Source organism: Stenotrophomonas sp. STEN087, assembly GCF_056759115.1.
Window position 1 is genome coordinate 1 of sequence record NZ_JBRRCR010000014.1, and the last position, 57,671, is coordinate 57,671.

The following is a 57,671-nucleotide window of genomic DNA, read 5'->3' on the forward strand; positions in this document are numbered from 1 at the left end:
GGGGGGGGGGGGGGGGGGGGGGGCCGCCCCCCCACCCCACTAGCCGCGGCGGGGGGGGGCCCGGCCCCCCCGGGCGCTCCCCCCCCCCCCCCCCCCCCCCCCCCCCCGCCCCACCTCTGACTGATCCCCGCGGCTGTTGGAACCTGCTGTTGGTGGGTGCCGACCGTTGGTCGGCACATCTGTCCGATATCGACATTCAAAATGGGGTCGGAGCGGCCAGTAGATCCACGCCATGCGTGGATGAAATCTGTCAGATATCGAAATTCATCCGGGGTCAGAGCCCGTTGCGCAGCAACGGGATCTGAACCCGTGCCCCGACAGCTCGCGAGAATCTGTCGAAGGCGGGGTGGGTCCAGTTGAGGGGGTGTGAGCGCCATGGATGGCGCGACCAAGCCCCCATGGATGGGTTCACGGCGTCCCCCTCAACCGGACCCTCCCCGGCAACCCACGGATAGCCAGCTTTGGCTGTTGCTGTCGCTTCGGCCGTTGCCGTTGCCTCTGCGGGTGCAGGGCGCAGCCCTGCCGCACTAAACTAGCCGCCGTTACCCGCAGGATTGCCCATGTTCGATATCTCCCCCCAGCTCGACTGCGCCGGCCGCATCCTGCGCCTGGACCGTGCCCGGGTCATGGGCATCGTCAACGTCACCCCGGATTCGTTCTCCGATGGTGGCGCCCACGACAGCACCGACGCCGCCGTGGCCCATGGCCTGAAGCTGGTGGAGGAGGGCGCCGACCTGCTCGATATCGGCGGCGAGTCGACCCGCCCGGGTGCCGCGCCGGTGTCGGTGGAAGAAGAACTGCAGCGCGTGCTGCCGGTGATCGAACAGCTTGCTGCGCGCACCACCGTGCCGATCAGCATCGACACCTTCAAGCCGGAGGTGATGCGCGCGTCCGTGGCGTCCGGCGCTGGCATGATCAACGACATCTTCGGCCTGCGTCAGGAAGGCGCGCTGGAGGCGGCCGCCGATACCGGGGTGCCGGTGGTGCTGATGCACATGCAGGGCGAGCCCGGCCACATGCAGGCCGACCCTCATTACGACGACGTGGTCGCCGAGGTCCACGGTTTCCTCGTGCAGCGCCTGTTTGCTGCCGAAATGGCCGGCATCGCCAAAAAGAATCTGCTGATCGACCTGGGCTTCGGCTTCGGCAAGACCACCGCGCACAACATGACCCTGCTGGCCCGTTCCGAGCGCTTCCTCGAGCTGGGCGTGCCGATGCTGGCCGGCCTGTCGCGCAAGCGCAGCCTGGGCGAGCTGACCGGCCGCGAGGTGGCGACCGAGCGCGTGGCCGCGTCGGTGGCGGCGCACCTGATCGCCGTGCAGCGCGGCGCCCGCATCGTGCGCGTGCATGACGTGGCCGCAACGGTCGATGCCCTGAAGATCTGGGAGGCCGTGGACGCGGTGCCCGCACCCCGCGTCGATGCCGCCCCGTCGATCCGCTGGCCGGACGAAGACTGATGGCTGTCGACCAGCGTCCGCTGGCGATCGCGGTGATGGGCCCGACCGCCAGTGGCAAGACCGCCACGGCGATCCGCCTGGCCCAGGAGTTGGACGGCGAGATCGTCAGCGTCGATTCGGCGCTGGTTTACCGTGGCCTGGACATCGGTTCGGCCAAGCCCGACGCCGTCGAGCGTGCGCAGGCACCGCATCACCTGCTGGATCTGCGCGATCCCTGGCAGACCTATTCGGCGGCCGAGTTCGCCGCTGATGCCGGCCGCGTGGTGGCCGACATCGTCGCCCGCGGCAAGACCCCGATCCTGGCTGGCGGCACCGGGCTGTATTTCCGTGCCCTGCTGCAGGGACTCTCGCCGATGCCCGAGGCCGACCCGGCAATGCGCGAGATGCTCAGTGCCGAGGCCGCCGAACGCGGTTGGGCCGCCCTGCATGCCGAGCTGGCGCAGGTCGACCCGGCCGCCGCCGCCCGCATCCACGCCACCGACCCGCAGCGCATCCAGCGGGCGCTGGAGGTCTACCGGCTGACCGGCACCCCGATCACTGAATGGCAGCGCCGCCCTGGTGTGGCGCCGTTGCCGGTGCGGACCCTGAAACTGATCCTCGCCCCGCGCGACCGGGCGGTGCTGCACCAGCGCATCGAGGCCCGTTTCGACGCCATGCTGGGGCAGGGCTTCCTGGACGAGGTCCGTACGCTGCGCACCCTGCCGCAGATGGCGGCCGTGCCCGCGCCGCTGGACCTGCCGGCGGTGCGCGCGGTCGGCTACCGCCAGGCCTGGGAATTCCTCGACGGGCAGGGCGACGCCGCCCGCTTCCGTGACAAGGCCATTTTCGCCACCCGGCAGCTGGCCAAGCGCCAGCTGACCTGGCTGCGTGGCGAGCTTGATGCCCGCTGGTTCGATCCCCATATCGACCACGAGCGCCTGTCCGGCGCGGTGTCGACCTTCGTCGCACGCTGAACCGCCGCCGGCCGTGTACCATCATGGGTCGGCGGGCGGCTCGGGGGCCGCGGCATCCGCCGGCAACCCAATAAGAACAATAATCAGGAGTTAGCAATGTCCAAGGGGCAATCGCTGCAGGATCCTTTCTTGAACGCACTGCGGCGCGAACGCGTGCCGGTTTCGGTGTACCTGGTCAACGGCATCAAGCTGCAGGGCACGATCGAATCGTTCGATCAGTTCGTGGTCCTGCTGCGCAACACCGTCAGCCAGATGGTCTACAAGCACGCCATTTCCACCGTGGTGCCGGCGCGTAACGTGAAGGTCGGGCCGGGTGGTGGCTACGTGCAGTCAGGTGAAACTGATGGTCAGGCGGGTGATGAAGCAGACGAGTAATTCCGGAGCGGTGAATGTTTGACCGCTCGAAAAAGGGCGAAAACGCCCTGTTGATCCAGCCCCATTTCGGCAAGCTGGAAGAAGACGTGCTGGAAGAGTTCGGTGATCTGGCCCGCTCGGCAGGGGCCAGCATCGCCGCCACCATCACCGCGCGCCTGGACCGTCCCAACCCGTCGACCCTGATCGGCAGCGGCAAGCTGGACGAGATCAAGGCCGCGGCTGACGCGACCGGCGCGGATCTGGTGCTGGTCAACCATTCGCTGAGCCCGGGCCAGGAACGCAACCTGGAACGGTTCCTGGAGCGCCGGGTGATCGACCGTACTGGCCTGATCCTGGACATCTTCGCCCAGCGTGCGCACAGCCACGAAGGCAAGCTGCAGGTCGAGCTGGCGCAGCTGCGCCACCTGGCCACGCGGCTGGTGCGCGGCTGGACCCACCTTGAGCGTCAGCGCGGCGGTTCGATCGGCCTGCGCGGCCCGGGTGAAACCCAGCTGGAAACCGACCGCCGCCTGCTGCAGAAGCGGGTGGAGCAGCTGCAGAAGCGGCTGGAAAAGGTTGAAACGCAGCGCACCCAGATGCGCCGCGCACGCCTGCGCAGCGAGCTGCCGCGCGTGGCCCTGGTTGGCTATACCAATGCCGGCAAGTCGACCCTGTTCAATGCGCTGACCGGTGCCGAGGCGTACGCCGCCGACCAGCTGTTCGCCACCCTGGACCCGACGGTGCGGCGCATCGCCGTGCCCGGCGGCAGCGTGGTGCTGGCCGATACCGTGGGCTTCGTGCGCGATCTGCCGCATGACCTGGTCGCCGCGTTCCGCTCGACCCTGTCCGAAGCGCGCGAGGCCGATTTCCTGCTGCACCTGGTCGACGCCGCCGATCCGCACCGCGAGGAGCGCATTGCCCAGGTCGACGAAGTCCTGACCGCCGTCGGTGCCGGTGACCTGCCGCAGCTGCTGGTGTTCAACAAGATCGACCGCATCGAGGGTGCCGAAGTGCGCCACGACGGCCAGGACGGCATCCCCGATCCCTCGCGCCGCGAGCGGGTCTGGATCTCGGCCCGTGACGGCGAAGGTCTGGAACTGCTGCAGAGCGTGCTGGGCAAGCGCCTGGGCCTGCAGCACGTCAGCGGCGAACTGCGTCTGCCGCCCAGCGCCGGCCGCCTGCGCGCGCGCCTGCACCAGCTGGAAGTGATCCGCAGCGAAGCGGCCGACGAAGACGGCTGGCTGCTGCAGGTCGACATCCCGATCGCCGAAGCCGAGAAGCTGGCCGCCAGCCCCGACGGCGGCCCGATCCGCGCCCTGCTGCCGGAAAAATTGCCGGAGTGGTAAACCAAGACGGGTGGGGTCAGAGCCCTTTGCTGCGCAAAGGGATCTGACCCCGTGCCGACCAACGGGCGGCACCCACCATCAGCAGCAGGTTCCGACAGATCGCGGGAAACTGTCGAAGGCGGGGTGGGTCCGGTTGAGGGGGTGTGAGCGGCATGGATGCCGCGACCAAGCCCCCATGGGTGAGGGCGATTTGCTTGCGAAGCACTGCTTCGCAATCACCCGAACGCACAGCCGCCAGCGGCTGGGCCGGACCCCGGAGGGGGGTTCACGGCGTCCCCGCAAACCCACAGTGCCACGCCATCCCACGGATAGCAGCATTTGACGTTGCCGTTGACGTTGATTGCAGCAGGTGCAGGGCTGCAAGCCCTGCTGGAACACTCCATATCGCACTCCCGGCCGATTACCGCACTCCAGCCGCCCGATAGTGCACACCCCCTCACGCCCGCCGGGCGGATGATCCGAAGGTCTGCCCCCACGGCACCCCGGAGTCCCTTCCATGTCCCACGTCAGCCCCGACGCACTCCCCCAGTACACCGCGGCGGAGAAACGCCACCGCGTGTTCGCCATCATGTCGGCCTCGTCCGGCAACCTGGTGGAATGGTTCGACTTCTACGTCTACGCCTTCTGCGCCATCTACTTCGCCGGCGCGTTCTTCCCCGCCTCCAACCCGACCGTGCAGCTGCTCAACACGGCAGGCGTGTTCGCCGCCGGCTTCCTGATGCGGCCCATCGGCGGCTGGCTGTTCGGCCGCATCGCTGATCGCCTTGGTCGCAAGAAATCGCTGCTGATCTCGGTCAGCATGATGTGCGGTGGCTCGCTGATGGTCGCCTGCCTGCCGACCTACGCCACCATCGGCGCGATGGCCCCGGTCCTGCTGCTGGTCGCGCGGCTCATCCAGGGCCTGTCGGTCGGCGGCGAGTACGGCACCACCGCCACCTACATGAGCGAGGTCGCCCTGCGTGGCCAGCGCGGCTTCTTCTCGTCTTTCCAGTACGTCACCCTCATCGGTGGCCAGCTGCTGGCGGTGCTGGTCATCGTCATCATGGAAGCGCTGCTGAGCGAGGCGGAAATCCGCGCCTGGGGCTGGCGCATCCCGTTCGTGCTCGGCGCCGTCGCCGCCGTGGTCGCGCTGCTGCTGCGCCGTACCCTGCATGAAACGCAGAGCGAGGCCGACCGCGATGACAAGGACGCCGGCAGCCTGTCCGCGCTGTTCCGTGACCACAAGGCCGCCTTCTTCACCGTGCTCGGCTATACCGCCGGCGGCTCGCTGATCTTCTACACCTTCACCACCTACATGCAGAAGTTCCTGGTCAACACGGTGCACCTGCCGATCAAGACCGCCAGCTACGTGATGACCGGCGCGCTGTTCCTCTACATGTGCATGCAGCCGCTGTTCGGCATGCTGTCCGACCGCATCGGCCGCCGCACCAGCATGATGCTGTTCGGTGCGCTGGGCGCGCTCACCACCGTGCCGATCCTGATCACCCTGCAGCACGTCAGCAGCCCGTGGGCAGCGTTCGGCTTGATCGTGCTGGCGCTGGCCATCGTCAGCTTCTACACCTCCATCTCCGGCATCGTGAAGGCGGAGATGTTCCCGCCGCAGGTGCGCGCGCTCGGCGTCGGCCTGGCGTATGCCATCGGCAACGCGATCTTCGGCGGCAGCGCCGAGTACGCCGCGCTGGGCCTGAAGAGCCTGGGCCATGAGCAGCTGTTCTTCTGGTACGTCACGGTGATGATGGTGGTGGCCTTCCTGGTCAGCCTGCGCCTGCCGCGCCAGGCCCGTTACCTGCACCATGACCACTGAGGGGAAGGGGAGGACAGCGCTGCCGATCTGCGGTACAAGATGACCGTTGCTACCTCGATCCATGCCGATGTCCTTCCCCTCCGACGCCGATCTCCATGCCCAGGCCACCGCGCTTGGGCAGCGCCTGCAGCAGGCCGCGCTGCAACTGGTCACCGCCGAAAGCTGCAGCGGTGGCTGGATCGCCAAGTGCATGACCGATATCGCCGGCTCCTCGGCGTTCTTCGACTGCGGCATGGTGGTCTACAGCTATGAAGCCAAGCAGCGCCTGCTGGGCGTGCGCGCGCAGACCCTGGAACAGTTCGGCGCGGTCAGCCGCGAGGCCGTGCTGGAAATGGTGTCCGGCGCGCTGATCAATTCCGGTGCAGGGATCGCGGTGGCGGTGACCGGCATCGCCGGGCCCGGCGGCGGCAGCCCGGACAAGCCGGTGGGCAGCGTCTGGATCGGCTGGAAGCGCCGCGGCGGCTATGCCCGCGCCGAGCTGTTCCAGTTCGACGGCGACCGCGAAGCCATACGGCGGCAGACCGTGGCAGCGGCATTGCACGGCATCGACGCCCAGCTGTGACATGCTGGCCCGGTATGGAACCGGAGTAGGCATCGATGTGGGAGACGCTGGGTACCGTCCGTGACCTGGGCCGGCTGCAGGAAATCGCGGCCGTCCTGATCCGCTACGGCTTCGGCGACGTGGTCCGGCGCATCGGCCTGGCCACCGTGCTCGAGCGCGCGGGCCGCCTGCTGCACTGGAACGAGGAAAGCCAGCAGATGCTGCGCATGACCGCACCGGTGCGCGTGCGCAGTGCCCTGCAGGATCTCGGCCCGACCTTCGTCAAGCTGGGCCAGGTGCTGGCCACCCGCGTCGACCTGCTGCCACCGGAATGGATTTCCGAGCTGTCCGAGCTGCAGAACGCGGTACCGGCGCTGCCGTACGCGGCCATCCGCGAGCAGCTGGAATCCGACCTGGGCGCGTCGCCGTCGCAGGTGTTCGCCTTCCTCGATGAAACCCCGATGGCCGCCGCCTCGCTGGCCCAGGCCCATCGCGCGCGCCTGCATGACGGCCGCGAGGTGGTGCTGAAGGTGCGCCGCCCGGGCATCCGTGACGTGGTGGAAGCCGACCTGCGCCTGCTGGCACGGCTGGCCGAGATCGTCGAAGCGCGCTTGCCCGACCTGCGCCGCTACCGCCCGGCCGAAGTGGTCCAGCAGTTCACCGTATCGCTGCGCCGCGAACTGGATTTCGCCGCCGAATGCCGCAACGCCGAGCGCATCGCCCGCAACTTCCAGGGGCGCGACGACATCCTGATTCCCGAAGTGCACTGGCAGTGGACCTGCGAGAGCCTGAACGTCCAGGATTTCGTCGACGGTATTCCCGGCCGCGATCTGGCCGGCGTCGATGCGGCCGGGCTGGACCGCCGTGAGCTGGCCCGGCGCGGTGCCGACATCGTGCTGAAGATGGTGCTGGAGGACGGCAGCTTCCACGCCGATCCGCACCCCGGCAACATCATCTACCTGCGCGACGGCCGCATTGGCGTGATCGATTTCGGCATGGTCGGTGCGCTGTCCGAAATGCGCCGCTTCCAGGTCGCACAGCTGCTGCATGGCCTGGTCGAACAGGACCCGCAGGGCGTGGCCGACGTCCTGCTGGACTGGGCCGGTGGCGTGGAAGTGGACGAGAACCGGCTGCAGCACGACATCAGCCAGTTCGTCGACCAGTACCGCGGCGTGCCGCTGAAGGACCTGCGCATCGGCCTGATGCTGGGCGACATCACCCAGCTGCTGCGCAGCTACAGCCTGACCCTGCCGGCCGACCTGGCGCTGATGATCAAGGCCTTCCTGACCCTGGAGGGCATGGGCCGCCAGCTCGACCCGGATTTCGACATGGCCAGCGCCGCCCGCCCGTTCCTGGAGCGGGTGGTGCTGCAGCGCTACGCCCCGCGTGCGCTGCTCAAGCGCGGCCGGCGCAGCCTGCTGGGCATGATCGACTTCGCAGGCGAACTGCCGCGCGACCTGCGCAAACTGGTCCAGGCCGCGCGCCGCGGACGCCTGCAGCTGAAGGTGGAAACCAGCGCGCTGCAGGGCTTCGGCGACCAGGTGAACCGCGCCGCCAACCGCCTGGTGATGGGCATTGTCACCGCCGCGCTGATCATCGGCTCGTCCATCGTCATGCACAGCGTCGGCGGCATCTCCAGCCGCTGGCTGCTGGCCCTGGGCGTCTGCGGCTTCGTCGGCGCCGGCTTCTGCGGCGTGTGGATCCTGTTCTCGATATGGAGAAGCGGTAAGCACGCGTAGGCAGGTGCACGAAGTGCGCCTGTCGCGGTTCCAAAGGAACCGCAGAATTGCGAAGCGATTCTGGTAGCGCCGGGCCATGCCCGGCGGCCCTTCCCGAAGCCCCGCGTCGCCCCGGGCACTTGCACACCCATCAGTTAGTAGTAATACTACTAACCATGGACCTGACCGACACCCAGCAGGCGATCCTGCAGTTGATCGCCGAGCGTATCGAGAGCGAAGGCGCACCGCCGTCGCAGACTGAAATCGCCCGCGCCTTCGGCTTCAAGGGCGTGCGCGCGGCCCAGTACCACCTGGAGGCCCTCGAGCAGGCCGGTGCGATCCGTCGCATCCCCGGCCAGGCCCGCGGCATCCGCCTGGTGCAGGCGCCGCCGATCGAGAAGCTGGCCGAGCCGGGCCTGCCCGACAGCGTCCTGCGCCTACCGGTGCTGGGCCGTGTCGCCGCCGGCCTGCCGATCGGCGCCGACATCGGATCGGACGACTTCGTGGTGCTGGACCGGGTGTTTTTCTCGCCGGCACCGGATTACCTGCTGAAGGTGCAGGGCGATTCGATGATCGACGAGGGCATCTTCGACGGTGACCTGATCGGCGTGCACCGCACCCGCGACGCCCACTCCGGGCAGATCGTGGTGGCTCGCATCGACGACGAGATCACCGTCAAGCTGCTGAAGATCGCCAAGGACCGCATCCGCCTGTTGCCGCGCAACCCCGACTACAAGCCGATCGAGGTCCTGCCCGACCAGGATTTCGCGATCGAGGGCCTGTACTGCGGCCTGCTGCGGCCCAACCGCTGAGCCCCTGGCAGCAGTCCTGTTCCACCAGCATTACCCCGCGGTCTTTTGTGGCGATTCTCTGGTTCCACTGAGGTTGGTACGGATGTCCGATAATTCTTTTCTGAGCGCCGGGCAGAATCTCAGCCTGTGCGATACATCCGACTTAAAGTGAACCCATGGCAAAGAAGACCCCCAAAGACAGCACCCCCAACGACATGACCTCTGCTAGGAGCAACACGATGGACGAGAACAAAAAGCGCGCATTGGCTGCTGCTCTGGGCCAGATCGAAAAGCAGTTCGGCAAGGGCTCGGTGATGCGCATGGGCGACCGCGTGGTCGAACCCGTCGAAGCCATCCCGACCGGCTCGCTGATGCTCGACATCGCACTGGGCATCGGCGGTCTGCCGAAGGGTCGTGTCGTTGAAATCTACGGTCCGGAGTCGTCGGGCAAGACCACCCTGACCCTGCAGGCCATCGCCGAATGCCAGAAGATGGGCGGCACCGCTGCCTTCATCGACGCCGAGCACGCGCTGGACCCGATCTACGCCGCCAAGCTGGGCGTGAACGTGGACGACCTGCTGCTGTCGCAGCCGGATACCGGTGAGCAGGCGCTGGAAATCGCCGACATGCTGGTCCGTTCGGGTTCGGTGGACATCCTGGTGGTCGACTCGGTCGCCGCGCTGACCCCCAAGGCCGAAATCGAAGGCGAAATGGGTGACCAGCTGCCGGGCCTGCAGGCCCGCCTGATGAGCCAGGCCCTGCGCAAGCTGACCGGCAACATCAAGCGCTCCAACACCCTGGTGGTCTTCATCAACCAGCTGCGCATGAAGATCGGCGTGATGATGCCGGGCCAGAGCCCGGAAGTGACCACCGGCGGCAACGCGCTGAAGTTCTACGCCTCGGTGCGCCTGGACATCCGCCGTATCGGCGCGATCAAGAAGGGCGACGAGATCATCGGCAACCAGACCAAGATCAAGGTCGTCAAGAACAAGCTGGCGCCCCCGTTCAAGCAGGTCATCACCGAGATCCTGTACGGCGAAGGCATCAGCCGCGAAGGCGAGCTGATCGACATGGGCGTGGAAGCCAAGCTGGTCGAGAAGGCCGGTGCCTGGTACAGCTACGGTGAAGAGCGCATCGGCCAGGGCAAGGACAACGCCCGCGGTTACCTGCGCGACAACCCGACCGTTGCCGCCAAGCTCGAAGCCGAGCTGCGCGAGAAGTTCCAGCCATCCGAAGCCGCCCGCGAGGAAGGCGACGACGACGGCGACGACGAGTAAGACTTGCTGTGGGGCAGAGCGGCGCCGTCAGTGACGTTGCCCTGTCCCGCAGGTTCGAACCGCCCACGGACGGGCAGGGTGCCAGGGACGGCGCCACCCTTGGAGTAAGCAATGTCCGATGCCGACGCCCCCACCGGCCGCAAGCGCCGGCCGCGCGAACAGACCCCCGTACAGCGAGCCCTGGGCCTGCTGGTGCGGCGTGAGCATTCGCGCAAGGAGCTGACCCGAAAGCTGACCGCCCGAGGCATCGAGGGCGAGGCGGCCGAGGCCGCCGTGGCCAAGCTGACCGAGGCCGGCTGGCAGGACGACACGCGCTTTGCGGAGAATCTCGTCCGGATGCGTGCCAACACCGGCTATGGGCCCATCCACGTCCGTGCCGAGCTCGGCACTCACGGGCTGGACAGTGCCGCCATTGCCGCTGCCATGGACACCTACGAAGGCGACTGGCAGGAAAACGCCCGCGATCTGGTCCGCCGCCGCTTCGGCGAGGACGGCCCGCAGGACCTGGCACAGCGGCGCAAGGCCGCCGATCTGCTGGCCCGGCGGGGCTTCGACGGGGACACCATCCGCCGCGCGACCCGCTTCGACCCGGATGACTGAGACTGGCGGCGCCGGGCCTGATACCCTTTAGGTTTTCGGCGGTCCGTTACGACCCTGGCCAGTGAGGCCGGCGGTTCGGGGCTGCCGGCCCGCACACTGCCAGCCCCCTCAATGAACGCACCCGCCAAATTCACGACTTCCCAGATCCGTAGCGATTTCCTTGAGTTCTTCAAGGGCAAAGGCCACACCATCGTGCCGTCGGCGCCGCTGGTGCCGGGCAATGATCCGACCCTGCTGTTCACCAACTCGGGCATGGTCCAGTTCAAGGACGTGTTCCTGGGCGCGGAAAAGCGCAGCTACGTGCGCGCGGCCGACGTCCAGCGCTGCCTGCGCGCCGGTGGCAAGCACAACGATCTCGACCAGGTCGGTTACACCGCGCGTCACCACACCTTCTTCGAAATGCTGGGCAACTGGTCCTTCGGTGATTACTTCAAGAAGGACGCCATCGCCTGGGCATGGGAACTGCTGACCCAGGTCTGGAAGCTGCCGGCCGAGCGCCTGCTGGTCACCGTCTACCAGACCGATGACGAGGCCTACGCGCTGTGGCGCGACATGGTCGGCATCCCGGAAGAGCGCATCGTGCGCATCGGCGACAACAAGGGCGCCCCGTACGCCTCGGACAACTTCTGGCAGATGGCCGACACCGGCCCCTGCGGCCCGTGCACCGAGATCTTCTACGACCACGGCGACCACATCGCCGGCGGCCCCCCGGGTTCGCCGGATGAAGACGGTGACCGCTTCATCGAGATCTGGAACCTGGTGTTCATGCAGTTCGACCGCCAGACCGACGGCACCCTGGTGCCGCTGCCGGCACCGTGCGTGGACACCGGCATGGGCCTGGAGCGCCTGGCGGCGATCCTGCAGCACGTGCACACCAACTACGAGATCGACCTGTTCCAGGCGCTGATCCGCAAGGCTTCCGAGCTGACCGGCATGGCCGACCTGGAGAACAAGTCGCTGCGCGTGATCGCCGACCATATCCGCGCCTGCTCGTTCCTGATCGTCGATGGCGTGCTGCCGTCCAACGAAGGCCGCGGCTACGTGCTGCGCCGTATCATCCGCCGCGCCCTGCGCCACGGCTGGATGCTGGGCGTGCGCCAGCCGTTCTTCAGCAAGCTGGTGCCGACCCTGGTCGAGCTGATGGGCGAGGCCTACCCGGAACTGCCGGCCCAGGCCGACACCGTGGTCCGTGCGCTGCAGGCCGAGGAAGAGCGTTTCGCTGAAACCCTCGACGCCGGCATGAAGATCTTCGAGGACGTTGCAGCCAAGGCCAGCAATGGCGTGATCCCCGGCGTCGACGCGTTCCGCCTGTACGACACCTACGGCTTCCCGCTGGACCTGACCCAGGACATCGCCCGCGAGCGCGAGCTGACCGTTGATACCGACGGCTTCGATGCGGCGATGGAGCAGCAGCGCGAGACCGCGCGTGCCGCCGGCAAGTTCGGTGGCGGCGTGACCCTGCCGGCCGAGCTGGTGGCGACCCTGACCCCGACCCTGTTCCTGGGCTACGACCGCCTGCAGGCTGACGGCCTGACCGTGCTGGCCCTGCTGAAGGACGGCCGTCCGGCGCAGTCGGCCGAGGCCGGCGACGCCGTGATCGTCATCACCAACCAGACCCCGTTCTACGCCGAATCCGGCGGCCAGGTCGGTGATACCGGCGTACTGGCGGGCAACGGCGTGCGCCTGGTGGTCAGCGACACCCAGAAGTTCGCGGGCCAGTTCCATGGCCACGTCGGCACTTTGTCCGAAGGCGGCCTGAAGGTCGGCGACGTGCTGTCCGGCCAGGTCGATGGCGAGCGCCGCGGCGCTACCATCCTCAACCACTCGGCCACCCACCTGCTGCATGCCGCCCTGCGCGAAGTGCTCGGCACCCACGTGCAGCAGAAGGGTTCGCTGGTCGCACCGGACCGCCTGCGTTTCGACTTCTCGCACTTCCAGTCGATCAGCGCCGAAGAACTGGCCGTGATCGAGCGCAAGGTCAACCAGCAGGTGCGCGCCAACAACGCCGCCGAAGTGCACAACATGGGCATGCAGGAAGCGCTGGACTTCGGCGCGATGGCCCTGTTCGGCGAGAAGTACGGCGAGAACGTGCGCGTGCTGAAGATGGGTGACTACTCCACCGAACTGTGTGGCGGTACCCACGTCAGCCGCACCGGCGACATCGGTCTGTTCAAGATCACTTCCGAAGGCGGTGTCTCGGCCGGCGTGCGTCGCATCGAGGCGGTCACCGGCCAGGGCGCCCTGGATTATGTGGCGGCCGAAGAGGCCCGCCTGGCCGAAGCAGCCGAACTGCTGGGTGGCAGCGCCGCCGACGTGGTCGAGAAGATCCGCGCCCTGGGCCTGCGCCAGAAGCAGCTCGAGCGTGAGCTGGAGGCCGTGAAGGCCAAGGTCGCCGCCGGCGCTACCGCCGATCTCTCCGGCCAGGCCGTCGAGGTTGCCGGTGTGAAGGTGCTGGCCGCCCGCCTGGAAGGCTTTGACGCCAAGGCCCTGCGTGATGCCATGGACCGCCTGAAGCAGCAGCTGGGCAACGCCGTGATCGTGCTGGCCGGCACCCAGGACGGCAAGGCCGCGCTGGTCGCGGGCGTGAACGGCAGTGCAATGGGCAAGGTCAAGGCCGGGGAACTGTTGTCCCATATCGCCAGTCAGATCGGGGGCAAGGGCGGCGGACGCCCGGACCTCGCCCAGGGTGGTGGCGAGGACGGGCCCGCCCTTGCTACCGCTCTGGCCGCGGTTGTCGAATGGGTCAGCCCCCGCCTGTGATGTGAACCCCTGCCGTCCCCCTCCTTGTAGGAGCGGGACGGCTGACGGTACCATTGCGAAATCTTTTCCCTTTGTCGTGGGGACGCTTCTTGACGGAGCGTCAAGCCGGTGGGGGATACCCTTCCACACGGTTCCATGGAGACTTACTAAAATGTTGATCTTGACTCGCCGCGTCGGCGAAACCCTGATGATCGGAGACTCGGTGAGCGTCACCGTGCTCGGCGTCAAGGGCAACCAGGTGCGCATCGGTATCACCGCGCCGAAGGACGTTGCTGTGCATCGCGAAGAGATCTACCAGCGCATCCAGCGTGGTGACGAAGCCGGCAGCACCGGAAGTGAAAATTCCGGCGAATAAAGCTTTACCTTCGCGTCTGATTAACGTTATGATTCACGCCCCGCTGAGGTGCACCGCACCAGACGCGGAGAAAACCCCGGAGCGATGCCCGAGTGGCTGAAGGGGCTCCCCTGCTAAGGGAGTATAGGGTCAAAAGCTCTATCGAGGGTTCGAATCCCTCTCGCTCCGCCAGATACAAGAAAGCGCCCGCAGATCTTCGACTTGCGGGCGTTTTTCGTTGTGCGTGATTGGTGCGGAACGGCAGTTGCCGATCAATCGTGGGACGCGGAATATTTCCGTTCGCCAGAAAGCACTGCCAGCCGAACGAGCGTGTGGTCTGCATCCTGCTGCGCGAGCCGGTTCTCCGGCGGCGGCAGTGGGCACGTTGCGAATTCGGTGTACGCGCACGGTGGGTTGTAGGCGCGATTGAAATCGAGCGCGACCGAACCATCCGCGGCGACCGCATCGGTGCGCAGGTAGCGACCGACACCATAGGTCTGCCGGCCCGTCGTCTGATCCTGGAACATCAGGTTCAGTCCTTTGGCCGGATCGCCCAATGCTTCCAGCCTCCACTGTCGACCCTCTTTTTCAAAGAGGACGTACCCAGGATTGGGCGTGTCGGTGACCTCGCCGATGACACTGGCAATGGGCAGCGTCCTGCCGGCAGGGTGTGGCACGAAGCGCGCCTGCAGCCGCCAGCCTTCGTCTGCAGGGAAGAAATCAAGACCGGAAAAGGCCTGGCGAGCCGGTGCATCGGCATGCCGGACCCGCAGCGCAAGGCGTTGGCCACGGCGGATCACACTGATTTTTCCCTTGCCGTCGTCATAGGTGAGCGTGGTGCCACCGCCAGGGCCCTCCGGCGCCAGGCGAGTGCTGCCCAGCACCGGTGTGCCTTCCGTGGTAACGGCCACGCCATCGGCAGGCTGGAAGAACACGGCGTCGCCACGCTGCTCGATCTGGCCCAGGCGAGCGGGTGCAATGGCCAGCCGGATGTCGTTGTCCTCGCTTCCCCCCACGCGTTGCGTACCGGCTTCCAGCCAGTGCAGACCGGTGAGGCTGGTCCAGCCATCCGGCTTGCCCAGGTCAGCGGCGCGCCGGCGCACCCAGTCGGCGTGTTCTTCCTGGAACGCCGACGCTGTGGGGGTTCCGGTAGCGGCCTGTGCATCCACGGGTTGCCGTGGGCTGCACGCGGTAACGCCCAGTGTCGCCGCAAGCAGGAACGCGAGGGGCAGTCTCTTCATGCGGTTCACCAGTTCTTTGAAATGCCGAGGTGGATGTAGCGCCCGTAGGTCTCGTGCAGCGCGCTCAGGTAATTGCCCGAGGCGTTGAGGGGCGGCTCTTTGTTGAACAGGTTGCGCGCTCCCACTTCCACGGCGGCGCCCTGCAGCAGCCCCGCGTGGAACTCCTTTTTCACCGACAAGGCCCAGCGCTGGGTGGAGGCGACCACGTACGGCCGGCCATCGGCGTACGCGCCGGCCCTGACACTGTCGATGTAGTCGTCGCGCAGCCGCACGGTCCAGTCCTGCAGGTTCCAGATCAAGGTGGCGCTGGCCCGCCACTCCGGCTTTGCCCCGTTGATGCCGACTTCGTTGGCCGCACCAAGGTCGGGCGCGATGATGTTCAACGCGCCGCGGGCGATCGCGGCGGCGACCTCCTGCACTTCGGCCGGCTTCTGCTGGGTGTACTCCTTCAACTGGCTGACGCTGACCAGCAGCGCGAAGCGCCCCCATGCGGTGTCCGGCAGCCGCCAGTTGAAGTTGTAATCCATGCCGGAGGCCGTCAGCGGACTGCGGTTCTGGTAGCGGTTGTAGATGTTGGTGACCACGCCGGCCGGCTCAAGCCCGGTGCCCGCGAACAGGGCGATGTCTTCTGCAGTTGCCTGCGCACGCACGACGTTGGGGTTGCTGCTGCCTTCGACGACACGCAGGTAGGCGTCGTAGAGCAGTTCCTCGCCCATGGTGCTGATCGGGTTCTCGACCTTCACCCGCCACGTGTCCACGCTCAGGCTGATCGAGCCGAAGCGTTCGGGCAGGAAGCGTGGCTCGAACACGGCGCCCCAGGAAGACTGTCGCGTCGTTTCCGGTTTGACGTCATCGCCGTAGGAGGTCACCGAGCTGACCGATGGCTTGACCGCCGAACCACTGCTGTAAGCGTTGAGGCAGGCGCTGTAGTTCGGCTGTGCACCCTTGGCGATGAGTGCATGGCAGCGGATGGCGTCGTTGTTGAAGCCGAACCCGTAGGTGGGCGGTGAATTGACCAGTTCCAGCCCCGGCGCGCGGAAGCCGCCACTGACCGAGCCGCGCAGCAGCAGGCTGTCATTGACCTTCCACGCAGCGGCCAGCTTCGGCTTGGCGACCTTGCCGGCGTCGCTGTAGTCCTCCCAGCGCGCAGCCACCTGCAGGTCCAGCGATTGCACCAGCGGCACGCCCTGCGCGGCGGACACCAGGGGGATGGCCAGTTCGACCAGCGCGGAGGTGACGTTGCGGCTGCCATGCACGTCAGGCCGCGGACTGTGGGTGAAGAAATTGCTGGGCGCTACCGTTCCGGTGTACCAGTCGGTATAGGGGTGGCTGCCATCGATGTTCCCATCGCGGTCATCGCTGCGGCTTTCGTAACGGTACTCCACGCCGGCCGCCACGCCGATGTCGCCGGCATACCACGTCAGTAGATCGGAGCGGTCGATCTTGAAATCCCACAACGCCAGCTCGCTGGTGCCTACGCGCGTCGCCTCGCCAATGAACGAGGAGGTGTCATAGGGCGTGGCATCGCCAACCCGGATGCTGGCGGGATCACCGCCCCTGAACGGATTGTAGGCACTGGCATCGGTGCGGTTCACCGCCTCGATGAAGGCATCGGTGAGTCCGCCCTGCTGCACATCGGTGCTGCGCGCGCGTGAGTACAGCAGTGCGCTCTCCCAGTTCCAGCCGCCTTCGGTCCAGCCACGCACGCCCAGCAGGACGCGCGACTGCTCGTTGTCGACCGTGACGCGGCGGATCCCCGAATCGGCGAACTGATAGTTCAGCAGTCGGATCGCATCGGCACCGCGCAGCGCTTCCGGAACCCAGTAGGCGTCGGGACGGATATGCAGCAGGAAGCCCTCGCCGCCGAAGCCGGACTCACTGCTCACCCACGACTCGGACCTGGCCCGGTAATAGGCCAGCTCGCCGAACAGCTGCAGCGAGTCGTTGATGTCGAACCGGCCGCTGGCGAACACATTGCCCTTGCGGATGGCGGGCGCCGAGGTGATGCCCGGCTCGGCGGCCGAGTCATAGTGGTAGCGGGTCGGCACCGTACCGGAGACGAGTGCGCCGGTCGCAGGATCGATGCTCCAGCTGCCGGTGCGCCTGCCATTGGCATAGGTATCGAAGTGGCCCCACGGCGTCCGCGTGCTGAAGCCGGTGCTGCCGTTCGGGTCGGGCACGCTGGTGCCATCTCCCAGCGGACGACGACCATCGGTCGCCGTGAACCAGGCGTCGGAGTTGCGCTGCGCCGTCCGCGTGGAAAATCCGTAGAGCAGCGAGATGTTGCCGCGTCCATCGGCGAAGTCGCTGCCCAGGTAGCCATCCAGCGAGACGTCCTCACGATGGCCGTCGGACACCTTGCCGTAGTCCAGGCGGACGCCGCCGCCGTTCTGCAGGTTGGCCGGCGTCACCAGGTCGACCACGCCCGCCACCGCGTCGGAGCCGTAGATGGAGGCTGCGCCGTCAAGCAGCAGGTTGATGCGTTCCAGGCCGAAGGTCGGGATGGCATTGGCGTTGTAGGTCGTATCGTCGCCGCTGTTGCTGATGGGGTGCTGGACGGTGCGCCGGCCGTTGACCAGCAGCAGTGTGTACTTCGCGCCGAGGTTGCGCAGGTTGATGGAGCCGACGTCGCCACGGGCGACATTCGAATTGCGCCCGGCGTTGGTGGTGCCTTTCTCGGTGACGGCGACGTCGCCAAACTGCGGCAGGCTGCGGAACAGCTCGTTGCCGTTGGTGGCGCCGGTCGATTCGATCTGTTCGCGGTCCACCGCCACCACCGGCAGCGCTGCCTGGGCGCCACCGCCGGCAATCTGCGAGCCGAGGACGGAGACCTTGTCGAGCAGGCGTGCATTGCCCTCATGCGCGTGCACGGCGGAGGCCTGCTTCTCCTCGGCGGCCTCTGCCGCGGGCGCAAGCAGGGTGCACAGCGCCAGGGCCAGGTGGCGGCGGCGCGCTCGCTGCGGGCGCAGGTTGTACCACGGGCGTTGCATGCTCGAATGCGAGCGCAGGACGAGCTTCATCGAATATCCCCAGAGAAATGCTGACAACCGGAGTGAAGGGGCGTCTCCCGGGCCGCTGTGGGCCGGGGAGATCGCCACCGCAAGGTCAACCCATGCAGCGCCTGCGGCTACTGCGCGGCGTCGGCGTAGGGACCGCGAACGATGCGGCCTTCGAGCTTCTGCTCGTCCTTGACCAGGTTGTAGAGCGGGCAGGTGGCCTCGACCGACTGCCGGAGGGCATCGATCTCCTGGGCCGATGCAGGCGACTCGATGCGCACGCGATAGCGGATGCCGCTGTAGCGTGCCGGCGTGGTGACGCCCTTGCCGAAGCGCGGGCTCAGTTGACCATCAACGGTCAGCTCCAGCGAGTCCAGCAACACGTTGCGGGAGGCTGCCTGCACTTCGAAGATGTGGGTCAGGCAGGTGCCGGTGACGCCCAGCAGGTGCTCCTCCACCGTGGGTGCCAGGCCGTAGCCAAGCAGCCCCGGCGCACTGTCATGCAGCTGCTGGTGGTAGCCATCCTTGCCCAGGAAAACACGGCGCAGGCCGGTGTGGGGTTCGACGTGGGCGCGGGCGACCAAGGTCTCCGGTTCCCTCGGTGCATCCTTCGCATCGCGTGGCGCCTGCCGGGCGAGTACCGCCGGACGCTTCTCCTCGGTGATGAAATCGCGCAGGCCGGGGGGCAGCTTCGGATCGCGCGTGGAAGAGCTGTGGACGTAGTCCACGTCGGCGTGGCTGACCTGCTGTGGTCGCGTCACTAGGTCGATCGCCGAGGAATTCTCGTGCACCGCGCGCTTCAGCGCCTGCAGCTGTGCATCGGTTGCCGGCGAATCGATGTAGACGACGTAGGAGAGGTTGTTGGGATAGGCCAGGCTCGCGCTCTTGCGCTCCGGAATGCTGGTGAACACCACATCCAGCGCATCCAGCGGAATGTCCTGCACCGCCGCCTGCACGACGTACTCGTCAGCCACCGAGCTGGCGAGCGTGCCGACCAGCGAGTCCCAGGAGCCTGCACCCAGGTTGTAGCCGGCGTAGTCCCGGCCGCTGTCACTGATGTACTGGAACTCGCCGGTTGGCCCGATGCGCAGGCGCCTGACACCCGAGCGGCTCTCGGCAGTCACCTTGGCATGGATGGTGGTCGGGACTGCAGGCTGCGCTGACTGCGCCTGGATGGCCGCGCGCTTGGCAGCGACATAGGCGCGCAGCGGAGAGACCGCAACTTCAGCGGTAACCGCGCCGGGCGCGGAGAGCAACAGCAGGGAGGACAGCGCGGCGGCGCCGATGAACGTCAACGCGGTCCGGGGGCGGGCGAGGGACATGGAAGGAATGGGCTCCGAGGGCGAACATGAACGAGTGCCCACTGTTTCACGTCGGATCGCCCCGGCTAAATAACGCTTGGCCATTCCCATATACGCGCCCGCGCCAGCCACCCAACGTCATCGACGCTGGGCCGCTGTCTCGCCGATCAAAAACCGGTACTAGTAAATGCGGCGGGGCTCCGGAACCGGTGCCGGTGCCGGTGCACCGGGGTGCCACGGCCGCTCGATCACCTGCGACGGCTGCTCGCGCCACATCACCGCCAGCGTGCAGTCGTTGGCGCGTTCCCGGCACATCTTTTCTGCCTTGCGCTGCGCGGCTTCCGGACTGGCCGCGGCCAGGGCGAAGCCCATGGACACCGTTCCGGTGAAGATGGCCGAGTAGCCCTCTCCGGTGGCGACGGCCGACTGCCCGCAGTTGCGGGAGCGGGCGGCACAGTACTTCACCGCGTTCTGCATCGAGGTGCTCACCGTCGCCTGGTTCATCGAGTAGCCGTAGGCGCCATCTGCATCGTAGGCAATGGCCGAGGCCGCGCCTGCAGTGGACGAAACGCCCAACAGCAGCGCACAGGAAATTGCATGCATCCAGTTCATTGAATCCTCCTTTTCGTCGATGGTTGACCGAAGGGGTAACGGTAATCAAGCCTGTCGTGCGCGGAATCGCGCCCGCGGTTCACGTTCCGCAGGCGCTGGGGTGCCGGCTCTGGTTCAGAGCCGCACGGTCACGCCCACCTGGAAGCCACGCCCCGGCAGTGGCGCGATGTATTTCAGTGGCGAGTTGTGCGGGCGCGCCTCTTCGTTGAGCAGGTTGCTGCCGTTGATGAAGACCTCCATCCCGGCCACGGCGGTCGTGTGCAGGGGAATCTCCCGGCTCAGCTGCAGGTCGACCAGGGTGAACGCATCCAGTGGTACTTCTTCGCTGACGTTGCGGCCCAGGTACTTCTGCGTGTCGTAGTAGGTGCTCGACAGCTGCGCCTTCCAGCCCTCGCGCTGCCATTGCACGGTGGCGCCGTAACGGTTGGTCGGCATGTTGGGCAGGTATTCGCCATCGTTATGGGCGCGCAGCGAATCGGGGTGGTCGGCCTTGTTCTTCACCAGGTCGGCAAAGGCCGATACCTCCAGGCTGCCGAAGCGACCGAGCATCAGTGACTGCGAGGCATCGACCTCGAAACCCTTCACCGTCGTATCGGTCTGCTTCCAGTACTTCAGCGGCAGGCGGTTGGCGGTCTGCAGGCCGGAGTAGCCCAGGTACAGGTAGTTTTCGTAACGCATGCGGTAAGCGGTGGCCGACAGCTGGAAGCCGGCCAGGTGGAACAGGCCGGTCAGCTCGAGGTTCTTCGCACGTTCCGGGTCCAGGTTCTGGTTGCCTTCCTCCTGGGTCATCACCGAATAATGCGCATTGCTGGCGTAGAGCTCATTGATCTCCGGTGCGCGCTGCGAGGAGGAGTAACGCACCTTGGCGGTGAACAGCGGGCCGAGTTCAACGTAGGCGCCGATGCTGTAGCTGTTGAGCCTGAAGTCGCGGTCCTGCAGCGTGGTGTTGGCGGAATTGCGCGCCGTCTTGAAGCTGCTCGGCCGCAATGTGTGGTCTACGCGTTCGTGGCGCACGCCGGCATCGAACGAGGCCCAGTCGAAGTCCATTGTTTCCTTCAGGAACACCGCCTGGCTGCGCGTATCGACGTTGGGCAGGTAGCGCAGCGATCCGCTGCCGGTGACGTCACGCGACTGCTGGCTGAGACCGAGCAGGCCGCTCAGCGGGCCGACGCGGCGATGGGCCAGCAGCAGTTCGGCCTGGGTGCTTTCAAAGTCGTAATCGTTGGCCTTGCTGGTACCCAGGCGTTCGCCCGAGGTGTTGTCCAGCTGCGAGACGCGCAGCTCGGCACGCTCGATGCCCGGCACCGGGTCGCGCAGCAGGGCTTCCAGCGCATAGCGCTCCTGCTTGATGACCACGCCCACAGGCAGGCCGTCGGCGTAGTTGGAACCGAAGGACAGGTTCTGCATCGAGAAGCCCGGCACGCCGTATTCGCTGTCCTTGGCATCAATACTGACACCCACGTAGCCGCGGTCGAAGAACAGGGTCGAGCCGAGAGCCACCTGGGAACTGCGTGAGTAGCTGTTGCCCAGGCGGTGGTGGTAGTCCGGGGTGACGTCGTTGTTGATCCGCTTCTGCACATAGGACGGCGTGCCGGCGACGTAGTCCGGATTGACCGGATTGACGTAAGTCTGGCGCTGCCAGACCGAGGTCGGGCTGTTGGTGTAGAAGGAGAACTCGCCATCGGCCCAGTCCGGGTTCTCGGTCATGAACTGGTCGATGTAGGGTTGCGAGGCTTTGTTGTAGACCTGCTGCACCCGGGCCTCCTTCTGGCAGGCATCGGCCAGCGCCGAGTTGACCCCGCCGGCGGCCGGGAACAGCTGGCTGTTGCAGGCGGCCGCCTTGCTGTTGCCGGGAATGTCGTAGTGCGAGATGCGCTGCCGCGAGACCTGCAGGTTGGTGGAGACGTTGCGCTGGTTGTTGAAGTTCATCCGGAAGCCCTGCGCATCGGCGGCGTTGAAGCCCTTGCGCAGCACCAGTTCCATCGACTGGTCCTTGTCTTCCATCGAGCGCGGGATCAGCCCGGAGTCGACCTCGACGCTGCCGCCGATGGCGTTGCCGCCGTAGCGCACCGTGTCGGAGGACTTGTTGACGGTGACGCTGCGCACGAACAGCGGGTCGAATGGAATGTTGATGTCGCCGCTGATCGCGTTCATGCCAAGGATGGACTGGCCGTCCTGCAGGATCTGCACGCGGTTGCCGCTCAGGCTGCGGATGACCGGCGCGCCGGCGTTGGGCCCGAAGGCGCTGCTCTGCACGCCGGACACATGCTCGAGCAGGCCGCCGAGTGTGCGGATCTGGGCCTGCGGGTTGTCGACGGTGACCCGGCTGTCGATGCGTGAGGGCTGGCTGGCTTCCACCTGCAGGGTGGGAAGGGTGGGCGCGTCCGCCGCCCTGGCGGAATGGAGGGCGACGGACTGAAGGGCGAGGGGGATGGCTGCAGCTAGCAGGTGGCGACGCATGACACGCTCCGTAAAAATGGCGTGAAATGTTATAACGTAACTATTCGTAACGACAAACGATTTCTTCGCCGTATCATCGAAGCCATCATCGATGGCGACCGGCCCTGTCTTGGATTCCCTGCAGCACTTCCATCCCGCCACCCGTGACTGGTTCCGTTCCGCGTTCGCCGCATCGACGCCGGTGCAGGACCAGGCGTGGGCGTCGATCGCCGCGGGCCAGCACACCCTGGTGGTGGCGCCGACCGGATCGGGCAAGACGCTGGCTGCGTTCCTGCATGCGATCGACCAGGTGTTCGCCGAGCGCGATGGCGACGCACGCCGCGACCCGGCGGCCAAGCCCGTACCGCGCACGCGCGTGCTGTACCTGTCGCCGATCAAGGCATTGGGCAGCGATGTGCAGCGCAACCTGCAGGTGCCCCTGCAGGGCATCAGCGCCCGCCGCGGCGAGCGCGGCGATCCGGCGGTGGCCCTGACCGTGGCCATGCGCACCGGCGATACCAGCAGCAGTGACCGCGCACGCCTGGTGCGGCGCCCGCCGGATATCCTGATCACCACGCCAGAGTCGCTGTACCTGATGCTGACCTCGCAGGCGAGGGAGATCCTGCGCGATGTGCATACGGTGATCCTCGATGAGATCCATGCGGTGGCGGGCGGCAAGCGTGGCTCGCACCTGGCGCTGAGCCTGGAGCGGCTCGACGCGCTGCTGCAGGTGCCCGCACAACGCATCGGCCTGTCGGCAACGGTGCGCCCGGTCGAGGGTGTTGCCGCCTTCCTCGGCGGTGATCGCCCGGTGCAGGTGGTGCAGCCGCCTTCGCAGCGGCAGCTGGAACTGAAGATTGTGGTGCCGGTGGAGGACATGACCGACCTGGTCGTGCACGGTCCCGGCGAAGGACGCGGGGCCGGCACGCGCACCGGTTCGATCTGGCCGCATGTGGAAGCCAGCATTCTCGACAACGTGATGCGGCATCGCTCCACGATTGTCTTTGCCAATTCGCGTGGCGTGGCGGAACGGTTGACGGCGCGACTCAACGAGCTGCATGCCGAGCGCACGGGCGTCGAGCCTGCGGGCGAAGCGGATGCTTCGGATACAGCCGCCTACGGATCGTTCACCGGCAGCACGGTGAACCGTGTCACCACGCCGGCCTCGGTGATCGCCCGCTCGCACCACGGCTCGGTGTCCAAGGAACAGCGCGCCGCCATCGAGCAGGCGCTGAAGTCGGGTGACCTGCGCTGCGTGGTCGCCACCTCCAGTCTTGAGCTGGGCATCGACATGGGCCTGGTGGACCTGGTGATCCAGGTCGCGGCGCCGCCTTCGGTGTCCAGTGCACTGCAGCGGGTGGGCCGTGCCGGTCACCAGGTGGGCGGCATGTCACGCGGCCTGCTGTATCCGCGTACGCGCCGTGATCTGGTCGATGCCGCGGTGGTGGTCGACAGCATGCTGGATGGACGCATCGAAGCTCTCGATCCGCCGCGCAATCCGCTCGATGTGCTGGCCCAGCAGACCGTGGCGGCGGTAGCGATGGAGCCACTCGATGTCGAGGCCTGGTTCGCACGCGTGCGCCGGGCTGCGCCGTACCGCACGCTGCCGCGCAGTGCCTTCGACGCAGTGCTGGACATGCTGGCCGGCCGCTATCCGTCCGATGAGTTCGCCGGTTTCCGCCCGCGGCTTGTCTGGGACCGGAAGACCGGCACGTTGACCGCACGTCCTGGCGCCCGCCAGCTGGCGGTGACCAGCGGCGGCACCATTCCCGACCGTGGCATGTATGCCGTCGTGCTGCCCGAAGGCGAAGAACAGGCGGGATCGCGCCGTGTCGGCGAGCTGGATGAAGAGATGGTCCACGAGTCGCGGGTGAATGATGTGATCACCCTCGGCGCAACGTCCTGGCGCATCGACCAGATCACTCTTGACCAGGTCGTGGTGACGCCAGCGCCGGGGCGCTCGGCGCGGCTGCCGTTCTGGCGCGGCGAAGGCATCGGCCGCCCGGCCGAGCTGGGGCAGGCCACCGGCGCCTTCCTGGCGGAACTCGAGACCGAGCCTGACGGCGCTGCCGAGCCGTCGCCGGCATTGCTCGCCCGGCTGCGCGATCGCGGCCTGGATGAACGCGCTATCAGCAACATGCTGGCGCTCGTGGCCGAACAGCAGCAGGCCACCGGTGCTCTGCCGACCGACCTGCGCCTGGTCGTCGAGCGCTGCCGTGATGAACTCGGCGACTGGCGGGTGATGCTGCATTCGCCCTACGGCCGCCGCGTGCACGATCCCTGGGCGCTGGCGGTGGCTGCGCGCCTGCGCGAACAGGCTGGCATCGATCCGGCCGTGGTGGCCAGCGACGACGGCATCATCGTCCGCATGCCCGACCGCAGCGGTACACCGCCTGGCGCGGAACTGTTCCTGTTCGATGCGTCCCACCTGCGCCAGGTCATCAATCGCTCGGTCGCCGGTTCCGCGTTGTTCGCCGCACGTTTCCGTGAGTGTGCCTCGCGCGCGCTGCTGCTGCCGCGGCGCACGCCGGGCAAGCGCTCGCCGTTGTGGCAGCAGCGCCTGCGTGCGGGGCAGCTGCTGGAGATCGCCCGTGGCCACGATGAGTTCCCGATTCTGGTGGAGACCGCGCGCGAGTGCCTGCAGGACGTCTACGACCTTGATGCACTGGATGCGCTGATGCTGCGCGTGCAGGCCGGCCAGGTCCAGGTGGTCGAGGTGGATACGGCCGTGCCATCGCCGTTCGCGGCGAACCTGCTGTTCGGCTATGTCGCCGAGTTCATGTACGAAGCCGATGTACCGCTGGCCGAACGGCGTGCATCGGTGCTGTCGCTCGACAGTGGCCTGCTGGCGGAACTGCTCGGCGAGGTGGATCTGGGCGAACTGCTGGACGATGCCGTGGTGGCCACCGTGGAGCGCGAGCTGCAACGCCTGGATCCGGCCCGCCACGCGCGTGGCAGCGAAGGCGTGGCCGACCTGCTGCGTGAGCTGGGCCCGCTGCCGGCCGTGGAGGTCGCACAGCGCATCACCGAGCCCGCGCAGGCGGATGCGTGGCTGCAGGCGCTGCAGGCGGCGGGTCGTGCGATCCGTGTTCCCGTCGCAGGGGTCCAGCAGTGGGCGGCGGTGGAGGATGCCGTGCGCCTGCGCGATGTCCTGGGCATCATCCCGCCTGCGGACGTGGCCGAGGTATTCCTGGCCCCGGTACCGGATCCGCTGGGCGATCTGCTCGGCCGCCACGCGCGCACCCATGGGCCCTTCAGCAGTGGCAGCGTGGCCGCCCGTTTCGGTCTTGGTGTGGCGGTGGTGGATGCTGCCCTGCACGCGCTGCAGGAACAGGGCCAGCTGGTACGTGGCCGGTTCGGCCTGGATCGTCGCGCGGCAGACGAAGTCGCAGCGGCGGCTTCACCGCGTGCAGGCCATGAGTGGGTGGGCACGGAGGTGCTGCAACGGCTGCGGCTGCGCTCCTTGCAGGCCGCCCGCGAGGCGACCCGCCCGGTCCCGGTGCAGGCCTATGTCGGTCTGCTGCTGCGGGGGCAGGGCGTGCTGCCTGGGGGCGCACGCCTGCGTGACAGCGAAGGCGTGCTGCAGGTGATCGAACAACTGGCGGGGCTGCCACTGCCGGCATCGCTGTGGGAACAGCAGGTGCTGCCCGCGCGCGTACCCGGCTACATGCCTGCGCTGCTGGATGAACTGCTGGCCACCGGCACGGTGCTCTGGGTCGGCCATGGCCGGCTGGGCGACGACGATGGACTGGTGTCGTTGCACCTGCGTGAGCGTGCCGCTGAAACCCTGCCGGTCACATCGGTGCAGGTCGAAGACTCACCGATGCAGCAGGCCATCCTGCAGGTGCTGGCCGACGGCGGTGCGTTCTTCGCCCGGCAACTGGCGATGCAGGTACAGCCGCGACTGGTCGGTGCGGACACGACGGGTGAGGATTTCCAGACGGCGCTGTGGCAGCTGGCCTGGCGTGGACACATCAGCAGTGACCTGTGGGCGCCGCTGCGTGCGCTGGGCGGAGCGCGGCCTGCACGGGCGCGGCCGACGCCGGTGTCGCGCCGCCGTCGCGGCTTTGCCTTCGCTCCGCTGACGACGGACACCGCAGGACTGGAGCTGGCCAGCAGCACGGGGCCGACGCTGGCGGGACGCTGGTCGCTGCTGCCGCGCGAGCGCGCCAGTGACACCCTGCGCGCGCTGGCGCAGACCGAGGCGCTGCTGGACCGCTACACGGTGGTCACCCGTAGCGCAGCGATGAGCGAAGCCGTGGCCGGTGGATTTCCGGCACTGCGCCCGGTGCTGCGCAGCATGGAGGATGCGGGCCAGCTGCTGCGCGGTCGCTTCGTGGAAGGCATGGGCGGTGCCCAGTTCGCCCAGCGCGACGACATCGACCGCCTGCGTGCCAGCGCCGAGCAGACACGTGGACCTGACGGCTGGGTTGCGCTGTCGGCGCTGGATCCCGCCAATCCGTTCGGCAGCCTGCTGCCGTGGCCCCAGCCCATCGCCGGGCCGCGTCCGGTGCGCCGGGCCGGTGCGATGGTGGTGATCGGCGAAGGCCGCCTGCAGCTGTATCTGCCGCAGGGTGGCCGCCAGCTGACCAGCTGGATCGAAGACAAGGCAGGCGACGTGGCCACGCGTTGGGCAAACGCGGCGCAGGCGCTGGCCGTTGGCCTGCGGCGTGGCCGGCGGCTGTCCTTCACCCTGGAGCGGATCAACGACGAGCCCGTCCATCGCGGGCCCGCCGTCGATGCGCTGCGCGCGGCGGGATTCAGCAACGAGCCGCGCGGGCTGGGCTGGAACGGCTGATCAGGCCGCGGCCGGATCAGCCTTGTCCACGTCAATGCCGTAGCGGTCAATCGCGGCCTGCACCAGCGTGCGCTCGATGCGGCCGTCATCGGCCAGTGCCTTCAACGCGGCCAGCACGATGAAGTGGCGGTCCACCTCGAAGAACGTGCGCAGTGATTCGCGCGTATCGGAACGGCCGAAACCATCGGTACCCAGGGCGATGAAGCGACGGTCATCAATGAAGGGGCGGATCTGGTCGGCGACGATCTTCATGTAATCGGTGGCCACCACCACCGGGCCAGCGTGCCCTGCAAGGCACTGCTGCACGTAGGGCACGCGCGCTTCGGCGGCGGGGTGCAGCAGGTTCCAGCGCTCGGCGGCCAGACCGTCGCGACGCAGTTCGGTCAGGCTGGTGGCGCTCCACACGTCACTGGCGATGCCGAAGTCCTGCTGCAGCAGGGTGGCGGCGGCCTCCACCTCGCGCAGGATCGCGCCACTGCCCATCAGCTGCACGCGTGGCTGCGCACTGGCATCGGCCGGAGCCGGGTGCAGCAGGTACAGGCCCTTGAGGATCCCGGCCTCGGCACCCTCGGGTAGGGCCGGGTGCGGGTAGTTCTCGTTGAGCAGGGTGATGTAGTAGTAGATGTCTTCCTGGTCCACGTACATGCGGCGCAGGCCGTCGTGGATGATCACCGCCAGCTCGAAGTTGTAGGTGGGGTCGTAGGAGATGCAGCTGGGAATGACCGAGGACAGCACGTGGCTGTGGCCATCATCGTGCTGCAGGCCTTCGCCCATCAGCGTGGTGCGGCCGGAGGTAGCACCCAGCAGGAAGCCGCGCGTGCGCGCATCGGCGGCGGCCCAGGCCAGGTCGCCCACCCGCTGCAGGCCGAACATCGAGTAGAAGATGTAGAACGGGATCGTCGCCAGGCCGTGGTTGCTGTAGGCGGTGCCCGCCGCGATCCACGAGCTGATCGCACCGGATTCGTTGATGCCTTCCTGCAGGATCTGCCCGTCGGTAGCTTCCTTGTAATAGCTCAGCTGGCCGGCATCCTGCGGGGTGTACAGCTGGCCCAGGTAGGAGTGGATGCCGATCTGGCGGAACAGGCCTTCCATGCCGAAGGTACGTGATTCATCGGGCACGATCGGAATGGTCAGCCTGCCCAGCTCCGGGTCCTTCAACAGCGTGGTGAGGATGCGCACGAAGCCCATGGTGGTGGACTGGCCACGGTCGCCGCTGCCCTGCAGCTGCGTGCCGAACGTTGACAGCGGCGGCACCGGCAGCGGCTCCACATGGGTACGCCGCGCCGGCAGCTGCCCGCCCTGTGCGCGGCGGCGTTCGGCGAAGTACGTTGCTTCGGCGCTGCCCGGCTGCGGGCGCAGGTAGGGCATCTGTTCCAGCTGTTCGTCGCTGACCGGCAGGTCGAAGCGGTCGCGGAAAGCGCGCACTGCATCGGCGCTCATCTTCTTCAGCTGGTGGTTGATGTTCTGGCCTTCGCCGGCCTCGCCCATGCCGAAGCCCTTTACCGTCTTGGCCAGCACCACCGTCGGCCGGCCGGTAGTCTGCATGGCCTGCAGGTAGGCCGCGTGCACCTTCTGCGGATCGTGGCCACCGCGTGCCAGCGCCCAGATCTGTTCGTCACTCATGTGCGCCACGCGGGCCAGCAGTTCCGGGTGGCCACCGAAGAAATGCTCGCGCACGTAGGCACCGTTCTGCGACTTGAACGTCTGGTAGTCGCCGTCCACGCATTCCATCATGCGCTGGCGCAGCAGGCCGTCGTGGTCGGCGGCCAGCAGCTCATCCCAGCCACCGCCCCAGATCACCTTGATGACATTCCAGCCCGCGGCACGGAAGGTGCCTTCCAGCTCCTGGATGACCTTGGCATTGCCACGCACCGGCCCGTCGAGGCGCTGCAGGTTGCAGTTGACCACGAACACCAGGTTGTCCAGGCGCTCGCGCCCGGCCAGGGAGATGGCGGCCAGCGACTCAGGCTGGTCCATCTCGCCATCACCAAGGAAGGCCCAGACCTTGCGGCCCTGGTGCGGCTTGAGCCCGCGGTATTCCAGGTAGCGCATGTAGCGCGCCTGGTAGGCGGCGGTGAGCGGGCCCAGGCCCATCGACACCGTGGGGAACTGCCAGAACTCGGGCATCAACCGCGGGTGTGGGTACGAGGACAGGCCTTCGCGCCCGGCTTCGCGGCGGAAGTTGTCCATCTGCTGATCGTCCAGGCGGCCTTCCAGGTAGGCGCGGCCGTAGATGCCGGGGGCGGAGTGGCCCTGGATGTAGATCATGTCGCCGTCAAAGGTCTCGGTGCGGCCACGGAAGAAATGATCGAAGCCCACGTCGTACAGCACTGCCGCCGACTGGTAGGTGGCGATGTGGCCGCCGACGTTGGAGTGCTTGCCAGCACGCAGCACCATCACCATTGCGTTCCAGCGGATCATCGCGTTGAGCCGCCGCTCGATGGCGAGGTCGCCGGGGTAGGGCGGCTGCCGGTGCAGCGGGATGCTGTTGGTGTAGGCGGTCCAGGCGCGCGTGTGCAGGTCGCCGTGCCGGTCTGCATCGAGGTCGGACAGCTGGTCGAGCAGGTAGTGCGCGCGCGGGCGGCCGCCGATCTCGAGCACGGCCTGCAGCGACTCGCGCCACTCGCGGGTTTCCTGCGGGTCGGTATCGATGGGGGAAGAGGTGTGGTTCATGGCGTTCTCCAGAAGGCGTCGCGCGGGCGCTGCGCGGCCACCGAGGAGACAAGCGTAGGTGTGCGCCTGCGCCGCCGATAGGCGGGCAGGGCTTGGGTCTGCGCGAATGCGGGGTTGCCGTTGTTCTGTAGAGCCGAGCCCATGCTCGGCTGCATTTTGTGGAGTGCAGCCGAGCATGGGCTCGGCTCTACAGGCCCCCCTCAGCCGTGCTCGAAGCGCAGCGGCTGGCCACCCATCGCCGGGTCGCTGGTGGCGGGGCGTCCGTCTTCAGCGCGGCCTGCCAGGCGCAGCTCGCTGTCACCGGCCACCACGTGCAGGTCATACCAGCCGGCGGTGGGCGCCGCGTCCCAGTCCAACGTGGTCAGCGCGCCGGCAGCCAGGCTCAGCGTCTTCTCCGGCATGTGCCCGGCATAGGCGCCGGCATGCACACGCACCGACTGCGTGGCACTGTCGGCATTGCGCAGCTGCAACCGCAGCTGGCCATCGCTCTGTTCAACCTGGGCCTGCAGCAGGGGCGCATCGGCAACGCCACGGAAGTGCCGGTGGAAGCCGTTCGAGCCCAGCAGCCACAGGTCGTAGCGGCCCTGCGCATCCAGTGCCCAGCGGTCCTGCAGCGGTGCACCGGGCAGCACCGTGTAGCGGCGCGGCAGGGCGGTCAGCTGCAGGCGGTCGTAGACATGCAGCACGCTGGCTGCACCTTCGCAGGCCAGCCGCAGGGTCACGCCGTCGGCAGCAAGCGCGTCCACCTGCGCCTGCGGACGATACGGCAATGCACGCGACGGGCGCGTACCCGCTTCCTGGCGCGCCGCCTGCAGGCCCTCGGGCAGCGCTGGCACGGTGCGACCCGGCAAGGCGGCGGCGCGCGCGGCGGTGGCGCTCACATCGGGCAGTCCACGCACGAACGGTCGGGTATCGCGCTGGGCGAAATCGAAGGCACTGGTCAGGTCGCCGCACACCGCGCGGCGCCACGGCGAGATGTCCGGCGCGGCCACGCCGAAGCGGCGTTCGATCAGGCGCAGCACCGAGGTGTGGTCGTACACCTGCGAATCGACCCAGCCCCCCCGGCTCCAGGGCGAGATCACATACAGCGGTACGCGCGGGCCCAGGCCATAGGGGCGGCCGCGAAGTTCGGCAGCGTCGTACTTCTCGTCGCCCGGCGCCGGGTGCTGGTGGTACTCGCCGTCGGTGCTGACCGACGAAGCGCCCGCCCAGCTGCCATCGGATCGTGCCGACGGTGGTGCCGGCGGCGGAACGTGATCGAAGAAGCCATCGTTCTCGTCGAACATCAGCAGCAGCGCGGTACGGCTCCACACGTCCGGGTCGGCGGTCAGCGCGTCGAGCACGCGCGCGGTGTAGGCCGCGCCCTGGGCCGGGCTGGAAGGGCCCGGGTGCTCGCTGCCGGCGGCATCGGCGATGATGAAGCTGACCTGCGGCAGGCGGCCATCGATGGCGTCCTGGCGCAGCTGGGCCAGGCCCCGCGTGCTGACCCCGCGCTGGCGCAGCGCATCGTCGTGGCCCGGCGCGCCGCTGTAGGCCTGGCGGAAGGTCTCGAAGCCGGCCAGCGGGTTGTCGGTGAAGTTGTCGGCCATGTCCTGGTAGATCTGCCAGGACACGCCCGCCTGCTGCAGGCGCTCGACATAGCTGGCCCAGCGGTACGACTCCGGATGCCCGCCGTGCTCCGGGAAATTGTCGTGCGAGTTGGCGATCACCGGGCCGCCCGCGCGGGCGAAGGCATCGTTGTGGCCGGTCCACAGGAACACCCGGTTCGGGTTGGTGCCGGCCTGCATGGCGCAGTGGTAGGCATCGCAGATGGTGAACGCTTCGGCCAGGGCGAACTGGAAGGGCAGGTCGGCGCGCTGGAAATAGCCCATGGCGTGGTTCTGCTTGGCCATCGGCCAGTGGCCCATGCGGCCGTGGTCCCACGCGCGCTGCGCGTCGGGCCAGGTGTGCGGGGTGCCTTCCACGCGCATGTAGCCGAAGTGTGCGGCCGTATCCAGCGGGAACGGCGCGATCGCGCGCTGGCCGCTGGCATCGGGCTGCAGCCACAGGCTGCGTGGGCCGTCCCCGCCGGCCAGCGGCGCGGCGGGGGCGACGAAGCGGTCGCCGAAACCACGCACGCCCGGCAGGGTGCCGAAGTAGTGATCGAACGAGCGGTTTTCCTGCATGAACACCACGATGTGCTGCAGGTCCTGCAGGCTGCGCGTCTGCGCGGCCGGGGCGATCGCTGCCGCCCGGGCGATGCTGGGCAGCAGCGGTGCCAGGCCGGCGGCGACGCCGGCCTGCAACAACCGGCGTCGGCCGATATCAGTCACGAATGCCTCACAGATCCACGCGGAAGGAGATGCCGACGGTGCGCGGCGCGCCGATGAAGGCCGCGTTGGCACCGTCCACCCCTGCAAGATAGCGCTTGTCGGTCAGGTTGCTCACCACCAGGTTGGCGCCCATGCCCTTCAGGCGCGGCGACAGGCCCTGCAGGTCGAAGCCGATGTTGGCGTTGAAGATGGTGGCCGAGGGCAGCTTGTTGACGTTGGCCGCATCCAGGTAGCGGGTGCCGAGGTAGCGGCCGGACAGGCCGAAGTTCCAGTTCTCACCCTGCCAGTCGGCCGACACCACCAGGATCTGCTCGGGCTGGCCGATCACCTTGGCGCCATCGACGATGCCCAGCTGGGTGTCACGCGCGGCATCGCCGCTGCCCAGGTACTTGGAGCGGTTGTAGGTGTAAGCCGCGTTGACCCGCCAGCCGTTGTCCCAGCCGTAGCCGAAGGCGGCTTCCAGGCCGTTGCTTTCCACGCCGCCGAAGTTCTCGTAGACGCCGTCGGTCTCGCCCAGGTAGTCGATGCCGCTGACGAAACCGGCCGGCAGGTAGACGATGCGGTTGTCGAACTTGATGTTGTACAGGGTGACCGAGGCGGTCAGCGGCCAGCGGCTGATGCGCATGCCTACTTCAATGTTGTCGGCCGTTTCCGGTTCGACGTTGCGGAAGCGCTGCGGGTCGGTTTCGCCGAGCACGCCGGAAGGAATCGCGGCGAAGTTCTGCGAGAAGCCGGCGAACAGTTCCATGCCTTCCACGCCCGGTGCCCAGGTGAAGCCGGTGGACAGCAGCGGATCGGACTTGGAGTCCGAGGTCACGTGCTCGCTGGCACCGATCACCCGGTTGCGCGACTGGTCGACGAAGAACTGCTTGACACCCACGCGCGCGCTGAACGGGCCGAAGCGGGCCACGTCCTCGACGTAGTACATCTGCTCGTCCACCTTGTACTTGTCCTCGAACTGCACCCAGTACGGCTGGTGGTCGAAGCCGATGTCCTGGCCGACGTTGAGCAGGCGGTGCCAGTCGCGGCGCGCGGAGCGGTCCAGCTTCTCCACCCACAGGCCGCCGCGGATCGTGTTGTCGACGCCGCCGAAGGTCTGCCGCCATTCGACATCGGCGGTCACGCCCATGCGGTCGTTGTCGTAGTGGGTGTGGCGGTAGGACTGCGCGCCTAGCACGTTGCCGGCGTAGCAGTTGGGATCATATTCGGCGCTGAAGCCCACGCGCGGCGTGCAGCCGGCAATCGGCTGGGCGCTGCTGCCATCGGGGTTCACGAAGTAGATCTGGCCCAGGTTGCTGCCGCCGTAGACGGTGCTGCCGCCGAGGTATTCGGACTGCGGGCGGCCGGCGCCATCATTGGTGACATCGGCCAGGTAAGGCGGCAGCCAGTCGCCGCGGCCCTGCATGCGGTGGCCATAGGCGGCCATCGAGGCCTTGAAGCCGTTGCCGCCGTCGAAGGCCGCGCGCAGGTAGCCGAAGGTGTTTTCGCGCAGCGCACGCGAACCGGAACGGTAGTTCTGGTCCAGGTAGGGGATGCCGGTGAGGGTGCCGACCAGATTGTCGCGGTCCGGGTTGGTGGCAAAGCCCTGCGGCGAAACGCTGGTGTACTCCGGCTCGTCGGCATCGTTGTAGGACAGGTAGCCGGTCAGCGTCCAGCGGTCCAGTTCGGTGATGAACTTGCCGGCGATGTGGTCGTTGCTGGTCTTGCCGCTGCCATCGATCCAGTCGCTCACGCGGGCCGAGGATGCGCTGACCCAGGCGCGGGTGTGCCCGCCGAGCACGCCGGTGTCGTAGCGCACGTAGTACTTGCGCGCATCGTTGTCACCGGCGCCGACGACGAAGCGCAGGCGGCTGTCATGCAGCGGATCACTGGTGAGGAAGTTGAGCGTGCCACCCAGCGCTTCGTTCGAGCGCGAGGAGATATCGGCCGTGCCCTGGCTGACCTCCACCGTTTCCAGGTCCAGGGTGTCGATGTAGCGGTTGGCCATCGAGCCGCCGCCGTAGCCCGAGCCACCATTGGGCAGGCCATCGATGGTGGTGCCGATCTGCTGCGTATCGCGGTTGGTGACGAAACCGCGCATGCTGATCTGCGTGCCCCACACCGATGAACCGGTGGCATCGGCTTCGCTGACCACCACGCCCGGCACTTCGTTGAGCGCGCCGTTGACGCTGCTCAGCACGGTCTGGCGGTTCAGTGTCTCGGTGCGCACCGACGTCTTGGCGTAACTGGTGGCCTGGCCGATCACCTGTACCTGGTCCAGGGTTCGTGCGTCGGCGCTGCGCGTTTCGGCGGCCTCGCCCTGCGGTGCTTCGGCCAGGGCGTCCAGTGCGGGGGCGATCAGCAGGGCAAGCAGCGAAACACGGGGAAAACGCGCAATCGTTCGCATCGAAACCAGACCTTGGGTGGGGGAAAGTGCGGGAGTTTCAGCAGCGCCAATGACATCACGGTGACGCGCGAACGCAGGAACGATGGCAATGTGTGGCCCGTCACGGCCATGGGCTATGCTCGGGCCCTTCTCAATGGACGTGAGGTGTGGCGATGCAGGCATGGACGAAGATCTGGCTTGGGGCCGCGGTGTTGCTGGTACTGGCAGGCTGCGAGCGGACACCCGTACCGGCTCCGGATGCGGCAAGGGTGCCTGCAGACACACCCGCGGTCCCTCCTGCCGCCGCCAGCGCTGCACCGGCTGCGGACGCCGTGCCGGGCCTCACTGATCGCGATGGCAAGCCCGTGCCGGTGCTGGCCTTCGACACCACCGCATTGTCGAGCAGCGGCGTGGCCCTGGGGGAACTGCCGTTCTTCAGCCTGCCGCAGGGCTATGCGCCGCAGAACGCCGCCAGCACGCGCGCCTGGGCGCGCTTCCCGTTCCGCATCGGCGATGGCGTGCACTGGGAGGAAGGCCCCAGCTGGTCGGCGCGCATCGTGGCAGACACCCGTGTTGCCGCGGACAAGACCTTCTCTGCGCTGGAAGTGCAGCGCAACTTCGACGGCGTGCTGGCGGCGGCCGGTGGGCACAAGGTGTTCGAAGGCAAGCTGCTGCGTGACATCTACTACGGCCCGCAGCTGGAAGACGAAATCGGCGGTGGCTTCATCGATGCGGTGAACATGGACCAGGACGCGGCGACCACGGTGTACGTGGTGCGCCAGGCCGATCGCACGGTCTGGGTGCAGCTTGCCGTGGACAGCAATGGGGCCGGGCTGGTGGTGCTGGATGCGGTGCCGTTCAAGGCTACCGCGCAGTGGTCCGGCAGCTTCCCGCACCTGGCCCTCCCGGCCGGCTACAGCGACCGCAATGCGCCGCAGAAGCGCGACTTCGACGCCTTCCCGTTCTGGAACGGCGAGCGCTTCGAACAGGTGGAAGGACGCACCTGGGCGCAGGATTTCGACAAGGGCGAGCACGCGTATTCGATGCACGAGGTGCGTCGCAACCTTGAGGCGATGATGGCGCAGGCCGGTGGCCGCAAGGTGTTCGAAGGCCGCATCCCGCGCGAGGCGGCCGACGGTGTGCCGCAGGCGGTCAAGGCGGCCTACAGCCATGCCGCCGGCTTCAGCTGGCAGGACTACGACACCGAGGTCTACCAGGTTGACCTGGCCGATGGTCGCCAGCTCTGGGTCCATGCGCGGCTGGAATATCTCAGCGCCGGCTGGGTGGTGGTCGAACGCAAGGGCTTCACCCAGACCGCTGCGCTGCTGCCGGCTGACGCACTGAAGAAGCAGCTGGACAGCGCTGGCCGGGTCGCCATCCAAGTCAACTTCGCCACCGACAAGGCGGACATCCTGCCCACGTCCGAACCCCAGCTGGCGCAGGTGCTGGAGCTGCTGCGTGCCGATCCCTCGCTGAAACTGTCCATTGAAGGCCACACCGACAACAGCGGTGCGGCGGCCCACAACCGCAGCCTGTCCGAAGCCCGGGCGGCATCGGTGGTGGCGGCGCTGGCCGGCAAGGGCATTGCGGCCGAGCGCCTGCAGGCAGCCGGTTTCGGTGCGGACAAACCGGTGGCCGACAATGGCAGCGAAGAGGGCAGGGCACGCAATCGACGCGTCGAGCTGGTCAAGCGCTGACGGGTCAGTAGCGCGGATCCTTGGGCTTGGGGTCGCGCGGCCAGTCCTTGCCCTTGCCGGCGAAATCCGGCCGCGGCTGGTGGATGAAGTAGTCGGCGATGTCCACCGCGTCCTGGTCGGGCATCACCTGCTGGCCCAGCGGTGGTTCGCGGCCCGCTGCCGGCGGCATGTTGTGCTTGACGAAGCTGGCCGCCTTGTACAGCCGTGCCATGCCGGCGCCGATGTTGAAGCTGCGCTCGCCCCACAGCGGCGGGAAGGCGATATCGCCGCTGCCATCGCGGCGGCCCTCGCCGTTGCCGCCGTGACAGGCGGCGCACTGCGCTGCATACAGGGCCTGGCCGCGCACGCGGTCGGGCACCAGCGAGGAATCGATCGGCCCTTCGCTTGGCGCCGACACGCGCGCGCCGTCGGGTACGGGGCGGCTCAGCCAGGCCATGTATTCCAGCATCGCGCGCATCGGTGGTGCGTCGCGGGCCAGCGGCTTGCCGTTCATCGAACGCTGCAGGCAGCCGTTGATGCGTTCGACCAGGCCGATCTCCTTGCCGGGGCGGGTCATGTAGCGCGGGTAGCTGCCGCCGCCGGTGTTGAGGTAGTGGTTGCCGAAAGGCCGCTTGCCCTCGGCCATGTGGCAGGAGTTGCAGTTCAGGTCATTGCCCACGTTGTCCGGCAGCAGTCGTGCGGTCTCATTGAGCAGGCGGCGGCCGTACATCACCGCATCGCCATTGCCGAGGCTGGCGATCTCTTCGGCGCTGGGCATGTGGTACGCGCCGACCCGCGCGCCCTGTGCGTCGAGGATGTCCAGCGTGGCGGGGGTGGCATCCAGCGACGGATGGCGGTACGCGTACAGCAGTGCGGCGGCTGCGGCCACCACCAGTACGCCGATGGCAATGACAATGGCCGCGCTTCTGCGCTTGCGTGAGCGCCTCATGGTGCCACCTCCTGCGGAACCACATGCACGGGTTTGTCGCGCACCACCCTGCGCATGCGCGCGATGTCGGCTTCGCTCACCGCGCTGGCCTGGTTGCCCCAGCTGCTGCGGATGAAGGTCAGGATCTGCGCGAGCTGGGCGTTGGGCAGATGCTCGAAGCCGGGCATCGAGAAGGCCATCCGGTCGTGCGGCGTGTGCGGCGTGCGGCCACCGGCCAGGGTGACCTGCACCAGCGAACTCGGGTCATCGGCGAAGACGATGGAGTTGCCGGCCAGGGCAGGGTAGATGCGCGGCATGCCACGGCCATCGGCGCGGTGGCAGGCCTGGCAGTGCTCGGCATAGGCCAGCGAACCCTCCACGCGGTAGTCGCCGTCGCGCAGCGCGGTGGTGGTCGTGTCGGGGCCTGCAATCCACTGCGTGCTGCGGCCGGCGCGCGGCGGCAGCTGCTTCAGGTAACGGGCCATGGCCAGCAGGTCGGCGTCGGTCAGGTACTGGGTGCTGTGTTCCACCACGTCGGCCATGCCGCCGAACGCGGCGGAGCGATCGGTGCGGCCGGTACGCAGGAACTCGACGATCTCGTCCTGGCTCCAGCTGGCCAGGCCGGTGGCTTCGTTGCGCAGGTTCTTCGCATACCAGCCTTCCAGTACCGAACCGGAGAGGAAGCGGCGGCTTTCGTCATCAGCCATGGCGGTTTCCTGGAAGGCCACGCCGCGCGGGGTATGGCAGGCGCCACAGTGCGCCAGGCCCTCCACCAGTTCGGCGCCGCGCTGCTGGCCGGCATCCAGCGAAGGATCGGCAACGAAGCTGCGGGGGCGGGCAAACAGCAGTTGCCACCACGCCAGCGGCCAGCGCATGTTGGCCGGCCAGGGGATGGTGCTGTCAGCGTTGTGCTGGCGCACCGGCTGCACCGCACCCATGAAATAGGCATACAGCGCGCGGATCTCGTCGTCGCTGGCGATCACGTAGGAGGCGTAGGGCATGGCTGGATACAGCGGCTGGCCGTCATGGCGGATGCCGCGGCGGACCGCGCGCTCGAAATCGGCATAGTCATAGGCGCCGATGCCGGTGGCCGGGTCCGGCGTGATGTTGGTCGAGTAGAGCGTGCCCATCGGCGTCTGCATGCCCAACCCGCCGGCGAAGGGCCGGCCGCCGGGCGCGGTGTGGCAGGCGGCACAGTCGGCCGCACGCGACAGGTACTGGCCGCGCGCGATCAAGGCCGGATCGTGGATGTCGACCACGGCAGGCTGGCGCGGCGCGAACCAGTACGGCGTGCTGCGGGCGATGCCCCAGGCCGCACCGACAGCGGCGGCCAGGGCAAGAAGGAGCTTGAGCGAGGTACGCATGGCCGCACTGTCGGCAAACGCGCGGGCCCGTTCATTGATCCGGATCAATGCTTTGTCCGTGAACGACATCCGACGAAGCTGAATCGATCCCGGCTTGTCATCAACCCGTCATCGACCTGCGATAGATGCGCCCGGTCGCGCCCGCTAACCTGCCACGCTGTCGCACCTTTCCCCGATTGCCCATGAAACGCCCGCTGCTGCTGTTGCTGGCGTGCGCCGGCCTGTGGCTGGCTGCATGCTCATCCTCGATCACCGCCTCGTCCACCTCGTTCAGCGACCAGCTGATCGCGCCCGGTGGCGTGTCCACGTTGCTGGACCAGCCGCGCATCGCCGCGGCCATCGCCGAGCTGCCCAACCGCCATGGCTTCCTGCCTGGACGCGATGGCGTGCCGATCTTCTGGCGTGCGTTCGATGCGGGCGACTACGGCGCCCGCTACCACTACCTGCCGCAGCGCCATGAAAACGGCCAGCCGCTGGACACCGGGCTGAGCCTCACCGTGCCGCAGCCGTTCCGTGCGCAGGCGCCGCGCGGCACCGTGGTGCTGCTGCACGGCTGGATGATGAACGGCGATTCGATGCTGCCGTGGTCGCTGCAGCTGGCCGAATCCGGCTACCGCGTGGTCACCCTGGACCTGCGCAACCACGGCCAGTCCGGGCATGGGCCGTCCGGCTACGGCACCTACGAATCGGATGACGTGGTTGATGTGATCGGCGAACTGCGCGCGCGCGGCGAGGTGACCGGGCCGCTGTATCTGTTCGGCGTCTCCTATGGCGCGGCCACGGCGGTGTTCACGGCCGACAAGCTGGGCGACCAGGTGGCCGGGGTAGTGGCGATGGAATCCTTCGCCAATGCCGGCGTGGCCATCCGCACGATGATCCCGCATCTGATGGCGCTGCAGCCGGTCGGGCTGAAGGCGCAGGTGGTGGCGTCCTATGCGCGCTGGCGCTACGGCGGCCAGGACATCAACCAGGTGATCGCCGCGGCCAGCCGCCGCATCGATGTCGACCTGGACCAGGTGGACGTGGCCCGCGCGCTGGCCGATACCCGCGCCTGCGTGCTGCTGCTGCACGGCCAGGGCGACCAGCACATTCCGGTCAGCCAGGGCCGCGAGCTTGCCCAGGCCAACCCGCGCGCGCACTACATCGAGATGCGCGGCGAAGACCACATCACCCTGCCGCTGCGCCTGGACCTGCTGGCCGGCGTGGTCGACGACTGGATGGCGCAGGACGAACACCACCCGCGTGCGACCTGCCCGGCACCGCAGCTGCCTGCCCAGGCCGAGTGGCTGGTGCGCACCTGAAAAAAAGGGGACGGAGGGGATCAAGTCGCTTGTGGCACAAACGACTTGATCCCCTCCGTCCCCTTTTTTGGATTCAGGGCAGGCGGCGGGCGAGGGCGCGGGCCGAGGCGGCGACGCCGAGCAGCAGCGCGGCCACGCACAGGAAGGCGAAGCCGAGCGTGGTGAGATGGGCCAGCCCGCCGATGGCCGCCGGGCCGGCGAGGATGCCGGCGTAGCCCAGCGTGGTCACCGCGGTGATGGCGATGCTCTCCGGCATCGCGCGCTGCTGGCCGGCCATCGAGAACAGCGCCGGCACGATGTTGGCGCAGCCCAGGCCGACCATCACGTAGCCAACCAGTGCCACGGCGAAGGAGGGCACCAGCGTGGCCAGGGCGAAGCCGGTGGCGGCGGTGATGCCGCCGACGACGATGGTGCGCGTGCGGCCGAGGCGCTCGACGATGCCATCGCCGAACAGGCGCATCGCGGTCATCGCCAGGGTGAACACCGCGAAGCCGGCACCGGCCTGGTCACGCGGCACCTGCCGCACGTCGGCCAGGAACACCGCGCTCCAGTCGAGCATCGAGCCTTCGGCCAGGAACACGATGAAGGCCAGCACACTGATGAACAGCACCACGCCATGCGGAATGGCCAGCATCGGGCCGTCATGGGCGATGCGCTGCGCGCGCCAGTGCGGTGCCGCCAGCAGCGCCACCACCAGCAGTGCGGCCACCGACAGCAGGGCCGCCATCCACAGCGGCGTGCCCAGCAACAGCAGGCCGGTCATGCAGCCAGCACCGACGAAGCCGCCGATGCTGTAGAACGCGTGGAAGCCGGACATCATCGCGCGGCCGGCATCGCGTTCGACCGCGACCGCCTGCATGTTCATCGTGCAGTCCATGGCGCCGACACCAGCACCGAACAGGAACAGCGCCGCGCCCAGTGCCAGCGGCGAGGACGCGAGCGACAGCAACGGCAGTGCCAGCAGGATCAGCGCGGTGGTGATGACCATCAGGCGACGGCAGCCCAGGCGTCCGCTCAGTGCGCCGGCCAGCGGCATGGCCAGCAGCGAGCCGAGGCCCAGGCAGAGCAGCACGGCGCCCAGGCTGGCATCGGACAGGCCGGCCTTGGCCTTGGCATAGGGCACCATCGGCGCCCAGGCAGCGGTGGCAAAGCCGGGAATGAGGAAGGCGGCGCGGGTGGCGTGCTGCTGGGCACGCGGGGAGGAAGGCGTCATGCGCAGGGAAGGCTCCGGAGAATCCCTGTCATGAAAACGTTTGCAGCTGGCGTGGGCAAGTGCCATTCGTGTCATCCCGCGGCGAATACGAATGCAGCGTCGCTCGCCGCACATGCAGAGGCCCGCGATACCGGTGGGCATCGCGGGCCTCGCTGCTTGCTACGGCGTAGCGCTTACAGCGGCAGGTCGAACACCAGCACTTCCGCGTCGTTGCCGTTCTCCAGGGTCAGCTGTGCTTCGTCGCTGACCTGCAGTGCATCGCCGGCATCGAGGGTGATGCCGTTGACCTGCAGCTGGCCACGGGCGACCTGCACGTAGGCGCCACGGCCATTGCCCAGTGCGTGGTGCAGCTTCTGGCTGCCATCAAGGATGGTGGCGTAGATGCGGGCATCCTGCTGGATGCGCAGCGAACCGTCGGCTCCATCCGGCGAGGCGATCAGGCGCAGCTGGCCGCGCTTGGTCTCCGGCGCGAAGTGGGTCTCGCGGTAGGAGGGTTCGATGTTCTCGCTGTCCGGGAAGACCCAGATCTGCAGGAAGTGCACCGGATCGGTGGCCGAGTGGTTGAACTCGCTGTGGCTGACGCCGCTGCCGGCGCTCATCACCTGCACGTCGCCGTAGCGCAGCACCGAACCGGTGCCCATCGAGTCCTTGTGCTCCAGCGCACCGCCCAGCACGTAGGAAATGATTTCCATGTTGCTGTGGCTGTGGGTGCCGAAGCCCTGGCCGCCGATGACCTTGTCTTCGTTGATGACGCGCAGCGGGCCGAAGCTGACGTAGCGCGGATCGTAGTAGCCGGCGAAGGAGAAGGTGTGGCGGGAAGACAGCCAGCCATGCTCGGCCAGGCCACGGGTAGCGCTCTTGCGGATCTGCAGCATGATGATTTCTCCTTGTTCGATGGTTTCGATGGGGCGGGGTGAGCCGGTGGCCGCTGTGTTTCCCCGTTGGAGAGAAGTATCCGCTTGCACCCCGGGTTTGAAAAACGGATAGTTTTGACAGCCATCATCGAAAATTTCGAATGCTCAAGCTCAGCCTCGATGCCCTGCAGATCCTGGATGCCATCGACCGCCGCGGCTCGTTTGCCGCCGCCGGCAAGGCCCTGCACAAGGTGCCCTCGACCATCTCCTACACCGTGGCCAAGCTGGAGGAGGACCTGGGCGTGCAGCTGTTCGACCGGGTCGGCCCCCGCGCCGAGCTGACCGAGGCCGGTCGCGCCCTGCTGGACGAGGGTCGCCACCTGCTGCGCGCTGCCCGCGAGCTGGAGCTGCGGGTGCGCCGGGTGGCCTCCGGTTGGGAGGCCGAGCTGAGCCTGGCGGTGGATTCGATGTTCCCGACCTGGCTGCTGGGCCCGGACATTGCCGCGTTCCGCGGCATCGAAGCGCCGACGCGCCTGCGTCTGTTCGGCGAAGCGCTGTCGGGCACCTGGGAGGCGCTGCTGGACCGTCGCGCCGACCTGCTGGTGGCTGCAGCGGGCGAGGGGCCCAGTGGCGGCGGTTATGTCGTGGAGCCGCTGGGCAGCGTTGATTTCGTGTTCGCGGTGGCGCCGGATCATCCGCTGGCGCAGGTGCCGGGCGCACTGGGCCGCGAACAGCTGGCCGAGCACTGCGCCATTGCCGTGTCCGATTCCGCACGCCGCCTGCTGCCACGCACCGTGGGCCTGTTGATGGGCCAGGAGATGCTGACGGTGCCGGACATGGCCAGCAAGCTGAAGCTGCAGTGCGAGGGTGTGGGATTCGGTTTCCTGCCCGAGCCGTGCGCGCGCGCAGCGGTGGCGCGTGGCCAGCTGGTGATCCGCGAGGTGGAGGAGCCGAAGCCGGAGGAGACGTTCTGGCTGGCGTGGCGCACGGGTGAGGATGGTGCGGCATTGCGCTGGTGGCGCGAGCGGTTGCGCAGGCCGGAGCTGCTGGCGCAGTGGTGGCAGGCGATGGGGTAGATCCACGCCATGCGTGGATGAGGGCTTTCTTTTGCAGGGCTTGCAGCCCTGCACCTGCAGAAGCCGAAGCAACAGCAACAGCTGGTTATCCGTGGGATGGCGGGGTGGGTCCGGTTGAGGGGGACGCCGTAAACCCCCTCCGGGGTCCGGCCCAGCCGCTGGCGGCTGTGCGTTCGGGCGCTTGCGAAGCAGTGCTTCGCAAGCAAAGCGCCCTCACCCATGGGGGCTTGGTCGCCGCTTGCTGGTGTGCGCTGTCCTGCGCACACGGCAAGACCGGGGTTGGGCGTCCTGCCCAACCCGCCCGAGGCATGCCTCGGGCCCATGCCGCTCACACCCCCTCAACCGGACCCACCCCGCCTTCGACAGACTTCCGCGATCTGTCGGAGCACGGGGTCGGATCCCGTTGCTGCGCAACGGGCTCTGACCCCGAATGAATTTTGATATCTGATAGAAAAAACGTGTCGACCAAGGTCGACACCTACCAACAGCGGCGCAGTAGAGCCACGCCATGCGTGGATGAACTCATTCGATATCTGACAGATGTGCCGACCAACGGTCGGCACCCACCAACAGCAGCAGTTGCCAACAGCCGCCGACCAACTGTCGAAGGCGGGGCACTGTGGGTTTGCGGGGTGTGAGCCGCATGGATGCGGCGACCAAGCCCCCATGGATGGGTTTACGGCGTCCCCGCAAACCCACAGTGCCCCGCCATCCCACGGAATGCCGCTCTGGATTTTGACGTTGCCGTTGCTTGAAGGCCTCTGCAGGTGCAGGGCGCAGCCCTGCCGAAAACGCAAAAAAGAAACAGCAGGCCGGAGCCTGCTGTTTCGGTGTAATGGTGCGCCCGGAGAGATTCGAACTCCCGACCGCCTGGTTCGTAGCCAGGTACTCTATCCAACTGAGCTACGGGCGCCAATTACATAAACTTGTTGTATTGATCGTGTGTGGTGCGCCCGGAGAGATTCGAACTCCCGACCGCCTGGTTCGTAGCCAGGTACTCTATCCAACTGAGCTACGGGCGCCCTGCGACAGGAGCGGAATTATGCGGATGTCGGCGGCTGTCGTCAACGCTTTTGTGAAAATTTTCATTCAACTGAATGAAAAAGCTTTCAGCGACGGCATCCGGGGCCTTCATCCAGGCGAAGTGATCGGCGCGCGTGCCCAGTTCCTGCGCGGACAGCACGCGCACGCGTGAGGCCACATTCGGCAGCTTGGCCAGCAGCGCCTGCATCGAGCCGGGCGGCGCGAACCAGTCGTCGGCCATCAGCACCGCCTGCGCGCTGCCGTGGATGCGTGCCAGCTGAGCTTCCAGATCTTCGTCCATGCCCACCGCGGCGTAGTGGCTGTTCAGGCCCACCCGCGCCCAGTCGGCGATCAGCCCGCGTGCTTCGGTGCCGCCAAAGCCGAGGCGACGACCGTGCAGCACACCCTGGCGGCGCGCGATCCACGGCAGGAACCGGTAGAACAGTGGCAGCAGCCAACCGCGCGGGGGTGGGAACACGCGCCAGAACGGCGTGCCGCTGGCCGCCAGCCACAGGCGCTGGAAACACTCCGGGTTGCGCCCTGCATGCAGGCAGGCCAGCTGCCCGCCCAGGCTGTGGCCGCCGATGATCCAGGGCAGTGCGCTGCATGCATCGTCTTCGCCGGCCAGCGTGGCGTGGCTGGCCGGCAGATCCTGCTCGAGGATCTCGCGGTAGCCCCAGTCGACCGTGCGTGACGGGCGCAGTGAGCTGCTGCCGTTGCCACGCCACTCATGCAGGTAGACGGCGATGCCACGTGCTGCCAGCGCCTGCGCAAGCGGCAGGTAGTGGCGCGCGGCCACGCCCAGCGCCGGCAGCCACAGCAGGCGTGCCAGCGGCTGTGCAGGCATGCAGGCGATGATCTCGTAGCGGTGGCCATCGCCGCTGTCCACGGCGATCGTGCGCGGCGCAGCGCTCATGCGTGCGGTGCCGCGCCGAAGTGATCCAGCACCAGCACCTCGCTGCGGCCGGGCGCGTAGCCCTGCTGCAGGCCGCGCGCCACGTAATCGATGCCGGCTTCGCAGGCATTGGCCAGGCTGAGCCCGTTGCACAGCTGGGCGGCAATGGCCGAGGCCAGCGTGCAGCCGGTGCCGTGCGCGTCCAGAGGCAGCCGTGCGTGGATGAATTCCTCGCTGCTGACACCGTCGAAGTAGCGGTCGATCACCCGGTTGCCTTCGTGCAGGTGGCCGCCCTTCAGCAGTACGGCGCCGGCGCCCATGTCGAGCAGCGCGGCAGCCGCCTGCTCGGCGTGGTCGGCGTTGCCTATGCTGCGGCCGACCAGCAGCTCGGCTTCGGGCGTATTGGGGGTGATCAGCGTGGCCAGCGGAATCAGCCGTTCGCGCATTGCCTGCAGCGCGCTGTCTTCCAGCAGGCGCGCGCCACTGGTGGCGACCATCACCGGGTCCAGCACCACGTGGGCGGGGCGGCGCTGTTCGAGCACGTCAGCAACGGTGTGGATGACCTCTGCATTGGCCAGCATGCCGAGCTTCACTGCGTGGATGTCGAAATCATCGAAGCAGGCGTCCAGCTGCGCGCGCAGGAAGGCGACCGGGGGCACGTGCACGGCGGTGACACCGCGGGTGTTCTGCGCGGTCAACGCGGCAATGGCGGACAGGCCGTGCACGCGATGCGCGGCGAAGGCCTTCAGATCGGCTTGGATGCCGGCGCCACCGCCGGAATCGGAGCCGGCGATGGTGAGGGCGGAAGCGGGAGTGGTCGGGCTCATGCCTCGATTGTGCCGTGGTCCCGCAGGGGAAAATAGATCCACGCCATGCGTGGATGCCCTGGGTTCAATACCGCCAGCGCGCCCACTGCTGGTACAGCACATACACGATGCCGGTCAGGCCGGTGAGCAGGGCGGGGGCGAGCAGGGCGTCGTAGCGGAAGTGCATGAACAACCACGCGCCGACGATGCCGCCGCCGAGGAAGCCGCTGATGATCAGCCCGCTCAGGGTCAACCGGCGCACCTGCAGCGGCAGGCCGCGCAGCAGGTGGCCCAGGCCGATGCCGAGGTCGGTGAACATGCCGCTCAGATGGGTGGTGCGTACCACCGCGCCGCTGAAGGTGGTGGCCATCGCGTTCTGCAGGCCGCAGGCCATGGCCGCGGCCAGCGCACCCCAGATCTGCTGTTGCTCGAACAGTGGAATGGCCACCAGCAGCAGCGCCGATTCGATCGCCAGGGCCACGCCGTAGCGCCGGCCCAGCTGCAGGGTGTCGGCCTGGATCAGCAGGCCGCTGAGCATCGCGCCCAGCGAGAAGGCGATCAGCAGGCCCCACAGATGGCCGACCGCGCGCCAGTCACCCTGGGCAATCGCCATGCCCAGCTGGCTGGTGCTGCCGGTCATGTGGCTCACCGCCTGGTGCTCGAAGCCCAGGAAGCCCACCACGTTGACCATGCCGGCCACGCTGGACAACGCGACAGCGCCGATCCAGACCCAGGTGGGCAGGCGGATTCCCATGCCGCCGCCTCAGGGCGACGGCACTTTGCCGCCGTTGAACTGCAGGTCGCTGAAGCTGCCGGTGGCCGGGTCGTACACCGCGCCCCAGAACTGCCGGCCGCCATCACACACGCGGATCGCTTCGCGCGCGGGATTGGTGCTGGCATCTTCCGGCAGGTGGAAGGCGTTGATGTAGATCAGCTGCCGGCCGCCACTTTCGATGCCCACGTACTGGCGGTCGAAATCCAGTACGTGCGGCACCTGTGCTTCCAGCGAGGACAGCTTCGCTTCCATCTGGTCCACCTGCTGCCGGCTCGGCGCCCAGTAGCCGCTCACCCGCCCGGCCTCGCGGCCGGGGCTGGTGCGCGAGCAGGTATCCAATACCTGCGCGGCGATGACGGGGCGGGTGACCACCCACGATTGGCCGGTGCGCTCGGCGGTCGGCACGCTGGCCGGGCCGCGCGTGGTGGTGCACGCACCCAGGGCGGCTGCGAGAGCGATCGCAGCCGTGGGCAGCAGCAGGCGGGTGCAACGGTTCACAACACCTCCGAAGCGTAATCGGCCAGGCGCGAACGTTCGCCTCGGCGCAGGGTGATGTGCGCACTATGCGGCCAGTTTTTGAAGCGATCCACCGCGTAGGTCAGGCCCGAGGTCGTCTCGGTCAGGTACGGAGTGTCGATCTGCTCGACGTTGCCCAGGCAGACGATCTTGGTGCCGGGGCCGGCACGGGTGATCAGCGTCTTCATCTGCTTCGGGGTGAGGTTCTGCGCTTCATCGAGGATCAGGTAACGCGACAGGAAGGTGCGCCCGCGCATGAAGTTCATCGAGCGGATCTTGATGCGGCTGGCCAGCAGGTCGTTGGTGGCCTGGCGGCCCCAGGTGCCGCCTTCCTGGTTGTGGGTGAGCACTTCCAGGTTGTCGGTCAGCGCGCCCATCCACGGCGTCATCTTTTCTTCTTCGGTACCGGGCAGGAAGCCGATGTCCTCGCCCACGCTCACCGTGGCGCGGGTCATGATGATCTCGCGGTAGCGCTGCTGGTCCATCGTCTGCGCCAGGCCGGCGGCCAGTGCCAGCAGGGTCTTGCCGGTGCCGGCGGTGCCGAGCAGGGTGACGAAGTCGATCTCCGGGTCCATCAGCGCATTGAGCGCGAAGTTCTGCTCGCGGTTGCGCGCGCTGATGCCCCACACGGCATGGCTGCCGTGGCGGAAATCATCGACCAGCGACAGCACCACCTTGCCATCGCCGACCACGCGGCTGACGCGCAGCTCGACCTCGTCTTCGCCGGGCAGGTAGACGTACTGGTTCGGGTACCACTCCTCGCCGTCCTGGGCGAGGATTTCGTAATGCGTGCGGCCCTTGTCGCTCCAGCTGCGCAGGTCCTCGCCGTGGCGCTTCCAGAAGTCTTCCGGCAGCTCGGTGGCGCCGGTGTAGAGCAGGCTGAAATCATCCAGCGCGCGGTCGTTCTCGTAATCCTCGGACACGATGCCGGCGATGGCCGCCTTGATCCGCAGGTTGATGTCCTTGGAAACGAACACCACCGGCAGGTCCGGGGTTTCTTCCTTCAGCGCCAGGATCGCGCCGAGGATGGCGTTGTCCGGGATGACCTTGCCGAAACTCTTGCCCGCGTCGAAATGGCTGGTCTGGAAGCGCAGCTTGCCGGCGCTCTGTTTGCCGCGCAGCTGCAGGCCGTTGGGGCGTTCCAGTGGAATGCCGTCGGCCAGGTTGTCCAGGCCCGATTCCTGCACCAGCTCATTGAGGAAGCGGCTCACCTGGCGGGCGTTGCGGCTCGCTTCGGAGGTGCCCTTCTTGCCGTTGTCCAGCTCCTCGATCACCTGCATGGGCAGGTAGACGTCATGTTCCTCGAACTTGAACAGCGCGGTGGGATCGTGCATCAGCACGTTGGTATCCAGCACGTAGATGCGCTTGCCTCGGGTCATCGTCATTTCCTGGTTACGGACAGGGAAAAACCACCACGACCTGCTGCGGGGCAGGGTGGTGGCGGACACAGTGGGCGTTGGAACTCACTTGGATTGGGCGGCCTTCAGTTCGGCAAGCACGGCGTCGGCATGGCCGGCGACCTTGACCTTGCGCCAGGACTGCACGAGTTGGCTGTCGGGAGAAATCAGGAAGGTGCTGCGTTCGATGCCACGTACCTGCTTGCCGTACATGTTCTTCATCTTGATGACGTCGAAGACGGTGCACAGCGCTTCGTCGGCATCACTGACCAGGGGGAAGTTGAATCCCTGCTTGGCGCAGAAGTTGTCGTGCGATTTGACCGAGTCGCGGGAGACGCCGAGAACGACCGCACCGGCCTTCCTGAATTCCGGCAGCAGCGCGTTGAAGTCGATGCCTTCGGTGGTGCAGCCGGGCGTGCTGTCCTTGGGGTAGAAGTACAGCACCAGCCACTGGCCGGCGTAATCGCCGAGGGTGGACTGCTCGCCGCCGGACAGCGCCAGCGGCAGGGAAAGGGTGATGCTGTCCAGGGTATCGCCGTTGTTCATGAGGTCCTTCTGTCGAGCCTGGGTTGTTTCTACGACAATTGCATGAAACGCCACGCGCCCGTGAGAGGCGCGCGAAAATCCGCACGTCCGATCAGAATTTCATCGGGTCCATGATCGCGTCCAGGTTCAGGTGGTCGCAGAACTCGAGGAAATCGTCGCGCAGCGCGGCGATGTGCATGTTGGCCGGCACGCCGATGGTGACCTGCGCGCTGAACATTTCAGCACCGGTCTGCATGGCGCGGTAACGCGTGCTCTGCAGGGTCTCGATGGTGATGCCCTGGCGGTCGAAGAAATCGGCCAGCTGGAACAGGATGCCCGGCTTGTCGGCGGCGATCACTTCGACGATGTACGGCAGCAGGTTGGACTGCGCCTGCTTGGCCTCGGTGCGGTACCAGACCAGCTTCAGGCCTTCCTCGCGCTCGAGCCGGGTCAGCATCGCTTCCAGCTTGGCGACCGAATCCCAGGAGCCGGTGGCCAGGGCGGTGACCGAGACATCGCGGCCGACCGTGGCCAGGCGCGCGTCCACCAGATTGCAGCCGCTGTCGGCGATGCGGCGGGTGACGGACAGCAGGGGGGACTCCGGATGCGTCGTGTAGGCGTTGATCAGGAGGTGGTTTTCGCTCGGCGCGGGGCGCGGGGTGGTGTCGGTCAAGGCGATTCCGGGTAATGCAAGGCGTGAGTCTGAATGCCCGCCGGGGGCGGGAATCCACCGGTGTCCAGCATACTTGCCCGTGCTTTCGCGCCGCAAGTAACATTCAGGTGCCCCCGGCCTGTCGTGGCGGGCGTTTTCCCTCCCCAGCCAAGAGCAGCACGTCCTTGTCCCTTTCCGGCCTCATCACCGCGCTGGCGACCCCGTTCCGGGCCGACGGCTCCCTCGACCCCGACGGTTGGCAGCGCCTGCTGCACCTGCAGCTGGAGGGCGGCGTCCAAGGCGTCGTCGTCGCCGGCTCGACCGGCGAAGCCGCCACCCTGTCCGATGCCGAATACGACCAGCTGCTGGCCAGCGCGGTCGAAACCATCGCCGGCCGTGTCCCGGTCCTGGCCGGCACCGGCCTGTCGGGCACCGCCAAAACCATCGAGCAGACCCGCCGCGCCGCCGCGCTCGGCGCCACCCATGCCCTGGTGGTGACCCCGCCGTACGTGCGGCCCACCCAGGCCGGCCTGATCGCGCATTACCGCGCCGTGGCCGACCAGGGTGGCCTGCCGGTGGTGCTGTACAACGTGCCCGGCCGCACCGGCTGCGACATGCTGCCGGAGACCGTGGCCGAGCTCGCCAGCCACCCGAACATCGTCGCCATCAAGGAAGCGGTGGGCGACATGGGGCGCGTGCAGGCCCTGCTGGCCCTGGCCGGTCCGGAGTTCGCCGTGCTCAGTGGCGATGACGGCACCGCCGCCCGCTCGATCCAGGCCGGCATGGCCGGGCTGATCTCGGTCGGTTCCAACGCGCTGCCCGGTGCCTACCGCCGCATGTGCGCGCTGGCCGCCGCCCACGAACATGACGCCACCGAAGCCTGGGATGCGCGCCTGCAGCCGTTCCATGATTTCTGCGGCGTCGAGCCGAACCCGATCCCGGTCAAGGCGCTGCTGCGCCGCATCGGCATCGGCCATGACCTGCGCCTGCCGCTGCTGCCGCTTTCGGCCGCACACCAGCCCGCGGCCGACCATCTCGCCGGCGACATCGCCGCCCTTGAAGCCCTTTCCAGCCACTGACCCTTTGTCGTGGCCTGATCCAGGAGATCCACATGCGTCAATCCGTTTCCACTGTCCGCGTGCTGTCCTACGCCCTGCTTGCCGTCGCCGTCGCTGCCGGTACCACCGGCTGCTTCAAGCGCGGCGCCAAGGGTGATTACGCCCTGGCCCCCGAAATGCGTCCGCTGGAAGTGCCGCCGGATCTGAACGTCCCGGCAGGCGCCGGTGGCAACCAGGTGCCGGCGCTGAGCTCGGCCACCAAGCCGGCGGCTCCGGCTGCTCCGGCCGCCGCTGCCGCCCCGGCTGCTGGAAACAGCGGTTTCACCATCCCGGGCAGCAAGGAAGAGGCTTTCGGCAAGGTCGGCACCGCGCTGGAAGGCGTCGAAGGCGTGACCATCGCCAGCCGCGCGCAGCTGCTGGGCTCCTACGACGTGGCCTATGAAGGCAGCAACTTCCTGGTCCGCGTGGTTGCCGTCGATGCCGGTGCCTACATCTCCGCGGTCGACCCGCGTGGCATGCCGGCCACCGCCGAAGCCCCCGTGAAGCTGATTGCCGCACTGAAGGCGAAGCTGGCGCAGTAAGCGCCGGTGGAGGTTCCGCCGGGCATGGCCCGGCGCTACCTTCTGCTCTGGTAGTCGCCAACCTTGGTTGGCGCCGACCCACAAAAAAGGGCGCCGCAAGGCGCCCTTTTCGTTGCCGCAGCAGGCGCTTCTCAGCGCTCCAGCAGCGGCAGCTTGTCCGGCTTGCCGTCCCACTCGCCGGCATCGGCGGGCGGATCCTTGCGCACGGTCAGCACCGGCCACTCCTTGGCGAGCTCGGCATTGAGGCCCACGAACACTTCCTGGCCGGCCGGGACATCGTCCTCCGGGAAGATCGCGTTGACCGGGCACTCCGGCTCACAGAGGGTGCAGTCGATGCACTCGTCCGGGTCGATCACCAGGAAGTTCGGGCCTTCGTGGAAGCAGTCCACGGGGCACACTTCCACGCAATCGGTGTGTTTGCACTTGATGCAGTTTTCGGTGACGACAAAGGGCATAAGGGGGGAGGCAGATCCGTCTTCAAGCGGACAATTCTAGAACAGGTTGAACGCGCGCGCTGCCGTTGCACGCACCGGCACCCTGCGCGCTGACGATTCTGCACAGGCGGCAAGGGCATGCGGCCACCGCGCAGCAGCACTTTGCGGCACTGCACATTGCCAAGCCGGGGAAGCCCCCGGCAGACTCGATGTCCATCGGTGGACATCTGGCGGTGAAGCAGTGCGGATCGCAGGGACGGGCAGGGCATGAGCGTGTATCTGGGCATCGACGCCGGCACGCAGAGCGTGAAAGTGATCGCCTACGACGCGGCGGCACGCACGATGCTGGCGCAGCAGGCACGGCCGCTGGAACTGGCGGCGACGGCCGATGGCGGCCGCGAACAGAACGCCGCCGACTGGGTGAAGGCGCTAGTCGAGGCGATCCAGGCCCTGCCAGGGCCGGTGCGGGCGCGGGTGCGCGGGCTGGCGGTGTCCGGCCAGCAGCACGGCTTCGTCCCGCTGGGCCGCGACAACCGCGCGCTGGGCCCGGTCAAGCTGTGGTGTGACACCAGCACCGGCGCCGAATGCGAGGCGATCACCGCCGCCATGGGCGGGCCTGCGGCCTGCATTGCCGAAGCCGGCAACGACCTGCGGGTGGGCTATACGGCCTCCAAGCTGCGCTGGACCCGGCAGCACCGGCCGGAGGTGGATGCCGCGCTGGATGGCATCGCCCTGCCGCACGACTACCTGAATCTATGGCTGACCGGCCAGCGCTTCATGGAGGCCGGTGATGCCTCCGGCACCGGCTGGCTGGATGTGCGCCGGCGCGACTGGTCGCCGGCGATGCTGGCCGCCACCGACGACCGGCGTGACCTGGCCGCGCTGCTGCCGCCGTTGGTGGGCCCGGAACAGGGCTTCTCCCTGCTGCCGGCGATCGCCGCGCTGCTGGGGCTGCCGGCCGATACCCGCGTGGCGGTCGGCGGCGGCGACAACATGATGGCGGCCATCGGCACCGGCGCGGTGCGCGAGGGGCGGTTGAGCATGAGCCTGGGCACTTCGGGCACGCTGTTCGCCTGGCGCGCCACGCCCTGCGTGGATGCGCAGGGGCGCTGGGCCGCGTTCTGCGCTTCCGATGGCGGTTGGCTGCCGCTGATCTGCACGATGAACTGCACGGTCGCCACCGGCCAGACGGCCGCACTGTTGGGGCAGTCGCCGGCGCAATGCGAAACCCTGCTGGCGCAGAGCGCGCCCGGCGCCGATGGGCTGGTGATGCTGCCGTTCTTCAATGGCGAGCGCAGCCCGGACCTGCCGCTGGCGCGCGGCGCCCTGCATGGGCTGGACCTGCACAACCTGACCCCGGCCAACCTCTACCGCGCCGCGATGGAAGGCGCCAGCTACAGCCTGCGCCTCGGCTACGACGCGCTGGTTGAAGGCGGCCTGCGCGGGCAGCGCCTGGTGCTGACCGGGGGCGGTGCCAACAGCCCGGCCTGGCGCCAGTTGATCGCCGATCTGTTCCAGCTGCCGGTGGCCGTGCCGGTGCAGGCCGAAGGCGCCGCCTTCGGGGCCGCGCTGCAGGCGCTGTGGCTGTGCGAAGGGCAGGGCCAGGCGCTGGCCGACTTGGTCGATGCGCACCTGCAGTTCGACCCCGCTTTGGCCGCCCAGCCCGATCCCACCCGCGCGGCCGCGTACGAGGCCGGTTACCAGCGTTTCGTCCACCACCTGCAGGCGTTGACGCCGCTGTTCCAGCAGCGCCTGCCCTGATCCCGAAGAAGGAAGCATCGTCCATGGCAACCCCGTTCCATGTAGGTCAGCGTGAGTACTTCCCCGGCATCGGTCGCATTCCCTTCGAGGGTCGCGACTCCGACAACCCCCTGGCCTTCAAGGTCTACGACGCACAGAAGCAGATCGGCGGGCGCAGCATGGCCGAGCACCTGCGCTTTGCCGTGGCCTACTGGCACAGCTTCTGCGGCGCCGGCCAGGACCCGTTCGGGCCGGGTACCCGTGCCTATCCGTGGGACCACGGCGATACCGCGCTGGCCCGTGCCGAGGCGCGCTGCGATGCCGCCTTCGAGTTCTTCACCAAGCTGGGCGTGCCGTACTGGTGCTTCCATGACGTGGACCTGGCGCCGGACGCGGACGACATCGGCGAGTACCGCGCCAACCTCGCGCACATGGTCGAGCTGGCCAGCCAGCGCCAGCAGCAGACCGGCATGCAGCTGCTGTGGGGCACGGCCAACCTGTTCTCGCACCCGCGCTACATGAATGGCGCGGCCACCAACCCGGATTTCGCGGTGGTGGCGCGCGCGGCGGTGCAGGTGCGTGCGGCGCTGGAGGCCACCGTGGCGTTGGGCGGCAGCAACTACGTGTTCTGGGGTGGCCGCGAAGGCTATGCCTGCCTGCTCAACACCGACATGAAGCGCGAACAGGCGCACCTGGCCCGGTTCCTTGCCGCCGCCCGCGACCACGGCCGCAGCATCGGCTTCCAGGGCACGTTCCTGATCGAGCCCAAGCCGATGGAGCCGATGCACCACCAGTACGACTTCGACAGTGCCACCGTGGTCGGCTTCCTGCGCGAGCACGGGCTGGACGGCGATTTCAAGCTGAACATCGAGGCCAACCACGCCACCCTGTCCGGCCATACCTTTGCCCACGACCTGCAGGTGGCCGCCGATGCCGGCCTGCTGGGCAGCATCGACGCCAACCGCGGCAACCCGCAGAACGGCTGGGACACCGACCAGTTCCCGACCGACCTCTACGACACCGTCGGCGCCATGCTGGTGGTGCTGCGGCAGGGCGGGCTGGGCCATGGCGGCCTGAACTTCGATGCCAAGGTGCGCCGCGAGTCGACCGACCCGCAGGACCTGTTCCTGGCCCATATCGGCGGCATGGATGCCTTCGCCCGCGGCCTGGAAGTGGCCCATGCGCTGCTGCAGGCCTCGCCGCTGGAGACCTGGCGGCGCGAGCGCTATGCCAGCTTCGACCACGGCCCGGGGCAGGCCTTCGCCGCCGGCCAGCTCAGCCTGGACGACCTCTGCGCCCACGCCCAGCAGGCTGGCGAACCGCGCCAGCGTAGCGGCCGGCAGGAAGCCTATGAGAACCTGCTGAACCAGTACCTGCTGCGCTGAGCGGCCGGCCCACCTCTTTCGCGGAAGACCCAATGTCCACAGCGATTCCTGCAAACGCCGGCACGCGCGGCGAAAACACCGCCTTCATCGTCCTGATCAGCTGCGTGGCCACCCTCGGTGGCTTCCTGTTCGGCTTCGACAGTGGCGTGATCAACGGTACGGTCGACGGCCTGCGCCAGGCGTTCAATTCCAGCGAGGCGGCCTTGGGCTTCGAGGTGGCATCGATGCTGCTGGGCTGCGCGATCGGCGCGTTCGTGGCCGGGCGCCTGGGTGACCTGCTGGGCCGGCGCAGCGTGCTGATCATCTCGGCGGTGCTGTTCCTGCTGTCGGCGCTGGGTGCCGGCGCGGCGCATGCCTCGTGGCTGTTCGTGGCCGCGCGCATGGTCGGCGGCTTCGCGGTGGGCGCGGCCAGCGTGATGTCGCCGGCCTACATCGCCGAAGTGGCCTCGGCGCGCTACCGCGGCAAGCTGGCCACGGTGCAGCAGATGGCGATCATCAGCGGCCTGTTCGCGGCCTTCCTCAGTAACTTCCTGCTGGCCCGCGCCGCCGGTGCCTCCACCGAGGTGCTGTGGCTGGGGCAGGAGGCGTGGCGCTGGATGTTCTGGATGCAGGCGATTCCGTCGCTGCTGTTCCTGGTGCTGTTGCTGGCCATCCCGGAAAGCCCGCGCTTCCTGGTCGCCAAGGGGCGCCAGGCGCAGGCCGAGGCGGTGCTGGTGAAGCTGTACGGCGCGGCCGAGGCCCGCACCAAGCGCAGCGAGATCGAGGGCAGCCTGGCCCAGGACCAGCACCGGCCGAGCTTTGCCGACCTGAAGGACAAGACCACCGGGCGCCTGCGCAGCATCGTCTGGGTGGGTATCGGCCTGGCGGTGCTGCAGCAGCTGGTGGGCATCAACGTGGTGTTCTACTACGGCGCGGTGCTGTGGCAGGCGGTGGGCTTCTCGGAGAACGATGCGCTGCTGATCAACGTGCTGTCCGGCGCGCTGAGCATCGGTGCCTGCCTGGTGACGGTGCTGCTGATCGACCGCATCGGCCGCAAGCCGCTGCTGTGGGTCGGTTCGGTCGGCATGGCCATTGCGCTGGCGCTGATGGTGGTGGCCTTTGCCAGCGGCAGTCTGGTCGATGGCAGGCTGCAGCTGTCCGACGGCATGGGCCGGCTGGCGCTGGTGGCGGCCAACGTCTACGTGGTGTTCTTCAACATGTCGTGGGGCCCGGTGATGTGGGTGATGCTGGGCGAGATGTTCCCGAACCAGATCCGCGGCTCGGCGCTGGCGGTGGCCGGCGCGGCGCAGTGGACGTCGAACTTCGCCATCACGGTCACCTTCCCGATGCTGCTGGCCGGCATCGGCCTGGCCGGCGCCTACGGCATCTATACCGTCGCCGCCTTCCTCTCCATCTTCTTCGTGGTCCGCTACGTGCGCGAAACCAAGGGCAAGGAACTGGAGCAGATGGAAGGCTGACGGCGGGTCTGCGTTTCAGCGCCTCCTTTCTCCGTGGGGGAGGCGGCAGGCCAGCCGATCCAGGACACGCCGTGAACCCCCCTCCGGGTCCGGCCCAGCCGCTGGCGGCTGTGCGTTCGGGCGCTTGCGAAGCAGTGCTTCGCAAGCAAAGCGTCCTCACCCATGGGGGCTCGATGGCGCCATCCATGGCGCCAACGGTCCTGGATCGGCTGGCCTGCCGCCTCTCCACACATTGCGGGTGGCGGACGCAGGTCTGCGCGTCGGAGTTGAATTAGCTGCGGAGGAGCGAGGCTGTTCTTGCCGCCGTCGCGGGAAACTGTCAGGAGGGGGCGGGCCACCCTGGCCTGGACCGTTGGCGCCATGGATGGCGCCATCGAGCACCATGGAAGGGCTTTTGCGTGTCCAGGCCAGGGTGGCCCGCCCCCTCAAGCGCAGGAGCAGGGAGGCGCCACAGCGACCAAGCACCCGAAGCCACAAACCCCGGAAAACGGAAAAGCCCGCACGAAGGCGGGCTTTTTCGGTTCCTGCTGCTGCGACTGGTGCTCCCTAGGGGACTCGAACCCCTGTTTTAGCCTTGAGAGGGCCACGTCCTAACCACTAGACGAAGGGAGCATAAAATTGTCGCTGCCGAGGCAGGAGCGCTAGTATATGCACCTCGATGCCATTGGGCAATCCCGAAACTTCAACCGGAAGCGCCAACATCAATTCCTCTGCTCCATCACCGTTCAGCCTGCGCGTCATCCCGCGCGACCAGCACACGATCTCCCGCAAGGACATCAGCCCGAACGCTCTGCGCGTGCTGTACCGCCTGCGCGATTCCGGCTTCGGCGCCTACCTTGTCGGCGGCGCCGTGCGCGATCTGCTGGTCAATGGCCGCCCCAAGGATTTCGACGTGGCCACCGACGCCACGCCCGAACAGGTCAAGCAGCTGTTCCGCAACTGCCGCCTGATCGGCCGCCGTTTCCGCCTGGCCCACGTGGTCTTCGGCCGCGAGATCATCGAAGTCGCTACCTTCCGCGCCAACAGCGATGACGGCAGCGGCGACCGCGAAATGGAAAACGGCATGCTCGTGCGCGACAACGTGTACGGCACCATCGAAGACGATGCCGTCCGCCGCGACTTCACCTGCAACGCCCTGTACTACGCCATCGAGGATTTCTCGGTGCGCGACTACACCGGCGGCTTCGAAGACGTGCAGGCGCGCCTGATGAAGCTCATCGGCGATCCGGTGCAGCGCTACCAGGAAGACCCGGTGCGCATGCTGCGTGCGGTGCGCCTGGCCGCCAAGCTCGGCTTCCAGATTGAAGAAGGCACCGCCGCGCCGATCCCGCACCTGGCCAACC

42 protein-coding genes and 4 tRNA genes (1 of these 46 running past the window's edge) are annotated in these 57,671 nt (G+C 67.7%); 23 read left to right on the forward strand and 23 right to left on the reverse strand.

From position 1 onward, the window contains the following. Positions 1-560 precede the first annotated feature (560 nt). The 13 genes from folP to ACVOK1_RS05800 all read left to right on the forward strand — a co-directional run bounded on the left by folP (position 561) and on the right by ACVOK1_RS05800 (position 14,127). On the forward strand, positions 561-1,457 hold the full coding sequence (folP, locus tag ACVOK1_RS05740; RefSeq protein ID WP_481561394.1) for a dihydropteroate synthase: 897 nt from the start codon (positions 561-563) through the stop codon (positions 1,455-1,457). Further along, a complete protein-coding gene (miaA, locus tag ACVOK1_RS05745; RefSeq protein WP_481561395.1) occupies positions 1,457-2,410 on the forward strand; it encodes a tRNA (adenosine(37)-N6)-dimethylallyltransferase MiaA in 954 nt (317 codons plus the stop codon). The genes folP and miaA overlap by 1 nt, the downstream gene beginning before the upstream one ends. A gap of 96 nt (positions 2,411-2,506) precedes the next feature. Continuing rightward, positions 2,507-2,785, forward strand: coding sequence for an RNA chaperone Hfq (gene hfq, locus ACVOK1_RS05750; RefSeq protein ID WP_108768475.1), 279 nt, complete (start codon positions 2,507-2,509; stop codon positions 2,783-2,785). Between the two features lie 14 nt (positions 2,786-2,799). Further along, on the forward strand, positions 2,800-4,110 hold the full coding sequence (hflX, locus tag ACVOK1_RS05755; protein ID WP_481561396.1) for a ribosome rescue GTPase HflX: 1,311 nt from the start codon (positions 2,800-2,802) through the stop codon (positions 4,108-4,110). Positions 4,111-4,606: 496 nt separating this feature from the next. Then, complete coding sequence (locus tag ACVOK1_RS05760; protein WP_108768477.1) at positions 4,607-5,914, forward strand: MFS family transporter; 1,308 nt, start codon at positions 4,607-4,609, stop codon at positions 5,912-5,914. Positions 5,915-5,981: 67 nt separating this feature from the next. Beyond that, positions 5,982-6,476: a CinA family protein gene (locus ACVOK1_RS05765; protein ID WP_481561397.1), complete on the forward strand. Its 495-nt coding sequence runs from the start codon at positions 5,982-5,984 to the stop codon at positions 6,474-6,476. Between the two features lie 35 nt (positions 6,477-6,511). Then, positions 6,512-8,194 carry a 2-polyprenylphenol 6-hydroxylase gene (gene ubiB / locus ACVOK1_RS05770; RefSeq protein WP_481561398.1) on the forward strand — a complete coding sequence of 561 codons (1,683 nt, stop codon included), beginning with the start codon at positions 6,512-6,514 and terminating at the stop codon, positions 8,192-8,194. A gap of 155 nt (positions 8,195-8,349) precedes the next feature. Further along, positions 8,350-8,985: a transcriptional repressor LexA gene (lexA, locus tag ACVOK1_RS05775; protein ID WP_079221455.1), complete on the forward strand. Its 636-nt coding sequence runs from the start codon at positions 8,350-8,352 to the stop codon at positions 8,983-8,985. A 218-nt stretch (positions 8,986-9,203) separates the two neighbouring features. Further along, positions 9,204-10,241, forward strand: a complete 1,038-nt coding sequence (gene recA / locus ACVOK1_RS05780) for a recombinase RecA (protein ID WP_108768480.1) — start codon at positions 9,204-9,206, stop codon at positions 10,239-10,241. Positions 10,242-10,352: 111 nt separating this feature from the next. Continuing rightward, complete coding sequence (recX, locus tag ACVOK1_RS05785) at positions 10,353-10,841, forward strand: recombination regulator RecX (RefSeq protein ID WP_108768481.1); 489 nt, start codon at positions 10,353-10,355, stop codon at positions 10,839-10,841. A 111-nt stretch (positions 10,842-10,952) separates the two neighbouring features. After that, positions 10,953-13,601, forward strand: a complete 2,649-nt coding sequence (gene alaS, locus ACVOK1_RS05790) for an alanine--tRNA ligase (protein ID WP_108768482.1) — start codon at positions 10,953-10,955, stop codon at positions 13,599-13,601. Positions 13,602-13,752: 151 nt separating this feature from the next. Next, positions 13,753-13,956, forward strand: a complete 204-nt coding sequence (gene csrA / locus ACVOK1_RS05795; protein ID WP_079221459.1) for a carbon storage regulator CsrA — start codon at positions 13,753-13,755, stop codon at positions 13,954-13,956. Positions 13,957-14,034: 78 nt separating this feature from the next. Beyond that, positions 14,035-14,127: transfer RNA gene (locus tag ACVOK1_RS05800), tRNA-Ser, on the forward strand. Between the two features lie 80 nt (positions 14,128-14,207). Here the strand turns inward: ACVOK1_RS05800 and ACVOK1_RS05805 are convergent. The 5 genes from ACVOK1_RS05805 to ACVOK1_RS05825 all read right to left on the reverse strand — a co-directional run bounded on the left by ACVOK1_RS05805 (position 14,208) and on the right by ACVOK1_RS05825 (position 22,545). Further along, positions 14,208-15,176 (reverse strand): DUF1684 domain-containing protein, encoded by a 969-nt coding sequence (locus ACVOK1_RS05805; RefSeq protein WP_481561399.1) that lies wholly within the window; start codon positions 15,174-15,176, stop codon positions 14,208-14,210. A gap of 5 nt (positions 15,177-15,181) precedes the next feature. Next, on the reverse strand, positions 15,182-18,196 hold the full coding sequence (locus tag ACVOK1_RS05810; RefSeq protein ID WP_481561400.1) for a TonB-dependent receptor domain-containing protein: 3,015 nt from the start codon (positions 18,194-18,196) through the stop codon (positions 15,182-15,184). A gap of 107 nt (positions 18,197-18,303) precedes the next feature. Further along, positions 18,304-19,494: an OsmC family protein gene (locus ACVOK1_RS05815; protein WP_481561401.1), complete on the reverse strand. Its 1,191-nt coding sequence runs from the start codon at positions 19,492-19,494 to the stop codon at positions 18,304-18,306. 159 nt (positions 19,495-19,653) lie between these two features. After that, positions 19,654-20,085, reverse strand: a complete 432-nt coding sequence (locus ACVOK1_RS05820) for a DUF4189 domain-containing protein (protein ID WP_481561402.1) — start codon at positions 20,083-20,085, stop codon at positions 19,654-19,656. Between the two features lie 114 nt (positions 20,086-20,199). Beyond that, positions 20,200-22,545 (reverse strand): TonB-dependent receptor, encoded by a 2,346-nt coding sequence (locus ACVOK1_RS05825; RefSeq protein ID WP_481561403.1) that lies wholly within the window; start codon positions 22,543-22,545, stop codon positions 20,200-20,202. A gap of 109 nt (positions 22,546-22,654) precedes the next feature. On the opposite strand from ACVOK1_RS05825, the gene ACVOK1_RS05830 reads away from it, so the two are divergent. Then, positions 22,655-27,322: an ATP-dependent helicase gene (locus ACVOK1_RS05830; RefSeq protein WP_481561404.1), complete on the forward strand. Its 4,668-nt coding sequence runs from the start codon at positions 22,655-22,657 to the stop codon at positions 27,320-27,322. Here ACVOK1_RS05830 and aceE read toward each other — a convergent pair whose 3' ends face one another. The 3 genes from aceE to ACVOK1_RS05845 all read right to left on the reverse strand — a co-directional run bounded on the left by aceE (position 27,323) and on the right by ACVOK1_RS05845 (position 34,693). Next, entirely contained in the window at positions 27,323-29,995 is a 2,673-nt protein-coding gene (gene aceE, locus ACVOK1_RS05835; RefSeq protein ID WP_481561405.1) for a pyruvate dehydrogenase (acetyl-transferring), homodimeric type, read from the reverse strand. It lies immediately after the preceding gene. A 200-nt stretch (positions 29,996-30,195) separates the two neighbouring features. Then, positions 30,196-32,307 carry a phosphocholine-specific phospholipase C gene (locus tag ACVOK1_RS05840; protein WP_481561406.1) on the reverse strand — a complete coding sequence of 704 codons (2,112 nt, stop codon included), beginning with the start codon at positions 32,305-32,307 and terminating at the stop codon, positions 30,196-30,198. A gap of 7 nt (positions 32,308-32,314) precedes the next feature. Continuing rightward, positions 32,315-34,693: a TonB-dependent receptor gene (locus tag ACVOK1_RS05845; protein ID WP_481561407.1), complete on the reverse strand. Its 2,379-nt coding sequence runs from the start codon at positions 34,691-34,693 to the stop codon at positions 32,315-32,317. A 248-nt stretch (positions 34,694-34,941) separates the two neighbouring features. Between ACVOK1_RS05845 and ACVOK1_RS05850 the strand changes: the two genes are divergently transcribed. After that, the gene (locus ACVOK1_RS05850; RefSeq protein WP_481561408.1) at positions 34,942-36,369 is read left to right on the forward strand and encodes an OmpA family protein; all 1,428 of its coding nucleotides are present in this window, start codon (positions 34,942-34,944) and stop codon (positions 36,367-36,369) included. 4 nt (positions 36,370-36,373) lie between these two features. Here the strand turns inward: ACVOK1_RS05850 and ACVOK1_RS05855 are convergent, their stop codons facing one another. Both ACVOK1_RS05855 and ACVOK1_RS05860 read right to left on the reverse strand, forming a co-directional pair. Continuing rightward, positions 36,374-37,297 (reverse strand): c-type cytochrome, encoded by a 924-nt coding sequence (locus tag ACVOK1_RS05855; protein WP_481561409.1) that lies wholly within the window; start codon positions 37,295-37,297, stop codon positions 36,374-36,376. Further along, on the reverse strand, positions 37,294-38,640 hold the full coding sequence (locus ACVOK1_RS05860; protein WP_108770652.1) for a c-type cytochrome: 1,347 nt from the start codon (positions 38,638-38,640) through the stop codon (positions 37,294-37,296). Before ACVOK1_RS05860 ends, ACVOK1_RS05855 begins: the two co-directional genes overlap by 4 nt. Positions 38,641-38,822: 182 nt before the next feature. On the opposite strand from ACVOK1_RS05860, the gene ACVOK1_RS05865 reads away from it, so the two are divergent. Then, positions 38,823-39,941 carry an alpha/beta fold hydrolase gene (locus ACVOK1_RS05865; protein WP_481561410.1) on the forward strand — a complete coding sequence of 373 codons (1,119 nt, stop codon included), beginning with the start codon at positions 38,823-38,825 and terminating at the stop codon, positions 39,939-39,941. A gap of 73 nt (positions 39,942-40,014) precedes the next feature. On the opposite strand, the gene ACVOK1_RS05870 is transcribed toward ACVOK1_RS05865, so the two are convergent. Together ACVOK1_RS05870 and ACVOK1_RS05875 are read right to left on the reverse strand one after the other, a co-directional pair. After that, the gene (locus tag ACVOK1_RS05870) at positions 40,015-41,154 is read right to left on the reverse strand and encodes an MFS transporter (protein WP_481561411.1); all 1,140 of its coding nucleotides are present in this window, start codon (positions 41,152-41,154) and stop codon (positions 40,015-40,017) included. Positions 41,155-41,327: 173 nt separating this feature from the next. After that, on the reverse strand, positions 41,328-42,029 hold the full coding sequence (locus ACVOK1_RS05875; RefSeq protein ID WP_079221472.1) for a pirin family protein: 702 nt from the start codon (positions 42,027-42,029) through the stop codon (positions 41,328-41,330). Between the two features lie 140 nt (positions 42,030-42,169). On the opposite strand from ACVOK1_RS05875, the gene ACVOK1_RS05880 reads away from it, so the two are divergent. Then, positions 42,170-43,084, forward strand: a complete 915-nt coding sequence (locus ACVOK1_RS05880) for a LysR substrate-binding domain-containing protein (RefSeq protein ID WP_406231989.1) — start codon at positions 42,170-42,172, stop codon at positions 43,082-43,084. A gap of 836 nt (positions 43,085-43,920) precedes the next feature. Here the strand turns inward: ACVOK1_RS05880 and ACVOK1_RS05885 are convergent. The 9 genes from ACVOK1_RS05885 to ACVOK1_RS05925 form a co-directional block, all read right to left on the reverse strand. Continuing rightward, positions 43,921-43,997, reverse strand: a tRNA-Arg gene (locus tag ACVOK1_RS05885). A 32-nt stretch (positions 43,998-44,029) separates the two neighbouring features. Beyond that, positions 44,030-44,106 (reverse strand) — tRNA-Arg (locus tag ACVOK1_RS05890). Continuing rightward, the gene (locus ACVOK1_RS05895; RefSeq protein ID WP_481561412.1) at positions 44,097-45,023 is read right to left on the reverse strand and encodes an alpha/beta hydrolase family protein; all 927 of its coding nucleotides are present in this window, start codon (positions 45,021-45,023) and stop codon (positions 44,097-44,099) included. The genes ACVOK1_RS05890 and ACVOK1_RS05895 overlap by 10 nt, the downstream gene beginning before the upstream one ends. After that, entirely contained in the window at positions 45,020-45,829 is an 810-nt protein-coding gene (gene thiD, locus ACVOK1_RS05900; RefSeq protein ID WP_313148142.1) for a bifunctional hydroxymethylpyrimidine kinase/phosphomethylpyrimidine kinase, read from the reverse strand. The genes ACVOK1_RS05895 and thiD overlap by 4 nt, the downstream gene beginning before the upstream one ends. Before the next feature lie 64 nt (positions 45,830-45,893). After that, on the reverse strand, positions 45,894-46,562 hold the full coding sequence (locus tag ACVOK1_RS05905; protein ID WP_481561413.1) for a YoaK family protein: 669 nt from the start codon (positions 46,560-46,562) through the stop codon (positions 45,894-45,896). 9 nt (positions 46,563-46,571) lie between these two features. Continuing rightward, entirely contained in the window at positions 46,572-47,081 is a 510-nt protein-coding gene (locus ACVOK1_RS05910) for a hypothetical protein (RefSeq protein ID WP_200753719.1), read from the reverse strand. Further along, positions 47,078-48,478 (reverse strand): PhoH family protein, encoded by a 1,401-nt coding sequence (locus ACVOK1_RS05915; protein WP_079221478.1) that lies wholly within the window; start codon positions 48,476-48,478, stop codon positions 47,078-47,080. The genes ACVOK1_RS05910 and ACVOK1_RS05915 overlap by 4 nt, the downstream gene beginning before the upstream one ends. 84 nt (positions 48,479-48,562) lie before the next feature. Continuing rightward, on the reverse strand, positions 48,563-49,042 hold the full coding sequence (locus tag ACVOK1_RS05920) for a peroxiredoxin (RefSeq protein WP_481561414.1): 480 nt from the start codon (positions 49,040-49,042) through the stop codon (positions 48,563-48,565). A 91-nt stretch (positions 49,043-49,133) separates the two neighbouring features. Continuing rightward, positions 49,134-49,694 (reverse strand): glycine cleavage system transcriptional repressor, encoded by a 561-nt coding sequence (locus tag ACVOK1_RS05925; RefSeq protein ID WP_025879444.1) that lies wholly within the window; start codon positions 49,692-49,694, stop codon positions 49,134-49,136. Positions 49,695-49,858: 164 nt separating this feature from the next. Between ACVOK1_RS05925 and dapA the strand changes: the two genes are divergently transcribed. Further along, entirely contained in the window at positions 49,859-50,752 is an 894-nt protein-coding gene (gene dapA / locus ACVOK1_RS05930; RefSeq protein ID WP_481561415.1) for a 4-hydroxy-tetrahydrodipicolinate synthase, read from the forward strand. 32 nt (positions 50,753-50,784) lie between these two features. Further along, a complete protein-coding gene (locus tag ACVOK1_RS05935; RefSeq protein WP_108768502.1) occupies positions 50,785-51,312 on the forward strand; it encodes a hypothetical protein in 528 nt (175 codons plus the stop codon). 131 nt (positions 51,313-51,443) lie between these two features. Here the strand turns inward: ACVOK1_RS05935 and fdxA are convergent, their stop codons facing one another. Then, a complete protein-coding gene (fdxA, locus tag ACVOK1_RS05940; RefSeq protein WP_079221482.1) occupies positions 51,444-51,767 on the reverse strand; it encodes a ferredoxin FdxA in 324 nt (107 codons plus the stop codon). 246 nt (positions 51,768-52,013) lie between these two features. Here fdxA and xylB point away from each other — a divergent pair, with 246 nt between their 5' ends. Genes xylB through ACVOK1_RS05955 form a run of 3 tightly spaced genes read left to right on the forward strand, consistent with a single transcriptional unit; the run spans position 52,014 to position 56,328 of the window. Next, positions 52,014-53,507 (forward strand): xylulokinase, encoded by a 1,494-nt coding sequence (gene xylB / locus ACVOK1_RS05945; protein WP_481561416.1) that lies wholly within the window; start codon positions 52,014-52,016, stop codon positions 53,505-53,507. A gap of 23 nt (positions 53,508-53,530) precedes the next feature. Continuing rightward, the gene (gene xylA, locus ACVOK1_RS05950) at positions 53,531-54,871 is read left to right on the forward strand and encodes a xylose isomerase (RefSeq protein ID WP_481561418.1); all 1,341 of its coding nucleotides are present in this window, start codon (positions 53,531-53,533) and stop codon (positions 54,869-54,871) included. A gap of 32 nt (positions 54,872-54,903) precedes the next feature. Continuing rightward, positions 54,904-56,328 carry a sugar porter family MFS transporter gene (locus ACVOK1_RS05955; protein ID WP_108768505.1) on the forward strand — a complete coding sequence of 475 codons (1,425 nt, stop codon included), beginning with the start codon at positions 54,904-54,906 and terminating at the stop codon, positions 56,326-56,328. A gap of 537 nt (positions 56,329-56,865) precedes the next feature. Here the strand turns inward: ACVOK1_RS05955 and ACVOK1_RS05960 are convergent. Continuing rightward, positions 56,866-56,940, reverse strand: a tRNA-Glu gene (locus tag ACVOK1_RS05960). A 52-nt stretch (positions 56,941-56,992) separates the two neighbouring features. Here ACVOK1_RS05960 and pcnB point away from each other — a divergent pair. Continuing rightward, positions 56,993-57,671: the start of a polynucleotide adenylyltransferase PcnB gene (pcnB, locus tag ACVOK1_RS05965; protein ID WP_164075002.1), read on the forward strand. 701 nt of this gene lie beyond the right edge of the window; 679 of the gene's 1,380 nt are visible here — the first part of the coding sequence; the start codon lies at positions 56,993-56,995; the stop codon falls past the right edge of the window.

Coding starts and splice junctions, on each gene's coding strand:
- folP (WP_481561394.1), top strand. CDS start 561: ATGTTCGATATCTCCCCCCAGCTCGACTGCGCCGGCCGCATCCTGCGC.
- miaA (WP_481561395.1), top strand. CDS start 1,457: ATGGCTGTCGACCAGCGTCCGCTGGCGATCGCGGTGATGGGCCCGACC.
- hfq (WP_108768475.1), top strand. CDS start 2,507: ATGTCCAAGGGGCAATCGCTGCAGGATCCTTTCTTGAACGCACTGCGG.
- hflX (WP_481561396.1), top strand. CDS start 2,800: ATGTTTGACCGCTCGAAAAAGGGCGAAAACGCCCTGTTGATCCAGCCC.
- ACVOK1_RS05760 (WP_108768477.1), top strand. CDS start 4,607: ATGTCCCACGTCAGCCCCGACGCACTCCCCCAGTACACCGCGGCGGAG.
- ACVOK1_RS05765 (WP_481561397.1), top strand. CDS start 5,982: ATGTCCTTCCCCTCCGACGCCGATCTCCATGCCCAGGCCACCGCGCTT.
- ubiB (WP_481561398.1), top strand. CDS start 6,512: ATGTGGGAGACGCTGGGTACCGTCCGTGACCTGGGCCGGCTGCAGGAA.
- lexA (WP_079221455.1), top strand. CDS start 8,350: ATGGACCTGACCGACACCCAGCAGGCGATCCTGCAGTTGATCGCCGAG.
- recA (WP_108768480.1), top strand. CDS start 9,204: ATGGACGAGAACAAAAAGCGCGCATTGGCTGCTGCTCTGGGCCAGATC.
- recX (WP_108768481.1), top strand. CDS start 10,353: ATGTCCGATGCCGACGCCCCCACCGGCCGCAAGCGCCGGCCGCGCGAA.
- alaS (WP_108768482.1), top strand. CDS start 10,953: ATGAACGCACCCGCCAAATTCACGACTTCCCAGATCCGTAGCGATTTC.
- csrA (WP_079221459.1), top strand. CDS start 13,753: ATGTTGATCTTGACTCGCCGCGTCGGCGAAACCCTGATGATCGGAGAC.
- ACVOK1_RS05805 (WP_481561399.1), bottom strand. CDS start 15,176: ATGAAGAGACTGCCCCTCGCGTTCCTGCTTGCGGCGACACTGGGCGTT.
- ACVOK1_RS05810 (WP_481561400.1), bottom strand. CDS start 18,196: ATGAAGCTCGTCCTGCGCTCGCATTCGAGCATGCAACGCCCGTGGTAC.
- ACVOK1_RS05815 (WP_481561401.1), bottom strand. CDS start 19,494: ATGTCCCTCGCCCGCCCCCGGACCGCGTTGACGTTCATCGGCGCCGCC.
- ACVOK1_RS05820 (WP_481561402.1), bottom strand. CDS start 20,085: ATGAACTGGATGCATGCAATTTCCTGTGCGCTGCTGTTGGGCGTTTCG.
- ACVOK1_RS05825 (WP_481561403.1), bottom strand. CDS start 22,545: ATGCGTCGCCACCTGCTAGCTGCAGCCATCCCCCTCGCCCTTCAGTCC.
- aceE (WP_481561405.1), bottom strand. CDS start 29,995: ATGAACCACACCTCTTCCCCCATCGATACCGACCCGCAGGAAACCCGC.
- ACVOK1_RS05845 (WP_481561407.1), bottom strand. CDS start 34,693: ATGCGAACGATTGCGCGTTTTCCCCGTGTTTCGCTGCTTGCCCTGCTG.
- ACVOK1_RS05855 (WP_481561409.1), bottom strand. CDS start 37,297: ATGAGGCGCTCACGCAAGCGCAGAAGCGCGGCCATTGTCATTGCCATC.
- ACVOK1_RS05860 (WP_108770652.1), bottom strand. CDS start 38,640: ATGCGTACCTCGCTCAAGCTCCTTCTTGCCCTGGCCGCCGCTGTCGGT.
- ACVOK1_RS05865 (WP_481561410.1), top strand. CDS start 38,823: ATGAAACGCCCGCTGCTGCTGTTGCTGGCGTGCGCCGGCCTGTGGCTG.
- ACVOK1_RS05870 (WP_481561411.1), bottom strand. CDS start 41,154: ATGACGCCTTCCTCCCCGCGTGCCCAGCAGCACGCCACCCGCGCCGCC.
- ACVOK1_RS05875 (WP_079221472.1), bottom strand. CDS start 42,029: ATGCTGCAGATCCGCAAGAGCGCTACCCGTGGCCTGGCCGAGCATGGC.
- ACVOK1_RS05880 (WP_406231989.1), top strand. CDS start 42,170: ATGCTCAAGCTCAGCCTCGATGCCCTGCAGATCCTGGATGCCATCGAC.
- ACVOK1_RS05895 (WP_481561412.1), bottom strand. CDS start 45,023: ATGAGCGCTGCGCCGCGCACGATCGCCGTGGACAGCGGCGATGGCCAC.
- thiD (WP_313148142.1), bottom strand. CDS start 45,829: ATGAGCCCGACCACTCCCGCTTCCGCCCTCACCATCGCCGGCTCCGAT.
- ACVOK1_RS05905 (WP_481561413.1), bottom strand. CDS start 46,562: ATGGGAATCCGCCTGCCCACCTGGGTCTGGATCGGCGCTGTCGCGTTG.
- ACVOK1_RS05915 (WP_079221478.1), bottom strand. CDS start 48,478: ATGACCCGAGGCAAGCGCATCTACGTGCTGGATACCAACGTGCTGATG.
- ACVOK1_RS05920 (WP_481561414.1), bottom strand. CDS start 49,042: ATGAACAACGGCGATACCCTGGACAGCATCACCCTTTCCCTGCCGCTG.
- ACVOK1_RS05935 (WP_108768502.1), top strand. CDS start 50,785: ATGCGTCAATCCGTTTCCACTGTCCGCGTGCTGTCCTACGCCCTGCTT.
- fdxA (WP_079221482.1), bottom strand. CDS start 51,767: ATGCCCTTTGTCGTCACCGAAAACTGCATCAAGTGCAAACACACCGAT.
- xylB (WP_481561416.1), top strand. CDS start 52,014: ATGAGCGTGTATCTGGGCATCGACGCCGGCACGCAGAGCGTGAAAGTG.
- xylA (WP_481561418.1), top strand. CDS start 53,531: ATGGCAACCCCGTTCCATGTAGGTCAGCGTGAGTACTTCCCCGGCATC.
- ACVOK1_RS05955 (WP_108768505.1), top strand. CDS start 54,904: ATGTCCACAGCGATTCCTGCAAACGCCGGCACGCGCGGCGAAAACACC.